The 55,589-nt window shown below is 70.4% G+C and carries 55 protein-coding genes and 3 pseudogenes (2 of these 58 cut by a window edge); 24 read left to right on the top strand and 34 right to left on the bottom strand.

The genetic code is table 11. The annotated features are described in order from the left end of the window. The 5 genes from CF165_RS24655 to CF165_RS24635 all read right to left on the bottom strand — a co-directional run. On the bottom strand, positions 1 to 931 hold the 5' portion of the coding sequence (locus CF165_RS24655; protein WP_093949903.1) for a serine hydrolase domain-containing protein. 410 nt of this gene lie to the left of the window's left edge; only the first 931 of its 1,341 coding nucleotides appear in the window; it begins with the start codon at positions 929 to 931; its stop codon lies beyond the left edge, outside the window. A gap of 190 nt (positions 932 to 1,121) precedes the next feature. Beyond that, positions 1,122 to 1,742 carry a response regulator gene (locus CF165_RS24650; protein ID WP_093949902.1) on the bottom strand — a complete coding sequence of 207 codons (621 nt, stop codon included), beginning with the start codon at positions 1,740 to 1,742 and terminating at the stop codon, positions 1,122 to 1,124. Further along, positions 1,739 to 2,896, bottom strand: coding sequence for a sensor histidine kinase (locus tag CF165_RS24645; protein ID WP_093949901.1), 1,158 nt, complete (start codon positions 2,894 to 2,896; stop codon positions 1,739 to 1,741). The genes CF165_RS24650 and CF165_RS24645 overlap by 4 nt, the downstream gene beginning before the upstream one ends. After that, on the bottom strand, positions 2,893 to 3,729 hold the full coding sequence (locus tag CF165_RS24640; RefSeq protein WP_093949900.1) for an ABC transporter permease: 837 nt from the start codon (positions 3,727 to 3,729) through the stop codon (positions 2,893 to 2,895). Before CF165_RS24640 ends, CF165_RS24645 begins: the two co-directional genes overlap by 4 nt. Then, positions 3,726 to 4,565 (bottom strand): ABC transporter ATP-binding protein, encoded by an 840-nt coding sequence (locus CF165_RS24635; protein WP_093949899.1) that lies wholly within the window; start codon positions 4,563 to 4,565, stop codon positions 3,726 to 3,728. The genes CF165_RS24640 and CF165_RS24635 overlap by 4 nt, the downstream gene beginning before the upstream one ends. Before the next feature lie 215 nt (positions 4,566 to 4,780). On the opposite strand from CF165_RS24635, the pseudogene CF165_RS24630 reads away from it, so the two are divergent. Both CF165_RS24630 and CF165_RS24625 read left to right on the top strand, forming a co-directional pair. Further along, positions 4,781 to 5,617: pseudogene (locus CF165_RS24630) on the top strand (alpha/beta fold hydrolase); the annotation flags it as partial. Between the two features lie 35 nt (positions 5,618 to 5,652). Next, positions 5,653 to 6,255 (top strand): TetR/AcrR family transcriptional regulator, encoded by a 603-nt coding sequence (locus CF165_RS24625; RefSeq protein WP_093949897.1) that lies wholly within the window; start codon positions 5,653 to 5,655, stop codon positions 6,253 to 6,255. 7 nt (positions 6,256 to 6,262) lie between these two features. Here the strand turns inward: CF165_RS24625 and CF165_RS24620 are convergent, their stop codons facing one another. Next, the gene (locus tag CF165_RS24620) at positions 6,263 to 7,411 is read right to left on the bottom strand and encodes a citrate synthase 2 (protein WP_093949948.1); all 1,149 of its coding nucleotides are present in this window, start codon (positions 7,409 to 7,411) and stop codon (positions 6,263 to 6,265) included. 290 nt (positions 7,412 to 7,701) lie between these two features. Here CF165_RS24620 and CF165_RS24615 point away from each other — a divergent pair, with 290 nt between their 5' ends. The 6 genes from CF165_RS24615 to CF165_RS24590 are packed head-to-tail and all read left to right on the top strand — an operon-like array spanning position 7,702 to position 12,100. Beyond that, entirely contained in the window at positions 7,702 to 8,004 is a 303-nt protein-coding gene (locus CF165_RS24615) for an urease subunit gamma (protein ID WP_020641633.1), read from the top strand. 10 nt (positions 8,005 to 8,014) lie between these two features. Continuing rightward, entirely contained in the window at positions 8,015 to 8,320 is a 306-nt protein-coding gene (locus CF165_RS24610) for an urease subunit beta (protein WP_093949896.1), read from the top strand. Between the two features lies 1 nt (position 8,321). Next, on the top strand, positions 8,322 to 10,037 hold the full coding sequence (locus CF165_RS24605) for an urease subunit alpha (RefSeq protein ID WP_093949895.1): 1,716 nt from the start codon (positions 8,322 to 8,324) through the stop codon (positions 10,035 to 10,037). After that, positions 10,037 to 10,717: an urease accessory protein UreF gene (locus tag CF165_RS24600; protein WP_093949894.1), complete on the top strand. Its 681-nt coding sequence runs from the start codon at positions 10,037 to 10,039 to the stop codon at positions 10,715 to 10,717. Before CF165_RS24605 ends, CF165_RS24600 begins: the two co-directional genes overlap by 1 nt. Continuing rightward, the gene (gene ureG, locus CF165_RS24595) at positions 10,707 to 11,396 is read left to right on the top strand and encodes an urease accessory protein UreG (protein WP_093949893.1); all 690 of its coding nucleotides are present in this window, start codon (positions 10,707 to 10,709) and stop codon (positions 11,394 to 11,396) included. Before CF165_RS24600 ends, ureG begins: the two co-directional genes overlap by 11 nt. Beyond that, positions 11,393 to 12,100, top strand: a complete 708-nt coding sequence (locus tag CF165_RS24590) for an urease accessory protein UreD (protein ID WP_093949892.1) — start codon at positions 11,393 to 11,395, stop codon at positions 12,098 to 12,100. The genes ureG and CF165_RS24590 overlap by 4 nt, the downstream gene beginning before the upstream one ends. A gap of 22 nt (positions 12,101 to 12,122) precedes the next feature. Here CF165_RS24590 and CF165_RS24585 read toward each other — a convergent pair whose 3' ends face one another. Continuing rightward, positions 12,123 to 13,223, bottom strand: coding sequence for a lipase family protein (locus tag CF165_RS24585; protein ID WP_093949891.1), 1,101 nt, complete (start codon positions 13,221 to 13,223; stop codon positions 12,123 to 12,125). A gap of 92 nt (positions 13,224 to 13,315) precedes the next feature. Between CF165_RS24585 and CF165_RS24580 the strand changes: the two are divergent. Further along, positions 13,316 to 14,011, top strand: a pseudogene (locus tag CF165_RS24580) (TetR/AcrR family transcriptional regulator); the annotation flags it as partial. A gap of 59 nt (positions 14,012 to 14,070) precedes the next feature. Here CF165_RS24580 and CF165_RS24575 read toward each other — a convergent pair. Beyond that, positions 14,071 to 15,753 carry a purine-cytosine permease family protein gene (locus CF165_RS24575; protein WP_093949890.1) on the bottom strand — a complete coding sequence of 561 codons (1,683 nt, stop codon included), beginning with the start codon at positions 15,751 to 15,753 and terminating at the stop codon, positions 14,071 to 14,073. A 217-nt stretch (positions 15,754 to 15,970) separates the two neighbouring features. Between CF165_RS24575 and pdxH the strand changes: the two genes are divergently transcribed. From pdxH to CF165_RS24560, 3 genes are all read left to right on the top strand, one after another. Continuing rightward, a complete protein-coding gene (gene pdxH, locus CF165_RS24570; protein ID WP_093949889.1) occupies positions 15,971 to 16,648 on the top strand; it encodes a pyridoxamine 5'-phosphate oxidase in 678 nt (225 codons plus the stop codon). A gap of 366 nt (positions 16,649 to 17,014) precedes the next feature. Next, positions 17,015 to 18,280 (top strand): MFS transporter, encoded by a 1,266-nt coding sequence (locus CF165_RS24565; RefSeq protein ID WP_205660962.1) that lies wholly within the window; start codon positions 17,015 to 17,017, stop codon positions 18,278 to 18,280. A gap of 23 nt (positions 18,281 to 18,303) precedes the next feature. Next, entirely contained in the window at positions 18,304 to 18,849 is a 546-nt protein-coding gene (locus CF165_RS24560; protein ID WP_093949887.1) for a DUF3558 family protein, read from the top strand. 1 nt (position 18,850) lies between these two features. On the opposite strand, the gene CF165_RS24555 is transcribed toward CF165_RS24560, so the two are convergent. From CF165_RS24555 to CF165_RS24540, 4 genes are read right to left on the bottom strand one after another with little or no spacing between them, the layout of a single operon-like run. After that, positions 18,851 to 19,864: a hypothetical protein gene (locus tag CF165_RS24555; protein ID WP_093949886.1), complete on the bottom strand. Its 1,014-nt coding sequence runs from the start codon at positions 19,862 to 19,864 to the stop codon at positions 18,851 to 18,853. Positions 19,865 to 19,919: 55 nt separating this feature from the next. Next, the gene (locus CF165_RS24550; RefSeq protein ID WP_093949885.1) at positions 19,920 to 20,744 is read right to left on the bottom strand and encodes an MBL fold metallo-hydrolase; all 825 of its coding nucleotides are present in this window, start codon (positions 20,742 to 20,744) and stop codon (positions 19,920 to 19,922) included. Next, positions 20,741 to 21,577: an MBL fold metallo-hydrolase gene (locus tag CF165_RS24545; RefSeq protein WP_093949884.1), complete on the bottom strand. Its 837-nt coding sequence runs from the start codon at positions 21,575 to 21,577 to the stop codon at positions 20,741 to 20,743. The genes CF165_RS24550 and CF165_RS24545 overlap by 4 nt, the downstream gene beginning before the upstream one ends. Continuing rightward, positions 21,577 to 22,155, bottom strand: coding sequence for a TetR/AcrR family transcriptional regulator (locus CF165_RS24540; protein ID WP_167441554.1), 579 nt, complete (start codon positions 22,153 to 22,155; stop codon positions 21,577 to 21,579). The genes CF165_RS24545 and CF165_RS24540 overlap by 1 nt, the downstream gene beginning before the upstream one ends. Before the next feature lie 65 nt (positions 22,156 to 22,220). Between CF165_RS24540 and CF165_RS24535 the strand changes: the two genes are divergently transcribed. Continuing rightward, positions 22,221 to 23,126 (top strand): aldose 1-epimerase family protein, encoded by a 906-nt coding sequence (locus CF165_RS24535; RefSeq protein WP_093949882.1) that lies wholly within the window; start codon positions 22,221 to 22,223, stop codon positions 23,124 to 23,126. Between the two features lie 49 nt (positions 23,127 to 23,175). Continuing rightward, positions 23,176 to 24,393, top strand: a complete 1,218-nt coding sequence (locus tag CF165_RS24530; protein ID WP_093949881.1) for an amidohydrolase — start codon at positions 23,176 to 23,178, stop codon at positions 24,391 to 24,393. Positions 24,394 to 24,441: 48 nt separating this feature from the next. Here CF165_RS24530 and CF165_RS24525 read toward each other — a convergent pair whose 3' ends face one another. The 3 genes from CF165_RS24525 to CF165_RS24515 all read right to left on the bottom strand — a co-directional run bounded on the left by CF165_RS24525 (position 24,442) and on the right by CF165_RS24515 (position 26,319). Further along, on the bottom strand, positions 24,442 to 25,047 hold the full coding sequence (locus CF165_RS24525; protein ID WP_093949880.1) for a Uma2 family endonuclease: 606 nt from the start codon (positions 25,045 to 25,047) through the stop codon (positions 24,442 to 24,444). Positions 25,048 to 25,144: 97 nt separating this feature from the next. Then, positions 25,145 to 25,798 carry a Rieske (2Fe-2S) protein gene (locus CF165_RS24520; RefSeq protein ID WP_093949879.1) on the bottom strand — a complete coding sequence of 218 codons (654 nt, stop codon included), beginning with the start codon at positions 25,796 to 25,798 and terminating at the stop codon, positions 25,145 to 25,147. Continuing rightward, entirely contained in the window at positions 25,795 to 26,319 is a 525-nt protein-coding gene (locus CF165_RS24515; protein WP_093949878.1) for an RNA polymerase sigma factor, read from the bottom strand. Before CF165_RS24515 ends, CF165_RS24520 begins: the two co-directional genes overlap by 4 nt. A 148-nt stretch (positions 26,320 to 26,467) precedes the next feature. Here CF165_RS24515 and CF165_RS24510 point away from each other — a divergent pair, with 148 nt between their 5' ends. Then, a complete protein-coding gene (locus CF165_RS24510) occupies positions 26,468 to 27,889 on the top strand; it encodes a hypothetical protein (RefSeq protein WP_093949877.1) in 1,422 nt (473 codons plus the stop codon). A gap of 105 nt (positions 27,890 to 27,994) precedes the next feature. On the opposite strand, the gene CF165_RS24505 is transcribed toward CF165_RS24510, so the two are convergent. Then, positions 27,995 to 29,131, bottom strand: coding sequence for an acyl-CoA dehydrogenase family protein (locus CF165_RS24505; RefSeq protein WP_093949876.1), 1,137 nt, complete (start codon positions 29,129 to 29,131; stop codon positions 27,995 to 27,997). A 100-nt stretch (positions 29,132 to 29,231) separates the two neighbouring features. On the opposite strand from CF165_RS24505, the gene CF165_RS24500 reads away from it, so the two are divergent. The 4 genes from CF165_RS24500 to CF165_RS24485 all read left to right on the top strand — a co-directional run bounded on the left by CF165_RS24500 (position 29,232) and on the right by CF165_RS24485 (position 33,707). Then, on the top strand, positions 29,232 to 29,813 hold the full coding sequence (locus CF165_RS24500) for a TetR/AcrR family transcriptional regulator (protein ID WP_093949875.1): 582 nt from the start codon (positions 29,232 to 29,234) through the stop codon (positions 29,811 to 29,813). Between the two features lie 42 nt (positions 29,814 to 29,855). Further along, positions 29,856 to 30,797, top strand: a complete 942-nt coding sequence (locus CF165_RS24495; RefSeq protein WP_093949874.1) for a carbohydrate kinase family protein — start codon at positions 29,856 to 29,858, stop codon at positions 30,795 to 30,797. 197 nt (positions 30,798 to 30,994) lie between these two features. After that, positions 30,995 to 32,311 carry a citrate synthase gene (locus CF165_RS24490; protein WP_093949873.1) on the top strand — a complete coding sequence of 439 codons (1,317 nt, stop codon included), beginning with the start codon at positions 30,995 to 30,997 and terminating at the stop codon, positions 32,309 to 32,311. Between the two features lie 61 nt (positions 32,312 to 32,372). Beyond that, positions 32,373 to 33,707, top strand: coding sequence for a cryptochrome/photolyase family protein (locus CF165_RS24485; protein ID WP_093949872.1), 1,335 nt, complete (start codon positions 32,373 to 32,375; stop codon positions 33,705 to 33,707). Here CF165_RS24485 and CF165_RS24480 read toward each other — a convergent pair. The 6 genes from CF165_RS24480 to CF165_RS24455 all read right to left on the bottom strand — a co-directional run bounded on the left by CF165_RS24480 (position 33,704) and on the right by CF165_RS24455 (position 38,900). Next, complete coding sequence (locus CF165_RS24480) at positions 33,704 to 34,894, bottom strand: ABC transporter permease (protein ID WP_093949871.1); 1,191 nt, start codon at positions 34,892 to 34,894, stop codon at positions 33,704 to 33,706. The genes CF165_RS24485 and CF165_RS24480 overlap by 4 nt on opposite strands. Next, a complete protein-coding gene (locus tag CF165_RS24475) occupies positions 34,891 to 35,820 on the bottom strand; it encodes an ABC transporter ATP-binding protein (protein WP_093949870.1) in 930 nt (309 codons plus the stop codon). Before CF165_RS24475 ends, CF165_RS24480 begins: the two co-directional genes overlap by 4 nt. Beyond that, positions 35,813 to 36,361 carry a hypothetical protein gene (locus CF165_RS24470; RefSeq protein ID WP_093949869.1) on the bottom strand — a complete coding sequence of 183 codons (549 nt, stop codon included), beginning with the start codon at positions 36,359 to 36,361 and terminating at the stop codon, positions 35,813 to 35,815. The genes CF165_RS24475 and CF165_RS24470 overlap by 8 nt, the downstream gene beginning before the upstream one ends. Further along, positions 36,358 to 36,627, bottom strand: a complete 270-nt coding sequence (locus CF165_RS24465) for a helix-turn-helix transcriptional regulator (RefSeq protein WP_093949947.1) — start codon at positions 36,625 to 36,627, stop codon at positions 36,358 to 36,360. Before CF165_RS24465 ends, CF165_RS24470 begins: the two co-directional genes overlap by 4 nt. A 174-nt stretch (positions 36,628 to 36,801) precedes the next feature. Then, the gene (locus CF165_RS24460; protein WP_093949868.1) at positions 36,802 to 38,340 is read right to left on the bottom strand and encodes a glycerol-3-phosphate dehydrogenase/oxidase; all 1,539 of its coding nucleotides are present in this window, start codon (positions 38,338 to 38,340) and stop codon (positions 36,802 to 36,804) included. Continuing rightward, on the bottom strand, positions 38,337 to 38,900 hold the full coding sequence (locus CF165_RS24455) for a TetR/AcrR family transcriptional regulator (RefSeq protein ID WP_093949946.1): 564 nt from the start codon (positions 38,898 to 38,900) through the stop codon (positions 38,337 to 38,339). Before CF165_RS24455 ends, CF165_RS24460 begins: the two co-directional genes overlap by 4 nt. Before the next feature lie 238 nt (positions 38,901 to 39,138). Between CF165_RS24455 and CF165_RS24450 the strand changes: the two genes are divergently transcribed. Then, positions 39,139 to 40,617 carry an FAD-binding oxidoreductase gene (locus CF165_RS24450; RefSeq protein WP_439098518.1) on the top strand — a complete coding sequence of 493 codons (1,479 nt, stop codon included), beginning with the start codon at positions 39,139 to 39,141 and terminating at the stop codon, positions 40,615 to 40,617. On the opposite strand, the gene CF165_RS24445 is transcribed toward CF165_RS24450, so the two are convergent. Together CF165_RS24445 and CF165_RS24440 are read right to left on the bottom strand one after the other, a co-directional pair. After that, positions 40,614 to 41,177, bottom strand: a complete 564-nt coding sequence (locus CF165_RS24445) for a gamma-glutamylcyclotransferase family protein (RefSeq protein ID WP_093949866.1) — start codon at positions 41,175 to 41,177, stop codon at positions 40,614 to 40,616. The two genes, CF165_RS24450 and CF165_RS24445, sit on opposite strands and share 4 nt — an antisense overlap. 65 nt (positions 41,178 to 41,242) lie before the next feature. Next, a complete protein-coding gene (locus CF165_RS24440) occupies positions 41,243 to 42,340 on the bottom strand; it encodes an S-(hydroxymethyl)mycothiol dehydrogenase (protein WP_093949865.1) in 1,098 nt (365 codons plus the stop codon). A 136-nt stretch (positions 42,341 to 42,476) separates the two neighbouring features. On the opposite strand from CF165_RS24440, the pseudogene fdxA reads away from it, so the two are divergent. Next, positions 42,477 to 42,812, top strand: a pseudogene (gene fdxA / locus CF165_RS24435) (ferredoxin); the annotation flags it as partial. Positions 42,813 to 42,935: 123 nt separating this feature from the next. Here fdxA and CF165_RS24430 read toward each other — a convergent pair. Further along, entirely contained in the window at positions 42,936 to 43,802 is an 867-nt protein-coding gene (locus tag CF165_RS24430) for a sigma-70 family RNA polymerase sigma factor (RefSeq protein ID WP_093949863.1), read from the bottom strand. Positions 43,803 to 43,878: 76 nt separating this feature from the next. Here CF165_RS24430 and CF165_RS24425 point away from each other — a divergent pair, with 76 nt between their 5' ends. Further along, positions 43,879 to 44,328, top strand: coding sequence for a carboxymuconolactone decarboxylase family protein (locus tag CF165_RS24425; protein ID WP_093949862.1), 450 nt, complete (start codon positions 43,879 to 43,881; stop codon positions 44,326 to 44,328). Between the two features lie 38 nt (positions 44,329 to 44,366). On the opposite strand, the gene CF165_RS24420 is transcribed toward CF165_RS24425, so the two are convergent. From CF165_RS24420 to CF165_RS24385, 8 genes are all read right to left on the bottom strand, one after another. After that, complete coding sequence (locus CF165_RS24420; RefSeq protein ID WP_205660957.1) at positions 44,367 to 45,629, bottom strand: C39 family peptidase; 1,263 nt, start codon at positions 45,627 to 45,629, stop codon at positions 44,367 to 44,369. 71 nt (positions 45,630 to 45,700) lie between these two features. Continuing rightward, positions 45,701 to 46,102 (bottom strand): PaaI family thioesterase, encoded by a 402-nt coding sequence (locus tag CF165_RS24415; RefSeq protein WP_072476116.1) that lies wholly within the window; start codon positions 46,100 to 46,102, stop codon positions 45,701 to 45,703. A 53-nt stretch (positions 46,103 to 46,155) separates the two neighbouring features. Then, positions 46,156 to 47,880: a TIGR03767 family metallophosphoesterase gene (locus tag CF165_RS24410; protein WP_093949860.1), complete on the bottom strand. Its 1,725-nt coding sequence runs from the start codon at positions 47,878 to 47,880 to the stop codon at positions 46,156 to 46,158. Between the two features lie 177 nt (positions 47,881 to 48,057). Next, a complete protein-coding gene (locus CF165_RS24405) occupies positions 48,058 to 48,513 on the bottom strand; it encodes a DUF4190 domain-containing protein (protein WP_205660956.1) in 456 nt (151 codons plus the stop codon). Positions 48,514 to 48,570: 57 nt separating this feature from the next. Beyond that, positions 48,571 to 49,353, bottom strand: a complete 783-nt coding sequence (locus CF165_RS24400; protein WP_093949859.1) for a carbohydrate ABC transporter permease — start codon at positions 49,351 to 49,353, stop codon at positions 48,571 to 48,573. Between the two features lie 29 nt (positions 49,354 to 49,382). Beyond that, entirely contained in the window at positions 49,383 to 50,279 is an 897-nt protein-coding gene (locus CF165_RS24395) for a carbohydrate ABC transporter permease (protein WP_093949858.1), read from the bottom strand. Further along, positions 50,276 to 51,565 (bottom strand): sugar ABC transporter substrate-binding protein, encoded by a 1,290-nt coding sequence (locus CF165_RS24390; protein ID WP_093949857.1) that lies wholly within the window; start codon positions 51,563 to 51,565, stop codon positions 50,276 to 50,278. Before CF165_RS24390 ends, CF165_RS24395 begins: the two co-directional genes overlap by 4 nt. Before the next feature lie 100 nt (positions 51,566 to 51,665). Further along, positions 51,666 to 53,294, bottom strand: coding sequence for a long-chain fatty acid--CoA ligase (locus CF165_RS24385; protein WP_093949856.1), 1,629 nt, complete (start codon positions 53,292 to 53,294; stop codon positions 51,666 to 51,668). A gap of 444 nt (positions 53,295 to 53,738) precedes the next feature. Between CF165_RS24385 and mihF the strand changes: the two genes are divergently transcribed. Both mihF and CF165_RS24375 read left to right on the top strand, forming a co-directional pair. Further along, positions 53,739 to 54,050, top strand: coding sequence for an integration host factor, actinobacterial type (gene mihF, locus CF165_RS24380; RefSeq protein ID WP_026468624.1), 312 nt, complete (start codon positions 53,739 to 53,741; stop codon positions 54,048 to 54,050). Positions 54,051 to 54,135: 85 nt separating this feature from the next. Then, entirely contained in the window at positions 54,136 to 55,284 is a 1,149-nt protein-coding gene (locus CF165_RS24375) for an isochorismate synthase (protein ID WP_093949855.1), read from the top strand. Here CF165_RS24375 and CF165_RS24370 read toward each other — a convergent pair. After that, positions 55,281 to 55,589: the end of a 4'-phosphopantetheinyl transferase family protein gene (locus CF165_RS24370; protein WP_205660955.1), read on the bottom strand. 378 nt of this gene lie beyond the right edge of the window; 309 of the gene's 687 nt are visible here — the last part of the coding sequence; its start codon lies off the right edge, out of view; its stop codon occupies positions 55,281 to 55,283. The two genes, CF165_RS24375 and CF165_RS24370, sit on opposite strands and share 4 nt — an antisense overlap.

The raw sequence follows: 55,589 nt of genomic DNA, 5'->3' as shown, positions 1-55,589 counted from the left end.
TCGCGAGCACCAGCCCGCCGGTCCCCGCGGCCGGGTCGGCCAGCGTGACGGCGAGGAACCCCGGCATCGAGCCGGTGTGCCCGGCCAGCCGCCGTCCCTGGTAGCGCACGAGCATCAGGCCGAGGCCGAACCCGGTCGACCAGACCTCGGTGTCGTCGACGGTGATCATGGTCCGCATCTCCTCGAGGGTCGAGGGCGCGAGCACCCCGCCGGTCTCGCCGCCGAGGAACGCCGTCCAGCGGCCGAGGTCGGTCGCCGTGGACCACAGCTGCCCGGCGGGGGCCATCGCGCCCGCGTCCGGGCTCGGTTCCGGCAGCAGGACGTCGGCGAACGGGTGCACGGCGAAGCCCTCGGCGTGCGCGCCGACGGGGTGCGGGGTGGTGCGGGACATCCCGAGCGGGCCGAGGATCTCCTCGTCCAGCGCGGCGAGCCAGCTTTGGCCACGGTGGCGGGCGATGAGCTCGCCGAGCACGCCGTAGCCGACGTTCGAGTAGTGGAACTTCGCGCCCGGCCGGTGCTTGGTCGAGCCCGTGCCGAGGCTGCTCACCAGCGCGTCCCAGTCGGCGCCGGGCGTCCGCTCCCACCACAGGCCGGGCGATTCGGCGGTCAGGCCGGAGGTGTGGGACAGCAGCTGGGCGACGGTGGCGCTGCCGAAGGGCGTCCCGGGGACGTGCTTTTCGAGGGGGTCGTTGAGGTCGAGGCGGCCTTCGTCGCGCAGCCGCATCACGGCGGTGGCGACGAGCGTCTTGGTGATCGAGCCCAGCCGGTACTGGGTGTCGGTACCGGGTGTCTCGCCGCCGACGCGCCCGCGGCCACCGGACCAGACGATCTCCCCGTCCCGCACGACGGCGGCGACCAGCGACGGAACCCGGCAGGCCGCCTGCTCGCGCGCGATCCGGCGGAACAGGGCGTGTTCGGTCGAGGAAAGCATGGACGCATTCTGCCGCGCGGGTCTCACCGGGCGAGAAGAGCGTGATCGAACGGTCGACTCGCGTGATCAGAAGGTCGACTCGCGTGATTGCCGGGTCGACACGGCGCGGAGCCCTGGCCGCGGCCGTGTCGACTCTCCGATCACGCGTGTCGACTCCGCAATCACGGGTGCCGGCGTTCCGATCACGGGGTCAGGGGAGGAGGTTGCGGGCCATGGCCGTGGTCACCGCCGCCGTGCGGTCCGAGACGCCGAGTTTGCCGAAGACCCGCAGGAGGTGGGTCTTCACCGTGGCCTCGCTGATGTGCAGGGCGCGGCCGATGTCGGCGTTCGTGCCGCCCTTCGCGACCAGCTGCAGCACCTGCACTTCGCGGGCGGACAGCGGTTGCGGCTCCGGGTTGCGGACGCGGTTGACCAGCTTCCCGGCCACCGACGGCGCCAGGACCGTCTCCCCGCGCGCCGCCGCGCGGATCGCGTTCGCCAGCTCCGTGCGGGACGCGTCCTTCAGCAGGTACCCGGACGCGCCGGCCTCGACCGCACGCAGGATGTCGGCGTCCGTCTCGTACGTCGTGAGCACGACGATCCGGCGTCCCGGCTGTTCGCGCAGGATCCGTTTGGTGGCGCCGACGCCGTCGAGGCCGGGCATCCGCAGGTCCATCAGCACGACGTCGGGCTCGGCGACCCGGTCGAGGGCGATGGCCTCGTCGCCGGAACCCGCTTCGCCGACGACCGTCAGGTCCGCTTCGGCTTCGAGCATGCCCCGGAGTCCTTCGCGGACGACGGGGTGGTCGTCGACCAGCATGACGCGGATCAAGCCGGCACCTCCAGGGTGAGTTCGGTGCCACTGGGGCCACTCCGGACACTCAGTGTGCCACCCACCTGCTCGGCGCGGGACCGCATGCCCCGCAGCCCGAAACCGGTGACGTGGTCCGGGTCGAAACCGGTGCCGTCGTCCCGTACGGACAGCCGCACCGAACAGTCCACAACGGACAACCGCACCGACACCGCCGACGCGTTCGCGTGCCGCCGGACGTTGTTCAGTGCTTCCTGCGCGCCCGGCAACAGGACCACTTCCCCCGGCATGCCGAGTGCGGGCAAGGGACCGTCCACTTCGTACCGCACGGTCAGCCCGGTTTCGTCGGCGAGCCGGTCGGCCTGCCGCCGGACGGCGTCGACGAGCGACCCGGACGTGAGGTCGGCCGGGGCCAGCGCGGCGACCATCGTGCGAGCCTCGGCGAGGTTCTCCCGCGCCGTGCGGGCGGCCAGTTCGACGTGCCGCCGCGCCGCGGCCGGGTCGGTGTCCAATTCGGACTCGATGGCCTGGGCAAGGGTGACGATGCTGGTGAACCCCTGCGCGAGCGTGTCGTGGATTTCCCGCGCCAGCCGCTCGCGCTCGGCCGCCGTGCCCGCTTCCCGGGAGAGCCGGGCGACTTCGGCCTGGCTCGCTTCGAGCTTGGCGATCAGGTCGGCGCGCCCCCGGCTCTCCTCGATGACGTGCAGGATGAACTTGCCGGACAGCACCCCGAACACGACGAGGATCGCGGTCATCGGCAGCAGGATGTGCAGCGTCGGGCCGCGCAGCCCGTTGTTCACGATCGACGACGCGGGGCTCATCAGGATCACCGCCGTGGTGAGCACCGCGGCCGGGCGGAACTCGAGCGTCGAGAACAAGAGCGGGCAGACCATGAACAGGATGAAGCTGGTCGTCGTGTTGGCGAGCATCGCGACCGCGACCAGTGCCACGACCACGAGCGCCAGGGTCCAGCGTTGTGGCAGGTGCCCGTCGTCCCGCACGACCCGGCGGCCCCACAGCAGGTAGGTCAGCGCGAGCGCGGTGAGCGCCCCGACCGCGACCGCCGTCCGTGGCGGATCGGCTCCGTCCAGCAGCACCAGCACGGTCGTGGCCAGGTAGGCCACCGCGAAGAGGATCTCCCAGAGCCAGTTGAACCGGTCCCAGGCGTCCTTCACTTCGTGTCGGTCCACCGGAAGGTCACCCGGGCCAGCACCGCTCCCGCCACGCACCAGATCCCCAGCACCAGCGCCACCCGCGGAAGTTCCCATGCCCCGGCCATCTCCATCCTCACGGCGCCGTCCGGCAGGAACACCGACCGGAAACCCTGGCAGATCCACTTCAGCGGGAAGAACGACGCGATGTCCACCATAACTTTCGGCAGGTTCGTGATCGGCGAGACGAACACACCCGAGATGAACTGCAGCACCAGGTACAGCATCTGCACGATGGCGACCGCGCCGTTGGCGGACTTCGCGAGCGAGCTGACCGCGATCCCGAGCAGGGTGCACGAGACGATGCCGAGCGCGAACACCCACAGCAGCGTCAGCCACTTCGCCGGGTCGGACGGCAGTTCCAGCCCGAACAGCAGCACGGCGACCGTGGCCATCAGCACCGTCTGGGCCAGGCTGGACACGGCGACCAGCACCATCTTGCCGACGAAGTACGCCGCCGGCGGCATCGGCGTGCCGCGCAGGCGTTTGAGCGCGCCGGTTTCGCGGTCGGCCGCGACGCCCGTCGCGATGCTGTTGAACGACGTCGACACGATGCCGGAGCCGATCATCCCGGCGGCCAGCAGCTGCCCGGAGGTGACGCCGCCGAACTTCGTCGGACCGTCCAGGATGGACCCGAGCAGGATCATCAGCACCGCGGGCAGGGAGAAGGTGAAGACCACCTGTTCCTTGTGCCGGAAGAACTGCCGCAGCTCGGTGCCGCCGCGGGCGAGCCCGAGCGAGAGCGGGCCGGGGAGGGCCACGGTTGGTTTCAAAGCGCCGGATGTCGCGGTGGTCATGCCTTGTCTCCGATCAGGTCGAGGTAGATGTCCTCCAGGCTCGGCCTGGTCACGGTCAGCCCGGCGAGCTCCCTACCCCCAGCAGAGAGCTCGGTGACGAGCTTGGTCGGGTACGCGGTGCGCTCGACGTGCTCACCGCGTTCGTCGACCCAGCGCACGGTGGCCTCGGCGGCGGCCCGGCCGCCCAGGTTCTGCGGCGTGTCCTGGGCGACGATCTCGCCGCGCGCGATGACCGCGACCCGGTCGGCGAGCGCTTCGGCCTCGTCGAGGTAGTGCGTGGTCAGCAGGATGGTGGTGCCCTCGGCGGCGAGGTCGCTGATCAGGGCCCAGAACTGACGGCGTGCTTCGGGGTCGAAGCCGGTGGTCGGCTCGTCGAGGAAGAGCAGTTCGGGACGGCCGATGATGCCGAGCGCGACGTCGACGCGGCGGCGTTGCCCGCCGGACAGCGACTTCACCCGCGCCTTGGCCTTCTCGGTGAGCCCGACCTTCTCGATCACCTCGTCCGGATCGCGCGGGTCGGGGTAGTACTTCGCGAAGTGCCGGACGGTCTCGGCGACGCTCAGCTCGGCGGCGTCGGTCGCCGTCTGCAGGACGATGCCGAGCCGGGCCCGCCAGGCGCGGCCGGCCTTGCCGGGGTCCTCGCCGAGGACGGTGACCTCGCCGTCCGTGCGCCGCCGGTGGCCTTCGAGGATCTCGACGGTCGTGGTCTTCCCGGCGCCGTTCGGGCCGAGCAGGGCGAACACCTCGCCCGGCGCGATGTCCAGGTCCAGCCCGGCCACCGCGAGGTGGCCGGGGTACTGCTTGCGCAGGCCGCGCACGCTCACTGCTGGGGTCATGGGTACAGCGTGGCCGCCCGGAGCGCCGAAACCGACCAACAGCCGGCTGAATCCGGCTGTCCACCGAACGGTGGACAGCGGCGCGTGGTTCCACGGGAAACCACGAAAACGCCGTCATACAAGCAAAAATCCGAACATCCGAGCCCACGGAACCGCCGCGCGGGTGAACACGCTGTTGACAAGTTGTCTAACATGACAGAATGTCTCACAAGTGGGTGACCGCCGGCGACGGTGTCCGCCTCTCCGTGACCGTCGACGGCCGGAGCGACGGGCCCACGGTGGTGCTCGTGCACGGCTACCCGGACAACAGCTCGATGTGGGACGGAGTAGCCGCCGAGCTGAGCGCGAAACACCGGGTCGTCACCTACGACGTCCGAGGCGCGGGACAGTCGGACAAGCCGCCGGGACGCGCGTCCTACCGGCTGGACCGGCTGGCCGACGACCTGCGCGCGGTCGTCGACGAGGTGCAGCCGGCCGGCAAGGTGCACCTGGTCGCCCACGACTGGGGCTCGATCCAGACGTGGCACGCCGTCACCGGAGACGGCCTGCGCGGGCGCGTCGCGTCCTACACGTCGATCTCCGGGCCGAGCCTCGACCACGCCGGCGCGTGGTTCCGCGCCCAGCTGCGCCACCCGACGCCGAAGCGGCTCAAGAACGCGCTGAGCCAGTTCCTGCACTCGTGGTACATCCTGGCGTTCCAGATCCCGCTCATCCCGGACCTGCTGTGGCGCACCGGACTGATGGGCAAGCAGATCCAGCGCCTCGAACCGGACGCGGCGCCCCCGGAGAAGTCCGACGGCCTGCACGGCCTCAAGCTTTACCGGGCCAACATGTTCACCCGGCTGTCGCGCCCCGAACCACGGCCCGCCGACGTCCCGGTGCAGGTCCTGGCCCCGACCGAGGACGCCTACGTCACGACGCCGCTGCAGACCGAGATCGCGCGCTGGGTGCCGGACCTGCGGATCCGCCGGATCGCCGGGACGCACTGGGTGACCAGGGCGCGGCCGGACGTGGTGGCCGCCGCGGCCGCCGAACTGATCGAGTACGCCGAGCACGAGTCGTCGTGAGCGACCGCCGACCGCGGCGGATGTCGCCGCAGGCCCGTCGTGACGACTTGATCCGCGCCGCGCTCGACCTCTTCGGCTCGCGGGCCCCGGAACTGGTGACGGTGGACGACATCGTCGCGCGCGCCGACGTCTCGCGGCCGCTGTTCTACCGGTACTTCCCCAGCCTGCGCGAGCTGCGGGTGCAGGCCCTGCGCACGGCTACGGACGGACTGATCGACGGCCTCGCCGGGCTCGAAGAAGGACCGCCGGAGGTGCGGCTGCGCGCGGCCGTCCGCGGCCTGATCGACGTCGCCGACCACTACCGCGCGGGCTACATCGCGTTGCTGCGCAGCGGTTCGGTGATCGCGACGTCCGAGACGGACGCGGCGATCGACGAGGTCCGCAACCGCGCGGTGGCCCTGATCCTGGACGCTCTCGGCGTCTCCGACCCCTCACCGCTGCTGTCGCTCACGCTGCGCTGCTGGACCGCCGTCGTCGAAGGTGCGCTGTTGAGCTGGCTGCAGGAACGCAGCGTCGCGCGGGAAGACCTGGACACCTGGCTCGTCGACCAGCTCACGGCCATGCTCGGCGCGACCGCGCAGCACGAACCGGCCGGTCCCGTGGCGGTACCGGCCGGTTCGTGAGCGAGCGTCAGTGCTTGGTGACGAGCTCCCAGCCCTCGACGTCCTCGGGGGTGCGCGGCGCCGGGCCGACGTACTTGGCCGACGGCCGCACCAGGCGTCCGGTCCGCTTCTGCTCCAGGATGTGTGCGGCCCAGCCGGCGGTGCGGGCCGAGCTGAACATCGCGGGCATCATGTGCGGCGGGACCTGTGCGAAGTCCAGGATGACCGCGGCCCAGAACTCGACGTTGGTCTCGATCGGGTGATCCGGACGCCGCTCGCGCAGCTCCTTCAGCGCCGCCTGCTCCAGCGCGGCGGCCGCCTCGTAGCGGGTCGCGCCCAGCTCCTGGCAGGTGCGGCGCAGCACGCGCGCCCGCGGGTCCTCGGCGCGGTAGACGCGGTGGCCGAAGCCCATCAGGCGTTCCTTGCGGTCGAGGATGCCCTTGACCAGACCGGCGGGGTCGCCGGTGCGCTCGACCTCTTCGATCATCGGCAGCACGCGCGCCGGGGCGCCGCCGTGCAGCGGGCCCGACATCGCGCCGATGGCGCCGGACATGGCCGCCGCCACGTCCGCGCCGGTGGACGCGATGACGCGGGCGGTGAAGGTCGAGGCGTTGAGGCCGTGCTCGGCGGCCGACACCCAGTAGGCGTCCAGGGCCTTGACGTGTGCCGGGTCCGGCTCGCCGCGCCAGCGGATCAGGAACCGTTCGGTGATGGAGTGGGCCTCGTCGACGCGGGTCTGCGGCACGGCGGGCTGGCCGATGCCGCGAGCCGACTGCGCGACGTAGGACAGGGCCATCACCGAGGCGCGGGCCAGCTGTTCACGGGCCTCTTCGTCGGTGATGTCGAGCAGCGGGCGGTAGCCCCAAATCGGCGCGAGCATGGCCAGCGCGGCCTGGACGTCCACCCGGACGTCGCCGGTGTGCACCGGCAGCGGGAACGGCTCGGCGGGCGGGAGGCCGTGACCGAACCGGCCGTCCACGAGGAGGCCCCATACGTCACCGAAGGTCACCTTGCCGGCGAGGTCCTCGATGTCGACGCCGCGGTAGCGCAGCGCACCGCCGTCCCGGTCGGGTTCGGCGATTTCGGTGTGGAAGGCGATGACGCCCTCCAGACCCGGTCGGAAGCCGTCGTCGGGTTGGCCGGACGGCTGTGGCTTGCTGATCGTGGAGGTAGTCACTGTTTCGCGGAACCTTTCGGTGCGCTTTTTCCCCGGCTGGTTGGTGCTGGTCGCGCGGTTGGGATAGAGCGCACTGAATGCGCGCCACATCGCACGGATGGATAGACCTTGCTCTCTTGACCGGCCACTGGCAATCGAAAGATGCGGTGGTTTCGGTCACGATTACGAGAACGATTCAGTCACCGAGGCCTCCCGTCAGGAGAATTTTCACCACTCAGTGTGACGAAGTCCAGGTAAATCCTGTGTTTCCGAACCAGGCGCTGCCGCGTTTCGGGTGATAGACCTAGCGCATGCACCTCAGCCCGCAGGAGCGCGACAAGCTGCTCATCCACGTGGCGGCGGACGTCGCGCGGAAGCGGCTGGACCGCGGCGTCCGGCTCAACTACCCGGAAGCCGTCGCGCTGATCACCGACCACGTCCTCGAGGGCGCGCGCGACGGGCGCACGGTCAGTGAGCTGGTCGCGAGCGGCCGGACCGTGCTGTCCCGGGCGCAGGTTCTCGACGGCGTGCCCGAGATGGTCGACTCCGTGCAGGTCGAAGCCACTTTTCCCGACGGCACGAAGCTCGTCACCGTGCACGACCCGATCGTGTGAAAGGCAGCCGATGCACCCTGGCGAGATCATTCCCGGCGACGAGCCGGTCGAGCTGAACCCCGGACGCGCGCGCGTCCGGCTGCTGGTCCGCAACCTCGGCGACCGGCCGGTGCAGGTCGGCTCGCACTACCACTTCGCGGCCGTGAACCCGGGCCTCGAGTTCGACCGCGACGCCGCTCGCGGCCACCGCCTCGACGTCCCGGCCGGAACGTCCGTGCGGTTCGAGCCGGGCGTCGAACGGGAAGTCGATCTTGTTCCCCTGGCCGGTGCGCGCCGCGTGCCGGGCCTGCGGCCCGAATTCGCGGGAGAGTTCTGAAATGCCGCAGATCGACCGCGAGCGCTACGCCGAGCTGTTCGGCCCGACCACCGGCGACCGGATCCGGCTCGCCGACACCGACCTGCTGATCGAGGTCACCGAGGACCGTTCGATGGGTCCCGGCGGCGCCGGCGACGAGGTGCTCTTCGGCGGCGGCAAGGTCATCCGCGAGTCCATGGGCCAGGGCACGGCGACCCGGGCCGAGGGCGCGCCTGACCTGATCATCACCGGCGCGGTGATCCTCGACCACTGGGGCGTGGTGAAGGCCGACGTCGGCGTCCGCGACGGCCGGATCGTCGGCATCGGCAAGGCGGGCAACCCCGACACGATGGACGGCGTCGACCCGGCGCTGGTCATCGGGCCGTCCACCGAGGTGCTGTCCGGCAACGGCAAGATCCTCACCGCGGGCGGCATCGACTGCCACGTCCACTTCATCTGCCCGCAGCTCGTCGACACGGCGCTGGCCTCCGGGCTGACCACTTTGGTCGGTGGCGGCACCGGTCCCAACGAGGGCACGAAGGCCACCACGGTCACGCCCGGCGCGTGGAACCTGGGTCGCATGCTGTCCGCCATGGACGGTTATCCGGTCAACGTCCTGTTGCTGGGCAAGGGAAACACCGTCCGGCACGAGGCGCTGCGCGAGCAGCTGGCGGCGGGCGCGGGCGGCTTCAAGCTCCACGAGGACTGGGGCACGACCCCGGCGGCGATCGACGCGTGCCTCACGGTGGCCGACGAAGCCGGCGTCCAGGTGGCGATCCACACGGACACGTTGAACGAGGCCGGCTTCCTGGAGTCCACTGTGGACGCCATCGGTGGGCGCTCGATCAACGCGTACCACACCGAAGGCGCCGGCGGCGGGCACGCGCCGGACATCATCCAGGTCGTCTCGCTGCCGAACGTGCTGCCGTCGTCGACCAACCCGACCCGCCCGCACACCGCCAACACCCTCGACGAGCACCTCGACATGCTGGTGGTCTGCCACCACCTCAACCCGTCGGTGCCCGAGGACCTCGCCTTCGCCGAGAGCCGCATCCGGCCGACGACGATCGCGGCCGAGGACGTCCTGCACGACATGGGCGCGATTTCGATGATGAGCTCCGACTCCCAGGCGATGGGCCGGATCGGCGAGGTCATCATCCGGACGTGGCAGACCGCGCACGTGATGAAACGCCGTCGCGGCGCGCTGCCCGGCGACGGCGCGGCCGACAACCTGCGCGCGCGTCGCTATGTCGCCAAGTACACGATCAACCCGGCCATCGCGCACGGCATGGAGACCGAGATCGGCTCGGTCGAGGTCGGCAAGCTCGCCGACCTGGTGCTGTGGGAGCCGAAGTTCTTCGGCGTGCGCCCGCACGTGGCGCTGAAGGGCGGCTTCCCGGCGTGGGCGGCGATGGGCGACGCGAACGCGTCCATCCCGACGCCTCAGCCGGTCATGGCGCGGCCGATGTTCGGCGCTTCGATCGGCGCCGCGCTGAGCCTGCACTTCGTCGCGCCATCGGCCTTGGACAGCGGGCTGCGGGAGACGTTCGGCATCACGCGGCCGCTGGTCGCGGTGTCGAACATGCGTGCGCGGACCAAGGCGGACATGGTGCTCAACGACGCGACGCCCGACGTCCGCGTCGAGCCGGACAGCTTCGCGGTGCACGTCGACGGCGAGCTGATCGAACCGCAGCCGGTGACGGAACTGCCGATGGCGCAAAGGTACTTTCTCTTCTGATGGACCTTTCGGCGCTGATCCTCGCGGACTCCCGCTTCCCCGGCGGCGGGCACGTCCACAGTGGCGGGCTGGAGGAGGTCGTCTCCCGTCGCCTGGTGAGGGCCGTGCGCGATCTCCCGGGATTCCTTTCCGGACGGTTGCGGACGGCGGGCTTCCTGGCAGCGGTTTTCGCCGCCGCTTCGGCGCACGCGGCCGCTCGTTCCGTCCCGAGTGGACATTGGTCGCTGCTGGACGCCGAGCTGGACGCGCGGACGCCGTCGCTCGCGCAGCGGGAGGCGTCGCGGGCACAGGGCCGGGGAACGGCGCGGGCGGGGCGGATCGCCTGGCCGTCACCGGTGCTCACCGCGTTGGTGGCGGAAACCCCACGGCCGCACCACCCCGTTGTTCTGGGCGCTTTGGTCGGCGTCGCGGGCGGCTCGCCGCACGACGCGGCGATGGCGGTCGCCTATCTGTCGGTGAGCGGCCCGGCGAGTGCGGCCGTGCGGCTGCTGGGGCTGGATCCCTTCGCCGTCAACGCCGTCGTGGCCCGGCTCGACCTGCGTTCGGTTTGTGCGGACGCGGCGGCCGTGGCGGGGGACGACCCGGCGTCGCTGCCCTCGCCGGGGTCGCCCGCGTTGGATCTGTTCGCCGAGGCGCACGCCCGGCATCACCAGGAAGAGGTGCGTCTCTTTGCCAGCTGAAGGCCACGGCCACGGTCACTTCCACGAGGTCAACTTCGACCCGACGGCCGGCGATCCGGACCACTACGACGCATCACCCACCGCGGGCCGCGCCTACCGGATCGGGATCGGCGGTCCGGTCGGCTCCGGCAAGACGGCGCTGACCGCGGCGCTGTGCCGCGCTCTCGGCGACGAGATCCAGCTCGCCGTGGTCACGAACGACATCTACACGACCGAGGACGCGGACTTCCTGCGCCGGGCGGGCGTCCTCGACCCGGCCCGGATCGAGGCGGTGCAGACCGGCGCGTGCCCGCACACCGCGATCCGCGACGACATCACGGCGAACCTCGACGCCGTCGAGCGGCTGGAGGAGAAGTTCCCCGGCCTGGACCTGGTGATCATCGAAAGCGGCGGCGACAACCTGACCGCGGTGTTCAGCCGCGGCCTGGCCGACAGCCAGATCTTCGTCGTGGACGTCGCGGGTGGTGACAAGGTGCCGCGCAAGGGCGGTCCCGGCGTCACGACGGCGGATCTGCTGGTGATCAACAAGATCGACATCGCGCACCTGGTCGGCGCGGACATGGACGTGATGACGTCGGACGCCCACCGGATGCGCGGCTCGCTGCCGGTCATCACCCAATCCCTTGTGGACACTCCGGACGCGCCGGCGGTCGCCGGCTGGGTGCGTTCGCTGCTGTGAAGGCCCACGCCCGGCTGACTGCGTGTTTCGACGGCTCGCGCACGGTGCTGCGGGAGCTGCGGTCGATGGCGCCGCTGACGTTGTTCCCGCGCCGGCGTTCCGGTCCATCGGCGGTGGTGCACCTGGTCAACTCGGCGACGTCCCCACTGGGTGGCGACGATCTGCTGCTGTCGATCCACGTCGGGCCGGGCGCGACGCTGCGGCTTTCCGGCGTCGCGGCGACCCTGGCGCTGCCCGGCCTCCACGGCGAAGGTTCCTTGTCCACAGTGGACGTCGTGGTGGAGGAGGGCGGCTCGCTGGAGTACCTGCCGGAGCCGACGGTGATCACCGCGCGGGCGCGGCACACCGCCGTGTTCCGGGCCGCGCTGGCGCCCGGCGCGTACCTGCACACGCGTGAGGTGCTGGTGCTGGGGCGGGCCGGGGAGAGCCCCGGGGTGCTGTCTTCCACCCAGCACGTCACGCGGGGGCCGGTGCCGGTGCTGCGTCAGACGGTTTCGGTCGGCTCCGCGCTGGACGGGAGCCTGGCGGTGCTGGCGGGCCGCCGGGTACTGGCGACCGACCTGGTGGTCGGCGGCCCGGAACTCCCGGCGGCCTCCGGCGAGTGGTGGTCGCGCAGCCCCCTCGCCGCGGGCGGAACCCTCGCGACTTCCCTGGCCCCGGACGCGGTCACGGCCATGAAGGGCCTGGCCGAGGCGGGCGCCTGACCGCGCGGCCCTTCATGGAGCTTCAGAACTTCGTGCCCAGCCAGGTCATCGCGACCGGGCCGCCGATCGACACTCCGCCGATGTGTTCCAGCAGCGGGAATTCCTGCCAGGTGACCGCCGCGCCCAGTGCCTGCCAGCGGTCCCGCAAGGCCGTGCCGACGCTGAAGGGGATCAGTTCGTCGAGGGTTCCGTGGTACAGGTAGACCGGCGCCTTCGGCTTCGTCGTGCCCAGGTAGTTCTCCGCCAGCCGGGCTTGCCAGTGCGGCTCGTGGATCGGGTCCGGCACCGTCACGAAGTCCCGCAAGTGCGCGAAAGGCGCCGCCGCACCCAGTTCGATAGTGCACGCCTGCGACACGTGGGCCACCGCCGCGCGGCCGCGGTCGTTCAGGATCGACGCGAACGGCACGTCGGGGTACGCGGCCGCGAAACCCGTTGCCGCGCCGAGGACCAGGCCGAACGCCGGGCCGCCGTCGTTGGCCGCGAACACCGCGTCCAGGTCCGCCGGGACCCCGCCGGCCGCGACGCCGACGACGTTCAGCGAGGGCGCGTACGTGCCCTGCAGTTCGGCCGCCCAGGCCGCCGCCTGGCCACCCTGCGAGTACCCGAACACGCCGACCGGGCCTGTCGGGGACAGTCCCGCGCCGGTCACCTGCGATGCGGCGCGGGCCGCGTCGAGCACCGCGCGGCCTTCGGATTGGCCGACCGCGTAGGTGTGCGTTCCCGGTGTACCGAGTCCTTCGTAGTCGGTGACCACGACGGCCCAGCCCTGCGACAACGCCTGCGCCAGCAGTGCGCTCTCGTTCTCGATGCCGTGCGCGAGGAGGTTCGACGGCGCGCACTGGTCGCCGAGGCCGTGCGTGCCCACCGCGTACGTGATCAGCGGACGCGGACCGCCGCGCAGCCACGGCGCCGGCGGCACGAGCAGCGTCCCGGAGACGGCGTTCGGCGCGCCGGTCGCCGACGTCGAGCGGTAGAGGAGGTGCCAGGCCTTGACCGGGGCGGGGAACGGGCCGACGAACACCGTCGTCGGCCGCGCTTCCAGGAGGACGCCCGGATCCGCATGCGCCGCGGGGGCGGCCGTGACGAAAAGGAGCGCGACAGCGACCAGTAACCGACGAAGCATCGTTGCCTCCGGCTGATTTGGTAATCGAAGTTTTCGCAAACTAGCCAGCCCCAGTAGGATCTGGCAATCCCTCAGAAGGAGGAGACGAACCGGTGGCTCGCACGTACGGCGGCGTCGCACCCGAGCAGCGTCGCGCGGACCGCCGGGAGCGGCTGCTCACGGCCGGGCTCGAGCTGTTCACCTCGGCCGGCTTCCGGCACACCAAGATCACCGAGGTGTGCGCCCGCGCCGGGGTGTCGACGCGGAACTTCTACGAGGAGTTCTCCGGCAAGGAGGACATGCTGCGCACCCTCCACGACCGGATCAACAGCCTCGCGCTGGACCACGTCACCGCCGCGCTCGACGAGGTCGCCGAAGCCGACGCGATGACCCGGATCGCCACGCTGCTCGACGTCTTCATCGACACGGTCACCGTGGACCCCCGGCTGCCGCGGCTCAACTACGTCGAGGCGGTCGGCGTCAGCGCGGAGCTGGAGCAGCAGCACCAGATCTGGGTCGACCGCTGGGCGACGTTCATCGAGACGGAGGCGCGGCGCGCGGCCCGGCACGGCGCCGCACCCGACCGCGACTACCGGCTGACCGCGATCGCCCTGGTCGGCGCGGCCACCGGGCTGCTTCGCGAGTGGCAGGCACACGAGCCGCCGCTGCCGGTGGAGGACGTCGGCGCGGAGCTGCGCGCGCTGATGCTGGCGGCCATCATGCGGCCCGGAAAAATCTTGGAAATCCCCGGCAACCGCGGAGCCCCCTCGGGCGTGGAACAGTCGAGCCGGCAGGGGGAGCTGGGGGGGAAGCCGGCTCACGTGAGGGCCCTTTACCGGCAGCCGCCGGGAAAGGGCCCTCACGGACATCACGTGGCGCGGACGGTCGGCAAGCCGAGCGCGACCGGGCCGGTCGTCTGGCACACGTCGTGACACGTGTTGTCGAGCGTGCAGCAGAGCGAGCAGATCGGGCCGTCCTGCTTCGCGCAGTCCGCGACGTCCGGCAACTCGTACGGGTCGCCGCAGACCGAGCAGGTGTACGTCGCCCGCAGGTCGACGTCGGTGTCCGGGCCGGCGACCGTGTTCGGCCGCGCCAGGTAGTACTTCCCGCGCGTCGCCACCGCCAGCGCCGGCACCAGAACGACCGCGATGACCAGCGCGAGCAGCGGGCTGAACGCGGCCAGGAACGGCCCGAACGCGCCGAAGTACGCCACGATCGACACCGTCGAGGCGACCACCATCGAGCCGAACCCGACCGGGTTGATCTTGTGGAGGTAGGCCCGCTTGAACTCGATGTAGCGCGGCGAGAGCCCCAGCGGCTTGGCGATCACCAGGTCGGCGCAGACGGCGCCGATCCACGCGATCGCGACGTTCGAGTAGAAGCCGAGGATCTTGTTCAGGAACCCGAACGCGCCGAACTCCATCAGCGCGAGCGCGATCCCGCAGTTGACCAGCACGTACCAGACCCGGCCGGGGTGCTTGTGCAGCACGCGGGAGAAGAAGTTCGCGAACGACAGCGAGCCGGAGTAGGCGTTCGTCGTGTTGATCTTGATCTGCGACACGACGACGAACAGCGCGGCGAACGTCAGCGCCACCGGGCCGAGGGCGGGTTTCACCGCTTCGAGGTACGGCGCGATCGGCTCCAGCGCGTGCGTCTTCCCGACGACACCGAGCGCGAGGAAGGCCAGCAGCGCGCCGCCGATCTGCTTCGCGGCGCCCAGGATCACCCAGCCGGGTCCGGCGGCGAGCACCGCGGCCCACCACGACCGCTTGTTCTCGGCGGTCTTCTCCGGCATGAACCGCAGGTAGTCGGCCTGCTCCCCGATCTGCCCGATCAGCGACAGCGCGACGCCCATGCCGAGGCCGAACCCGATCGCGGAGAACCCGGAACCGGCGCCCTCGGTGCCGCCGAAGTGCGCGAACTCGGCGAACTTGCCGGGCTCGCGGACCAGCACGACGACGAACGGCAGCACCAGGCCGGCGAGCCACAGCGGCTGTGTCCAGGTCTGCATCTTGGCGACCGCGCCCATGCCGTAGAGCGCGAAGGGCAGCACGATCAGCGTCGCGAGCAGGTAGCCGATCGGCAGCGGGATGCCGAGGGCGAGCTCGAACGCCTGGCCCATGATCGAGCCTTCGAGCGAGAAGAAGATGACCGTGAAGCTCGCGTACACGAGCGACGTCAGCGTCGACCCGAAGTAGCCGAAGCCGGCTCCCCGGGTCAGCAGGTCCATGTCCACTCCGGACTTCGCGCAGGCGGCCGCGATGGGCACGCCGGTCACGAAGATGACGACGGCCGCGGCGAGGATCGCCAGGACGCCGGAAGTGAAGCCGTAGGAGAGGACGATGCTGGCGCCGATCGCGAAGTCGGCGAGGTAGGCGATGCCGCCCAGCGCCGTCGTCGCGACCACGAACGGGGACCATTTCCGGAACGAGTGGGCGGCGAAGCGCAGTGAGTAGTCCTCGCGGTTCTCGTTCGCCGCGAGCGGGGCGTACCGGCGTTTCGGCGTGGCGCCTTCTTCGGCTTCTTCGGCGCTGGACAGGGTGTCGGTCATGCCTGCCTCCGGGGTGGTGGGGAACGGGCCGAAGGTAGGTCTTTCCTGTATCGATCCTGGTCCGGCGGGTAACGCGGGGGTTACGGCTTGTTGTCCAGTGGTTACGGGGCGGGGTGGCGGGTGTCACCGTTCTGTGGGTTCCGCCGCAGCTCGGAAGGCCCTAACGTGCCTAGAGCCGAAGTCGACTGATGCCCCGACCGGGCGTGGAGGTTTGGCGATGATGCCGGAAATCAAGGACCAGGTGGAAGACGCCGTCGTGCGCCTGCCCGGGATGCGCGTCGCCTACGACGGCGCGGCGTTCGACGAATCCGCGTTGGCGGCCACCTGGACCGACCAGCTGCAGGGCTGGCTGAACCAGGCCGTCGCCGCGGGAATCGCCGAGCCGAACGCGATGGTGCTGGCGACAGCGGACGCCGAAGGCAGGCCGTCGTCCCGCACGGTGCTGTGCAAGGGCCTCGACGACCGCGGGGTGGTGTTCTACACGAACTACACGTCGGCGAAGAGCCACGACCTGACGGCGACTCGCTACGCGTCGGTGACGTTCCCCTGGTACGCGCTCCACCGCCAGGTCCACGTCCGCGGCGAGGTCGAGAAGGTCGGCGTCAAGGAGACGGCGGAGTACTGGGCCCAGCGGCCGCGGGGTTCGCAGCTCGGGGCGTGGGCTTCGCCGCAGTCGCGGGTGGTCGATGGTCGGCGTGCGCTGGACAACGCGCTGCACGGGATTGAGCGGCGGTTCGCGGACGTCGAGCAGATCCCGGCGCCGCCGCACTGGGGTGGCTGGCGGATCCGGCCCGATTTGGTGGAGTTCTGGCAGGGGCGCGAAGACCGGATGCACGACCGGCTGCGGTACGTGCGGACCGACGACGGCTGGCACGTGGAGCGGGTTGCGCCCTGAGCCTTCGCGCTCGCTGCTTGGAGAACCCACCACCCCGAAGCCGGATTGTGACTACGGACGGTAGCGCCGCGTCAAGGCGGGAAGGCGTGCCTTGACCCGGCGCTACCGTCCGTGTTTCGGCTTCGTATCGGGGTTGCGGGGAGGGGTCTGGGTGGGGTGCCGGTTGTGCCTTCAGCGTGCCGTTTGCGCCGGTGAGCCCATGCGCCCCAATGTGGCGTTCGGTGCGTCCAGTGCACCCAATGTGGCGTTCGGTGCGTTGGACGCAACCAACGCCACATTGGGGCGCTCGTGGGGCGAGGTAAATCACCTGCGCGGAGATAGTTAGCCGGGCTAAGCTCGTCTGTCGTGACTGGTGAACCGGGGACCTTGCCGCCCCGCTCGGGTGTCCGGAAAGTCCTCGGCCGCATCGTCGTCGACACCCGGCCGCTGAAGATCCCGGCCTTCCGGCGGCTGTGGCTGTCCACTGTGGTCACCGCCGTCGGTACCCAGCTGACCGCCGTCGCCGTGCCCAAGCAGGTCTTCGACCTCACCGGGTCCTCCGCCTACGTCGGCCTCACCGGGCTCGTCGCGCTCGTTCCGCTGCTGATCTTCGGGCTCTGGGGTGGCGCCGTCGCCGATGCCGTCGATCGGCGGAAGCTGCTCTTCGTCACCAACGTCGGTGTCGCGATCACCTCCGCCCTGCTCTGGCTGCAGGCCTTCGCGCACTTCGGCTCGGTGTGGCTCGTTCTCGGCCTGCTCGCCGTCAACCAGGCGTTCTTCGCGATCAACATGCCCACCCGGGGCGCCGTCGTCGCGCGGCTCGTGCCCGCCGAACTGCTGCCGTCCGCGAACGCCCTCAACACCACCATGTCCACCTTCGGCGCCGTCTTCGGGCCGCTGATGGCCGGCGCGCTGATCCCCGTCCTCGGCCTCTCGACGCTCTATCTGGTCGACGTCGTCGCCTTGACGATCACGCTCTTCGCGGTCTGGCGGCTGCCGTCGATCCCGCCGCTCAACGGGCCGTCGCGCCGCGCCGGGGTTCGTGACGTCGTCGACGGCTTCAGGTACCTGGCCGGGCAGAAGATCCTGCTCGCCTCCTTCGTCGCCGACATCATCGCGATGGTCTTCGGGATGCCGCGCGCGCTGATCCCCGAGATGGCCGAGCGCACCTTCGGCGACCCGCCCGGCGGTGGTCCCGCGCTCGGCTGGCTCTACGCCGCCCTGCCCGCCGGGGCGATGCTGATCGGGCTCTTCTCCGGCTGGCTGACGCGCATCCACCGCCAGGGCGTCGCGGTCGTCGTGGCGGTCTGCGCGTGGGGTGCGGCGGTGGCCGCGTTCGGGCTCGCGCACTCGCTGTGGCTCGCCGTCGTCTTCATGGCGCTGGCCGGCGCCGCGGACATGGTCAGCGCCGTCTACCGGATGGCGATCCTGCAGGTCGCGACCACCGACGAGATGCGCGGCCGGCTCCAAGGCGTGTTCACGGTGGTGGTCGCCGGCGGCCCCCGGATCGCCGACCTCACCCACGGCTGGGGCGCCGCCGCGTTCGGCACGGCCGCCGCCGCGAGCGTCGGCGGCCTGCTCGTGATCGTGCTGGTCTGCGCGTCGATGTTCCTGCTCCCGGCCTTCTGGCGGTACCGGGCCCCGACGGCGTAGGCCGTTCGGGTTAGGGTGCGGCCATGCGTACCCCCGTCGTCGCTTTTGTCGCTTTTGCCGCGTTGACCGCCTGTTCTTCCGGGGAGAAACCCGCGCCTTCGTCGTCCGCCGCTCCGAAGCCCGCGCCCAGCTCGAAGGCCGCCGTCGCGTCGCTCGACCCGTGCGCGATGCTGCCCGCCGAAGCCGTGTCAAAGGCGATTTCGGTGCCGGGTCTCAAAGCAGTGCCGGGACCGGTGCAGGACAGCACCGCCAACGGCGGCAAGGCGCGCAGCTGCGAGTACCAGCTCAACGGCAAAGCCGCCGGTGTGCTCGCCGTGACCCGCTACGAAGGCCGTCAGGGCAAGCCCGCCGAGATGGTCGCGTCGATCAAGAAGGCGAAGGCGGGCGCGCAGGACGTACCCGGCTTCCCGGACGGCGCCGTCTACTACATCGACGAGCAGAAGACGGCCACGCTCGCCTCGGCCGAGCTGGTCTCGGGCACGCCGGTCGTGATCAACTACACCGGCCCGGCGAAGATGACCGTGGAGCAGATGACCCCGCTGGTCAAGCAGGCGCTCGCGGCGCGCTGAATCACGTCCAGCCGACGAGCCGCCGTTCCGACAACGTTCCGGTGGACGGCAGCTGCCCGAGCGCGGGCCGGGCGATCGCACCCGGCGTGACGGGCGAGGCGAACCATTCGCCCTGGTCGGTCTGGTAGAGCACCGTGCTCTTGTCCGGCGCGGCGGCCACCTTGGCGATCGACGGCTCGGACCGGTCGACGAGCTTGGTCAGCTGCGGTGCCGCGCCGTCGAGCGTCAGGCGCATCAGGACGCCGTGCTCGTCCGAGCCCGTGACGGCGGACATCAGCACCGTCTTCGTGTCGAGCGCGGTGACGAACTGGTAGGTGGCGCCCGGCTCTTCGTAGACGGCGTAGGCGATCCCGCCGGACGAGTCGGTCAGGTACGCCAGGCCGTCGCCGGCGTGCCGGACGTCCCGCCAGGTCAGCACCTCGCCCTGGGCGCCGAGCCACCAGTCCTCGACGTGCTGGTCGGAGCTGCCGCTCGGCACGATGCCCGCTTCCTTGACGGGCTGCCCGAGCTGCCGGTAGTCGACGGAGTACACGGCTTTGCCGTCGTCGAAGTACAGCTTCGACCCGGACGGGCCGAATCGCGGGTTCCGGAACTTGGCCGTCTCCTCGCTCATCGACCGCTCCGGAGCCGGCACGCTGCCGGTGCGTTCGTACCGCCGGTCGGCGGCGTTGAGCGTGAAGACGTCGACGCCATCGTCGGTCTCAAGGGTCGCGTACTGGCCGTCGGGCGAGACGAGGTCCAGCTTGGTGGCCGGTCCGTCGAAGCGGGTCAATGAAGTGTCGTACCCGGGCAGCGACAAGGTCGTCTTCGCCGCACCGGTGACCGGATCGGCGAAGACGACGTCGTCGAGGCCGGTCTGCTCGGAGTGCTGCAGCAGGACGACCCCGGAGAGATCGAGCGGCGTGGCTTCCCGCGCCGCGGCGGCGGCCGGCGGGGGCGGGGTGCCGCTCCCGCAAGCCGTCGTCAGTACCGCGGCCGCCCCGAGCAAGGCCGCACTCCACCACTTCTTCGTCACCGCTGAGCCTCCCGTTGTCCGAGGCTCAGATGCGGCGGAAGATCATCCGGTTCCCTCAGCGGCGAAGTGCGGCGAATTCGACCGGGCTGTGCGCCGAGAACACCGTGACCTCGTCCTGGTGGTCCCGCGCCAGCTCGTGCAGCCGCGCCAGGTTCGCCAACCTCTCTCGACGCACCGTCTGGACGAGGTTCTGGAACGCTGTCATGCCAGGCGGGCAGTGCGGGGCGACCGGGTCCAGCTGGCCGTGGAAGAAGTAGGCGTCGCCGGCGTGCAGGAGCCAGCCGTCGCCCGTGTCGACCGCCACGCCGGTGTGGCCGCGCGTGTGGCCCGTGAGCGGGACCAGCAGGATCTCCTCCGGCAGGCCCTTGAGCGAACGGACCGCCTCGAAGCCGAACCACGGCTCGCCCGTCTCGTCGTAGGTGCTCCACAGCGGGCGGTGCGCGAACTGCGCCGCCCGGTAGCGGTTCTTTTCGGCCGCGTTCGCCGGTGACGTCGCGCCCCGGTGCTCCTCGGCCCGGACGTGCACGACGGCGTTCGGGAAGTCGGCCAGCCCGCCCGCGTGGTCGACGTCGAGGTGGGTCATCACGATGTGCCGGACGTCGGCCGGGTCGAGGCCGAGCGCCTCGATCTGCGCGACGGCGGTCTCGGCGGCCTGCGGCTTCGCGCCGACCAGCGCCTGGAACGCGCGGCCGAGCCACTCGCCGGGCCGGGCCACGCCCTGCGTGCCGAACCCGGTGTCGACCAGCACCAGGCCGTCGCCGGTCTCGATCAGCAGGCAGTGGGCGACCAGCTCCGCCCGCCGCAGCAGGCCGGGCTCGCCGTCGAGCAGCTTGCCGCCGGCCGGCCGCATCGTGCCGCAGTTGAGGTGGTGCACCTTCATACGCTGCTCCTGGTGCTCAGCCGGAGGAACTCGGTCTCGTCGTGCGCGGCGAAGACGCTGACTTCGCCGCCGTGTTCCTGAACAAGCTGACGCAGACGGCGGTGGTTGTCCAGCCGGGCGCCACCGACAGTTTCCATTCGGCCCTCGAACCACTTCAGGCCCGGCGGGCAATGCGGTGCGGTGGGATCGACCTGGCCGTGGAAGAAGTACGAATCGCCGGCGTTGAGCAGCCAGCCGTGGCCGGTGTCGACGGCGACCCCGGCGTGCCCGCGCGTGTGCCCGGAGAGCGGGACCAGCAGGATCTCGGGCGGCAGGCCGTCGAGCTGCCGGACGGCGCCGAAGCCGAACCACGGCTCGCCGGTGTCCGCATAGGACGTCCACTGTGGACCATGGGCGAACTGGATCCGGCGGTAGCGGCCGCGTTCGGCGTCGTCCCGCGGCTCGGTGAACGCGCGCAGCTCTTCGGCGTAGACGTGCACCCGCGCCAACGGGAAGTCGATGAGGCCGCCGGCGTGGTCGAGGTCGAGGTGGGTCAGCACGATGTCGCGGACGTCCGCCGGGTCGAAGCCGAGCGCGCGGATCTGCGCGATCGCCGTCTGATCGGGATCGGCGATCGGGTTGGACTGGCGGACGAAGCCGGCGCCGAGCCAGGCAGCGGGGTCGACCGCGGCCGGGGTGCCCATCCCCGTCTCGACGAGCACGAGACCGGTGTCCGTTTCGAGCAGCAGGCAGTGGCAGACCATGGTGGCGCGCCGGAACAGGCCCGGCCTGCCGTCGATCAGCCTGCCGCCGAGTGGCCGCAGGGTGCCGCAGTTCAGGTGGTGGACGCGCATCAGGAGACCTCCCGGTCGAGGGTGGTGTGCAGGTGGGCGGCGACGGCGCGCAGCGGCGCGAGGTCGCGGCGGGTGCGGGCCAGCAGCAGCCCGCCTTCGATCGCGGCCAGCACGATGGTGGCCAGCTCTTCGGCGCGTTCGGGGGAAAGTCCTTGCCCGGCAAGGTGTTCGGCGAGAACGTCGTGCCAGGAGGCGTACCCTTCCGCGCAGGCTTCGCGGATCGGTTCGCTCGCCGCGGCGGCGTCGAGCGCGACTGTCGCGAGTGGACACCCACGCTGGAAGTCCGACTCCGTCAGGAAATTCGCGAGCGCGTCGACGGCGCGGTCGATCCCGGTGGCGGCGTCCGGAGCGTCACGGAGGATCGCTTCGAGCATGGCGCCGGTGCGCTCGCTCGAGAGCCGCACGGCTTCGGCGGCGAGCTGCTCCTTGCCGCCGGGGAAGTGGAAGTAGAGCGACCCCTTCGGCGCGCCCCCGGCCGTCGTCAGCTGGGTGAGGCCGGTGGCGTGGTAGCCCTGCGTCTGGAACAGGTCGGCGGCGGTGTCGAGCATCCGCTGCCGCGTGTCGGTGCGGCGAACCATGTCCCGACCGTAGCGCAAACTATGACGACCGGTCTAGTTATTTCTCGGCTCGGTAAGGTCGTGTCATGGGCAACCCGACTGGTCAGCAGTTCGAGATCACCCGCGGCAACGCACGCGCCGTCGTCACCGAAATCGGTGCCGGGCTGCGCGCGTTCGAAGTCGGCGGCGTGCCGTACGTCGAGGAGTTCCCCGAAGACGCGCACCCGCCGAAGGGTGCCGGGCAGGTCCTGCTGCCCTGGCCGAACCGCACCAAGGGCGGCCAGTGGACGTTCCAGGGTGAGAAGCAGCAGCTCGAGATCACCGAGGAAGCACGCGGCAACGCCATCCACGGCCTGACCCGCCACCTCGAGTGGGAGCTGCTGGAGCACGCCGAGTCGTCGATCACCCTGGCCGTCGACGTCGAGGTGCAGCCCGGCTGGCCGGTGCCGCTGCGCGCGACCGTCACCTACGAGCTGGCGCCGCGCGAACTGACCGTCACGCACGAGATCCGCAACGAGGGCGAGCAGCCGATCGGCGTCGGCGTCGGCACCCACCCGTACTTCCGGATCGGCGACGTCCCGACCGACGAGCTGACGCTCACCCTGCCCGCGAGCCGCGTCCGGCCGTCCCGGCCCGACGAGCAGATGCCCTACGCGCCGGAGCAGGACGTCGAGGGCACGGAGTACGACTTCCGCGCCGGCCGGGTGCTGGCGGGCGTCGACCTGGACACGGCGTTCGGTGGCCTCGCGGCGGCCGAGGACGGGCTGCACCACGTCGTCCTGAGCCACGAAGACCAGCGGCTGCTGGTCTGGACCGGCCCCGACTTCCGCTGGGCGCAGGTGTTCACCCCGGACGACCTGGTCGGCCGCGGCCGGGCCGTGGCGATCGAGCCGATGACCTGCCCCGCCGACGCGCTCAACACCGGCACCGACCTGATCGAGCTCGAGCCGTCGGCGTCGTGGTCGGGCAGCTGGGGCATCCGGGTCCCGTGAGGCCGCCCCGCGTTCACGCGATCGGGGCAGTTCGTTAGCGTGGCGAACTATGGCGAAGGCAATTGTCGGGGGCTATGTCGTCCCCATCGACGGTGATCCCATCGAAGGCGGCACGGTCCTGATCGACGGCGGCAGGATCGTCGCGGTCGGCACCGAGGCCGACGTCGACATCCCGGAGGACGCCGAACTGGTCGACGCGGCCGGCACCTGGGTGCTGCCCGGCTTCTTCGACGCCCACGCCCACCTCGGCGTCCACGAGGACGGCGAAGGCTGGGCCGGCAACGACACCAACGAGATGACCGACCCGAACGGCGCCCGCTTCCGCGCCGTCGACGGCATCGACCCGTACGAGCCCGGTTTCGACGACGCGCTCGCGGGCGGCGTGACGAGCGTCGTCATCAAGCCGGGTTCCGGCAACCCGATCGGCGGCCAGACGATCGGCGTCAAGACCTGGGGCCGCAGCATCCTCGACATGACGTTCGCGGAGCACGTCAGCGTGAAGAGCGCGCTCGGCGAAAACCCGAAGCGCGTGTACGGGGACAAGAAGCAGACGCCGTCGACGCGGCTGGGTGTCGCGGCGATCCTGCGGGAGGCGTTCACCAAGGCCCGCAACTACCAGGCGAAGCGCGCGCACGCGGAGTCCGAGGGCAAGCCGCACGAGGTGGACCTGACGCTGGAGACGCTGTCGAAGGTCCTCGACGGCGAGCTGTACTGGGACCAGCACGTCCACCGCGCGGACGACATCGTGACGGCGATCCGGCTGGCCGACGAGTTCGGCTACAAGCTGGTGATCAACCACGGCACCGAGGGGCACCTCATCGCGGACCTGCTGGCCGAGCGGGACGTGCCGGTGATCCTCGGGCCGCTGTTCACGACGAAGTCCAAGGTCGAGCTCCGCAACCGGACGCTGCGTTCGGCGGGCATCCTCGCCCGCGCGGGGGTGAAGATCGCGATCACGACGGACCACCCGGTGATCCCGATCAACTTCCTGGTGTACCAGGCGGCCCTGGCGGTGAAGGACGGCCTCGACCCGGCGACGGCGCTGCGTTCGCTGACCGTCAACCCGGCGTCGATGCTGGGGCTGGACGGGCGGATCGGGTCGTTGAAGCCGGGCCTGGACGCCGACGTGGTGCTGTGGTCGGGTGACCCGCTGGACGTGATGAACCGGGCCTTGCGGGTCTTCGTCCGGGGCGACGAGGTGTACCACTTCGACGAGTCGCTGGGCGAGGGCGTGTCCAAGGACCGCCGGTACCGCGAGGCGCGCTGAGTTTCGGACGGCACGCCGGTTACCGGGCGGTTCCGGCGTGCCGTCCGATCAGTCGAGGAGCGCGTTCAGGTCGATCTTGACCGGAAACGGGACGTCGGTGGTGAAGGTGCCGGTAACTGCTGAAGCATCCAGGTAGCCGAACTCGTCGGCCTGGTGGCACGCCACCAGCGAGATGGGGTCGCTCGTGTCGATGATCCAGTAGTGCGGGATCCCCGCGTCGGCGTACTCGTCGTGCTTCACCTGATAGTCGGTGCGCTTCGAACCCGGTGACACGATTTCGACGACCACGACCACCTCGTCGGCGCGATACATGTCGCCTTCGTCGTCCACGCGAGCGCTCGCCTCGCGGTAGGTGATCAACAAGTCGGGGCGGCGCGAAAACCCCGGTTCACCCCGAGGGGCCAAGCCAAGGTCCACGTCGAGGTCCGGAGTGAAATCGAGTTCCGGGGGCAGCTGGGATTCCAGCTGCTTGCCCAGCAGCCAAGCCGCCTTGTTGTGCTTTCTGCTGGGGCTGGGCGACATCACGACGCGGCCTTCCACGAGCTCGGTGAAACCTGTGTCGGTTTCACCGAGCGCCGCGTATTCCTCGATCGTCAGCAGGTGATCGGGGATCTCCCACCGGGGAGCGGGGCGCGGCTGGGGAAGTGCAGTCACAGCGTCTCCTCACGTCGCCCGGAATTGTCTCACGGCTCAGATGCAACCAGGAGTAACCGTATCTGTACCAAGCGTGTGACACCCTTCGCTCAACCGGCTACGCCTGCTTGAACGGCGTGTAGATCTGAATGTCGCCCTCCTGTTCGCGGGCCTCGAACACGGGCAGCGGCGGGATCTCCACCGGCAGGTTGTAGCGCAGGATCTCGCCGGTCAGCGCGAAGGTCGCGCCATGACACGGGCAGACCAGCTGACGCTCGGGGTTCGCCAGCTGCAGGCGGCAGCCGAGGTGGGTGCACGTCGAGGACACGGCCTGCAGGCCGTCCGGGGTCCGCTGGACGAAGCCCGTTACGGTGTCCAGCTCGAACTCCCGCAGGCCGCCCTCTGGGACGTCCTTGCTCGCAGCCACCGTCCGCCACTCGCCCGGTTCCTCCTGCTGCGGTGCCGTGGCCGGGGCACGGACGAGACGGTCGATCCCGACGCCCGCCGCGAGGGAGGCGGCGGCGATCCCGGCCGTCCGGACCACGCGGCGCCGGCGCAACGGCGTGGCGGACGGCGGCGTGTGCCCGGCCGCCAGTTCACGGCCGAGCCGGTCGACGAAGCCGGCCGGCGGGTACGCGTCGGCCGCGCCGAGCCGGGCGGCCTGCAGTTCGATGGCCGCACGCATCTCGGCGACCTGGTCGTCGTCCGGCCGGAACGGCTCCGGCGTGCGTTGCCCGAGGAGGCTGTCGGCGAAGCGGTCGACGTCGTTCATGCCTGCTCCTCGATCCGTGCGGCGGCCTGTGCGGCGAGCCGCAGGGCCCGGTGCTGGATCACCTTGACGTTGGCCAGGCTCACCCCCAGCTCGTCGGCGGCGTCTTGCAGTGAGTAGGACTCCAGGAATCGTAACTGCAGGACTTTCCGTGCGCGCTCGGGCAATTCGGCGAGTATGGCGGCGACCCGCCGGTCCGTCGCCCGAACTGCCGAACCGTTCGTCGTCCGGTGGCCGCGGTCGGGTATTTCCGTCGTTTCGTCGAGGCCGATCGTGGTGATCTCGCGGCCGAACAGGCGTCGCCAATGCGCGGCGAGCACCGTGCGCGCCGTCGCGAGCAGGTAGGCGCGTACCTCTGCCGCGTTCGCACTCGCGCGCAACGGTTTCAGCACGGCGAGGAACACTTCGCCGGTGAGATCCTCGGCGTCCGCGGGGTTTCCCACCTTTTTCAACATCAGCCGGTAAACCCAGACGACATTCTCTCGGTAAACGGTTTCCCAGTCCGGTTCGGACTTCCCCTCCATCGGGACTCCACATCCGTAGCTCCGATGTTCCCGACGATACCCCGCGATGTAACCCGGGTGCATACCTTTCGGCGAGGGGCCACCTTGATTCTCCTCCGCGCCCCTGCCGGCGAGCGCGGGGACAGCCTGTTTCATGCGAGGAGCAATCATGATGAGCAAGCGCAAGGCCGCGACCGCGGTGGCCGCGGCATTGACGCTGGGGGCGACCGCCGCGTTGTCCGGCGGAGCCGAAGCCGTTACGCAGCAAGGGGGAAGTTTTACCGACCGGGGCGACATCCGTTTCCTGCCGCAACCGCTGAAGGACCGGCTGGCGTTGCTGGCCGGCCGGCCGAGCACGTTCGCGCCGATGACCGCGTTTTCCGAAGCGCCGTCGCCGAGTCAGTTATTCCAGTACTACCTGCTGGACACGAAGAATTTCCAACCGAATGTGTTCACCACGACCATTCCGGGGATCAACGACGGCGTCGCCCCGACGGCCACCGGGCCGAATCACGACCTGCCCACGCTGGGCGGGCTGCGGGTGGTCGTCGAGCCGAAGCCGGGGCTGCCGACCGACCCGGACGACCCCGGTTCGTTCGTCGACATGTTCACCGACATCTCGGGGCTGTTCGTCATCAACAACGAGTCCGGCTGGTACGAGGGCTGGATGATCCACGACGTGACAGTGCCCGACGTCGCCGCCCCGCGCACCGACGGGCACGCCGCCTTCGGGACGATCACCGCCGCGGACGCCGCGGCGCTGGCGAAGGTGGGCGATTACCACAACAAGCCGGGCGCGGTCTTCACCACCGACGGCAAGGCGCCCCGCGAGCCGTCCGCGAACGACCACTGGCCGGACAAGGTGTCCAACCTGGTGCCGATCCAGCTGTCGCTGGGCGCGTACAACGCCACGCAGCAGAGCGATATCCACTCGTACTGGGAGCTCAACCAGTACACGAACTGGGTGCCGCCCACGTACGAGCTGCCGTTCACCGGCGGGATCCCCGGCACGTTCGAAAAGGGCAAGATCGGCGCGCTGTCGTCGGTCGTGCCGGGCTCGGGTCCCTCGGGTGTGAAGAACAAGCCGCAGGTCGACGGCGACAACCCGAACATCCCGCGTGACCCGGACCGGCTGCTCAACACCAGCCCGGACGACCCGGACCGCCCGATGCCGAACAACGACGACCACAAGGAGAAGCGGCTCCGGTTCATCCCGAGCGGGCTGGGCAACGAAGTGATGCTGGACGTGTACCTGCGGACGGCGTCCTTCGAGCCGTACGAGCACAACCTGAACCAGCGGATCTTCGACGCCTACGCGGCCGAGGTCGCGCGGGTCGACGGCAACCACGACGGCATCGTCGACGCCGTCGAGGCGGACCTCGAAGGCACGTCCGACGGCGGCCAGTCCAACGATCGGCTGTTCCTGCCCGCGACCGCGTACAACCGCGTCGCGGTCACCCGGGAGATCAACGACGGACTGCTTTCGCCGCGCTTCGCACCCAGCCAGCGCGCGTGGGTGCTCAGCGGCGACATCGCGCGGGTCAGCCCGTCCGTGCCGGCGTCGATCCCGCAGGACGGCGACAACCGCTAGACCAGCCAGTGCCGAGGGGTGTGCGTGGTGCGGCCGGTTCACCGCCGGCCGCACCACGCGCGGAAAGCAAAGGGGGTGGGAAAATGCGCGTCTGGGAAACGAGTGTCAGGATGCTTTCAGCTCGCGGGCGATGACCAGTCGCTGGATCTGGTTGGTGCCCTCGAAGATCTGGGGCACCTTCGCCTCCCGCATGTACCGCTCCACCGGGAAGTCACGCGTGTAGCCGGCGCCGCCGAGCACCTGGACGGCGTCGGTCGTCACCTTCATGGCACCATCGGTCGCCACCAGCTTCGCGATCGACACCTGCCGCTTGAACGGCAGCCCCCGGTCACGCCGCCGGGCCGCCTCCAGGTACGTGGCCCGCGAAGACTCCACCGTCGCCGCCATGTCCGCCAGGAGGAACTCGACCCCCTGGAAGTCGATGATCGGGCGGCCGAACTGCGAACGGCCCTTCGCGTACGCCACCGCTTCGTCCAGCGCCGCCTGCGCCAGGCCCACCGCGCACGCCGCGATGCCCAGCCGTCCCGAGCTCAACGACGACAACGCGATTCGCAGCCCGTCGCCCGGGGCGCCCAGGAGGCGTGCAGCGGGCACGCGAGCGCCGTCGAAGATCATCTGGGCCGTCGGGGAGCCGGTGAGGCCCATCTTGCGCTCGCGCGGCGCCGCCGACAGGCCTTCGGTGGCCCCGTCGACCAGCAGGCACGAGATCTCCTTCTCGCCCGTGCGGACCATCGTCGTGTAGAAGTCCGCCACGCCCGCGTGCGTGATCCAAGCCTTCGTGCCGTTCACGACGTAGTCCGAGCCGTCGAGACGCGCACGCGTCGCGAGTGCCGCCGCGTCCGAGCCCGCCTGCGTCTCCGACAGCGCGTACGCCCCCAAGAGCGAGCCTTCGAGCATGTCCGGCAGCCAGCGGTCGCGCTGCTCGTCGGTGCCGTACTCCGTCAGCGCGTAGCAGGACATCGTGTGCACCGACAGTCCGACGCCGACCGTCATCCACGCGGCCGCGATCTCCTCCAGGACCTGCAGGTAGACCTCGTAGGACACGTCGCCGCCGCCCCAGCGCTCGTGGTACGGCAGTCCCAGCAGCCCGGACTTGCCGAGCAGGCGGAACTGCTCGCGCGGGAACTGCTCGGCTTCCTCGGCCGCCGCCGCCCGCGGGGCCAGCTCGTCGCGGGCGATTTCCCTGGTCAGCGCGACCAGGTCCTCGGCTTCCGAGGAAGGCAGCAGGCGTTCGGCGGGCATCGTCGTCCTCCAAGACCGTACTGAAAACAGTACTGTGGGTCCGCTCAGAGTACAGTACGACAGGACTGGGTGGCCGGAAGACGTAGGAGATAGTGAGCCGATGCGCCCCGAACCCCGCCGACGGCCGACCGCCCGTCAGCGCGCCCTGCTCGCCGACCTCGAGGCGCTCTTCCTCGCCGAGGGCTTCGCCGCCTTCACCCTCGACGACCTCGCCGGCCGCCTGCGCTGCTCGAAGTCGACGCTCTACGCGCTCGCGCCCAGCAAGGAGCAGCTCGCCGTCAAGGTCGTCACCCACTTCTTCCGGGGCGCCGCGGAGCGGATCGAGGAGCGCATCGCCGGGATCGACGACGCCCGCAAGCTCATCGGCGAGTACCTGGCGGGCGTCTCCGAGCACCTGAACCGGGCGTCGCCGTCGTTCATGCGCGACCTCGCCGAGTTCGGGCCGGCCCGCGAGGCCTACCAGCTCAACAGCCGGTTCGCCGCGAACCGGCTCCGGCAGTTCATCGACCGGGGGGTCGCCGACGGCGTCTTCCGGGACGTCCACGCCCGGCTGCTGGCCGAGATGACCGGGCTGATCATCGAAGGCATCCAGACCGGGGTGCTCGGCAGGCGGACCGACGTGTCCGACGCCGAGGCGTTCACCGCTTTGGGCGAACTGCTGCTCGGCGGGCTGAGCAAATAGCGGACAGGAATTGTCAGCCGGTACTCGATTAAACTCCCCGGCGTGATCGTCGTAGGCGGAGAAGCTCTGGTCGACCTGGTTCCCGGCGACCCCCTGGATTCCACTGTGGACGGTGGACTGCGCGCGCTGCTGCCGCGGCTCGGCGGTGGGCCGTACAACGTCGCGCTGGCCGCCGGCCGCCTCGGCGTGCCGGCGGCGTTCCTGTCGCGCGTGTCCACCGATCGCTTCGGCGACGCGATGATCGAGCGCTTGCACGCCTCCAGCGTCGACACGTCGCTGCTGCAGCGCGGTGACGAGCCGACGACGCTCGCCGTCGTCGCGCTCGACGCGAAGGGCGCCGCGCGCTACTCGTTCTACGTCGAGGGCACCGCCGACCGGCTCGTCGCGGACCCCGGCCCGCTGCCCGGAAACGTGACCGCGGTCTCACTCGGCACCCTCGGCATGGTCCTCGAGCCCGGGGCCTCGGCGTACGAGGCGATGCTGCGCCGCGAAGCCGCTCGTGGCGTGCTGACCGTCCTCGACCCCAACATCCGCGAGGCGCTCATCACCGACCCGGCCGCCTACCGGGCCCGGTTCGCGTCCTGGCTGCCGGACGTCCGGCTGCTGAAGATCTCCGACGACGACGCCGCGTGGCTCACCGAGGGCGCCGACCCGGTCGCCGCCGCGAAGACGTGGATCGAGTCCGGTGTGGACGCCGTGGTGCTGACCCGGGGGGCCGACGGGCTCGCCGTGATCACCGCCGCAGGTGAGCTGGCCCACGTGCCGTCGCGAAAAGTCACCGTCGTGGACACCATCGGCGCGGGCGACACCGTCCAGGGCGCCCTGCTGGCCTGGCTGCACGCCCACGACGTCGCCGACCTGGCTTCTCTCGACGCCGGCGCGTGGCGCGAGGCCCTCGCCTTCGCGGCGAAAGCGGCGTCGATCACGGTGTCCCGCAGCGGCGCCGAGCCGCCCACGTCCGCCGATATGGCGTCGGCCGTGTGAACCTGGTCCCAAAGCGGGCCTTCAGCACAACGTCACCGCTGCGCGATAGCGGGTTTCTCGACTAGCGTAGAGGGGCATTCTTCATACCCCAGCGGGGCGGTGTGCAGCGAGGCGCCAGTGTTTCCTCGCGTGAACACGTGGCTACCTGTGAAACGTACAGGCGCCGCCGGCCCGTGCCCAACGTGAGAGGGACTTGCATGTCCGACGCGACGACTGCGGGGCAGGCGTACGGCGAAACCGCGAAGCTGACCCTGCCGAGTGGCGAGCACGAGTTCAAGATCGTCCACCCGGTCGAGGGCGCGCCGGGGATCGAACTGGGGAAGCTGCTGGCGCAGACGGGGTACATCACCTACGACCCCGGTTTCGTCAACACCGGTGCCGCGTCGTCCGCCATCGCCTACATCGACGGTGACGCCGGCATCCTGCGGTACCGCGGGTACCCGATCGAGCAGCTGGCCGAGAAGTCGACCTTCATCGAGGTCTCCTACCTGCTGATCTACGGCGAGCTGCCGACCGAGACCCAGCTGGCCGACTTCACCGAGAAGATCCAGCGGCACACGCTGCTCCACGAGGACCTGAAGGCGTTCTTCAGCGGCTTCCCGCGCGACGCCCACCCGATGCCGGTCCTGTCGAGCGCGGTTTCGGCGCTCTCGACGTTCTACCAGGACTCGCTCAACCCGTTCGACGAGCCGAACGTGGAGCTGTCCACGGTCCGGCTGCTCGCCAAGCTGCCGACCCTGGCCGCGTACGCGTACAAGAAGTCCGTCGGCCAGCCCCTGCTGTACCCGGACAACTCGCTGGGCCTGGTCGAGAACTTCCTGCGGATGACGTTCGGCTTCCCCGCCGAGCCGTACGAGGTCGACCCCGAGGCCGCCAAGGCGCTCGACCTGCTGTTCATCCTGCACGCCGACCACGAGCAGAACTGCTCGACCTCGACCGTGCGCCTGGTCGGCTCGTCCGAGGCGAACCTGTTCGCTTCGATCTCCGCCGGGATCAACGCCCTGTTCGGCCCGCTGCACGGCGGCGCGAACTCCGCGGTGCTCGACATGCTCGAGGGCATCCAGCGTGACGGCGGCGACGTCGCCCAGTTCGTGAACCGGGTGAAGAACAAGGAAAAGGGCGTGAAGCTGATGGGCTTCGGGCACCGGGTCTACAAGAACTACGACCCGCGCGCGAAGATCATCAAGAACACCGCGGACGAGATCCTCGGCAAGCTGAAGGGCGGCGACCAGCTGCTCGACATCGCGAAGAAGCTCGAAGAGACGGCGCTTTCCGACGAGTACTTCATCGAGCGGAAGCTGTACCCGAACGTGGACTTCTACACCGGCCTGATCTACCGGGCGCTGGGCTTCCCGACGAAGTTCTTCACGGTGCTGTTCGCGCTGGGCCGGCTCCCGGGCTGGATCGCGCACTGGCGCGAGATGATCAACGACCCGGCCACCAAGATCGGCCGCCCGCGGCAGATCTACACCGGCCACGCGTCGCGGGACTACCTCCCGATGTCGGAGCGCTGATCGGTTTTACGAAAACGCCCCGTCGTGCACCCGCACGGCGGGGCGCTTATCGTTGTGCGGCGTGACCAGAGAAGCGCCGGTTGTCCTGTGGTTCCGCCGTGACCTGCGGCTCGGCGACCACGCCGCGCTGCTGGAAGCGTCCCGCCACAGCAGGCACGTCCTCGCGCTGTACGTCCTCGACGACGCGCTGCTGAAGCCGGGCGGTGCTCCGCGGACGGCGTTCCTCTACGGCTGCCTGGAGAAGCTGAACGAACAGCTCGGCGGCCGGCTGATGCTGGTGCGCGGCGATCCGGCGGTCGAGGTGGTCCGGGCGGCGCGTTCAGTGGGGGCGGCGGCGGTGCACGTGAGCACGGACTGTGGGCCGTACGGCCGCCGCCGGGATGCCTCCGTGGCGAAGGCGTTGGCGGAGAACAACATCGACTGGGTCGAGACGGGCTCGCCGTACGCCGTGACGCCCGGGCGCGTCACCAAGCCGGACGGCGACCCGTACCGCGTTTTCACGCCGTTCCACCGCGCTTGGACGGCGCACGGGTGGCGCGCCCCCGCCGATACCGGACCGTCCCTTGTGGACTGGGTGGAGCCACCGCGCTCGCTGAAGGTTCCGCGCCCGCCTCGTGTCGATGCCGAATTGCCCGAGCCGGGCGAGCGGGCCGCGCTGGACGCGTGGCACGCGTTCCTCGAGGACGGCGCCGAGACCTACGACACCGACCGCGACCGGCCGGATCTCTCGGGCACCACGCGGCTTTCGCCCTACCTGCGCTGGGGGTGCGTGCACCCGCGGACCCTGCTGGCGGACCTCGGCGACAGCGCGGGAGCGAAGTCGCTGCGGAGCGAGCTGTGCTGGCGCGAGTTCCACGCCGACGTCCTGTGGCACCGGCCCGAGACCGCGCGGGAGAACTACGACCGCCGCTTCGACGGGATGGAGTACGACGACGACCGCGAAGCGTTCGACCGGTGGTGCGCGGGCCGGACCGGCTACCCGATCGTCGACGCCGGCATGCGGCAGCTGCTCGCGGAGGGCTGGATGCACAACCGGGTGCGGATGGTCGTGGCGAGCTTCCTGGTGAAGGACCTGCACCAGCCGTGGTGGCTGGGCGCCCGGCACTTCATGAAGCACCTGGTGGACGGCGACCTGGCGTCGAACCAGCTGAACTGGCAGTGGGTCGCGGGCTGCGGCACAGACGCGGCGCCGTACTTCCGCATCTTCAACCCGACGACCCAGGGCGAGAAGTTCGACCCGGACGGCGACTACGTCCGCAGGTACGTGCCGGAGCTGCGATCCGTCGCGGGCAAGGCGGTGCACACGCTGAAGGACCGTCCCGAGGACTACCCGGCGCCGATGGTCGACCACGCCCACGAGCGCCGGGTGGCCTTGGAGCGGTACGGCAAGCTCTAGCCGCGCAGGGCCTCCGACAGCTTGATGCGGCTGCCGATGCGCAGGACGCTGTTGCCGTAGATCTTGCCGCCCAGCCAGGTCAGCAGCACGACGCACGCGACGGTCAGCGCCAGCGACAGCGCGATCTCCCAGCCCGCCGCCGCGCCCGTCGAGATGCGGGCCGGCATGAGGATCGGCGACAGCAGGGGGATCAGCGAGACGATCTTCGTCGCCGAGCCCGCGGGGTTCTGGACCAGCAGGTTGAACCCGGCGATGAACCCGACGACCAGGATGATGTTGAGCGGCCCGACCACCGACTGCGTGTCCTCCTGCCGGGAAACCAGTGAACCCAGCGCGCCGTAGACCGTGGCGTACAACAGGAATCCCAGCAGGTACCAGAGCAGGCCCCACAACACCGCGCCGGTGGCGAAGCCGGACAGGGTGAACACCCCGGTCGCCGTCGCGGCCCCCAGACCGACCGCGCCGAGGATGACCAGCTGGGTCAGGCCGACCAGGCCGAGCCCGATCACCTTGCCCAGCAACAGCTGCCACGGCCGCACGCTGGCGAGCAGGATCTCCACGACCCGGCTCGACTTCTCCTCGACGACGCCCTGGGCGACCATCATCCCGTAGGTGATGATGCTCATGTACAGCAGGAACGCGACGACCAGGCCGACGATCAGCCGCTGCGTGTGGTCCGCGGGCTCGGGCGAGATCGCGTCGTCCTGCACGTGGGTGCTGTTGACCCTGGCCATCACCTCCGCGGGCTCGAGCTGCGCGGACGACAGCACGCCGTCGAGCACCTGCTGCTGCGCGACCTGGTCGAGCACCCGCCGCAGCTGATCGTCCAAAGAGGACTTGTAGGTGGCGGTCAGCTTCGCCGCGCTGCCCGAGACGAGCGCGTCGAAGTCGCCGTCCGCCACCTTCTTCCGGCCCTCGGCCGGGTCGGTGACGACGACCGTGGTGATCTCCCGGCCCGAAAGCGCGGCTTCGGTCTGCAACTGCCGGGCGATCCCGATCGCCTGCCCGGTCAGCCCGACCGTGCTCTTGTCCGACGAACCGGCCAGCGCCGTCTGGAAGAAGACGTAACCCAGCAGCAACACCAGCAGGACCGCGGTACCGACCACGAACGACCGCGTCCGCAGCCGCGTGTTCAGCTCGCGCTTCAGCACGAGCCAGACGGCCCGGCGGGCACTCAGCCTCCTCATCGCGGTTCCCCCTTCTCATCTGCGCCATTCAAGGAAACGGCGTCGCGGAACAGCTCGGTCAGCGAGCGGCGACGGCGGCTGAACTCGGTGACGGGCCCGGTCGCCAGCGCCGCGGCGAGCACGGCCTGGTCGTCCGCGCTCGGTTCGAGGTCGAGCACGGTGGTGGCGCCGTGCTCCTCCAGCACGCGCACGCCGGGCAGTCCCGCGGCCCAGCCGGCGTGCGCCGCCGGAGCGGTCACGACGAGCTTGCTGCTCGCGCCCGCGGTCAGCTCGGCGACCGTGCCGACGGCCACCATCCGGCCGCCGCGGATGATCCCGACGCGGTCGCACAGCCGCTCGACGAGGTCGAGCTGGTGGCTGGAGAACACCACCGGCACCCCCGCCGCGGCCTTCTCCCGCAGGACCCCGCTCATGACGTCGACCGCGAGCGGGTCGAGGCCGGAGAACGGCTCGTCCAGCACCAGCACGGCCGGGTCGTGCACCAGCGCGGCGGCCAGCTGGACGCGCTGCTGGTTGCCGAGGCTGAGCTTCTGCACCTCGTCCTTGCGGCGGTCGGCCAGCCCGAGCCTGCCGATCCAGCTCTCCGCGTTGCGGTGCGCCTCGTTCGCGCTCAGCCCGTGCAGCTCGGCCAGGTAGACCAGCTGATCGAGCACCTTCATCTTCGGGTACAGCCCGCGTTCCTCCGGCATGTAGCCGATGTGCGTGCGGGTCTCGTGCGTGACCTTCGCGCCGTCGAAGCGGACCTCCCCGCCGTCGGCGGCCAGCACCCCCAGCACGATCCGCATGGTGGTCGTCTTGCCCGCGCCGTTGCTGCCGACGAAGCCGAACAGCTCCCCGGCGCGGACGTCGAACGAGACGCCGTCCAGCGCGACTTTCGCGCCGTAGCGCTTGGAGATCCCGTCGATCTCCAGAGTCCCCTCAGTCATTCCCCATCCCCTCCTCGAAGTCTTCGGGATCGTCGTCCGGCAGCGACCAGCCCAGGATGATCGACGGGATGGTGGTGCCGGTGACCAGCAGCGCGGACAGCATCACGGCGCCGCGGAACCCGCCGTCTTCGGTGTGGGCGACCACGACGCCGTAGATCATCGCGACGATCATCAGGTAGCTCAGGATCTGGAAGGCGACGTAGGTGACGCGATGGCGCCATTCGCGCTCGCGTTCGTCCAGCAACCGCGAGAAGCCGCCGCTCATCCGGCCGGTGAGGATCCGCAGCAGCACGAACGCGACGCCGCCGACGAGCGTGCTGCCCACCCAGAGGGCACCGAACAGCCGGTCGTCCCCCGTGCCGAAGACCGACGCGCCGGCGGCGAGCCCGAGGTCGGCGAGCGCGAGGATCGCGGCGAGGGCCCGGCGGTGCCGCCGGGTGCGCCAGCCGGGCAGCCGCTTGGCGTGCCGCAGCTCCCGTGCGTCCATCTTGTCCAGTTGGCGTTCCCAGTAGGCCGTGAGCCGGCCCTGCTGCTCGGTCATGCTCCCCCCTCGCGGTAGACCTGGGTGGACAGTGGCGTGAACGGTTCGCGGCTGAACACCGCTTCGACCGGCAGGTCGAACACCGCGCAGATCCGGAACGCCAGGTCCAGGCTCGGATAGTGGTCGCCCCGCTCGAGCGCCCCGATGGTCTGCGGATTGACCTCGACGGCGTTCGCGAGCGCGGCCCTGCTCATCCCGCGCTCGGCGCGGAGCACGGCAAGCCGGTTGTAGATCGGCAGCTCCTTGCCGCGTCTGACCGGACTCATGAACATACTGTTGCAAAAACCCAACAGCTCGTCAACTCAAGAGAACAAAGCAGAGCTGATCCGCGGTCGGCTCATGCGCCCCAATGTGGCGTTCGGTGCGTCTGACGCACCGAACGCCACATTGGGTGCGTCCAACGCACCCAACGCCACATTGGGGCGTTTGGGAGCCGGGTCTCAGGTCAGGCCGGCGAGCGACTTGTCGACAAGCTCGGCCACCCGCGCAGTCGCCGCGGCGGCGTCGGCGGGAATCAGCGACAGCCGTGTCCGGCGCTCCAGCACGTCCTCGACGTCCAGCGCCCCTTCGTTCCGGACCGCCCAGACGATCTCCGCCGCCGTGATCTCCGTTCCCGGGGCCACCGGCGCCGCGAACTCCGCGTCCAGCTCGCCGAGCGCCGCCACCCTCGGCGCTTCCGTGCCGTACCTGGCCACCAGCCGCGGCGCGGCGTCCACAAGGGACAAATCCGGCCGTGGAGCCGCGCCCAGCAGTGGCAACCGTGCTGTGCGGCAAGGGGAAGCGGAGAGTCCCGCCAGCCGCACGGCCGCGTCGACCGCGTCTTCGGCCATCCGGCGGTACGTCGTCAGCTTGCCGCCGACCACCGTCAGCAGGCCGTCCGCGCCGGCCAGGACCGCGTGCTTGCGGGACAGGTCCGCCGACCGGCCACCCCCGGCCACCAGCGGCCGCAAGCCGGCGAACGACCCGGCGACGTCCGCGCGGGTCAACGGGCGGGCCAGTACCGAGGACGCCAGCGAAAGCAGGAAGTCCACATCGGACTCGGGAACGACGGGTACGTCGGGGATCGGGCCGGCGATCGGTTCGTCCGTGAGTCCCAAGTAGACCCGGCCGTCCGGCTGGGGGAGCAGGAAGACGAACCGGTTGGTCTCGCCGGGCACGCCGATGTTCACCGACGTCGTCCCCATCGGCACCGTCCCCGGCGCGAGCACCAGGTGCGAGCCGAGTGACGGCCGCAGCCGCACCGCGCCGGTCAGCGTTCCCGCCCACACGCCCGTCGCGTTGATCACCTGGCGCGCGTGGATGTCCAGCGTGTCGCCCGAGACGCCGTCGCGGACGGTGACCCGGTCCGCGGACACCGACGACGCCGAAAGCCGCGTGAGAACGCGCGCGCCGAACGTCGCCGCCGTGCGGGCCAGCGAAACCACCAGCCGGGCGTCGTCGACCAAGGCGCCGTCGTAGGCCAGCAGAGCGCCGCGCAAACCGTGCGCGGAAAGCCCCGGGGCCAGCGCCAGGGCCTCGGCCGCCGGGATCTTGCGCGGCCGCGGCAGCACCGACGACGGCGTGCGCGCTGCCCGGCGGAGGCCGTCCCCGGCCCGCAGCGCGGCCGCGACGACGGCCTCCTGAACCCGCGAAGTGCCGGAGTACAACGGAAACAGCTGCGGCATGGCGCGCGTGAGGTGCGGTGCCGTGCGCGTCATCAGGATGCCGCGCTCCACGGCGCTTTCGTGTGCCAGGCCCAGCTCGCCGTGCGCCAGGTACCGCAGGCCGCCGTGCACGAGCTTAGAAGACCAGCGTGACGTCCCGAAGGCGAGATCGTGCGCTTCGACGAGCGCCACCGACAACCCGCGCGATGCCGCGTCCAAAGCGATTCCGGTGCCGGTGACGCCGCCGCCGACCACGACGACGTCGACGCGCTCGCCCGACGCCAGCGCCGCGAGCTCGCGTTCGCGGCGCCGCGCGTTGAGCGAGCCGGACGTCACGGCTTCAGCGCCGCGTCGAGCACGTGGGCGAACTCCGCCATCAACGCCTGCTCGCCGACGTCCGCGGTCGCCGGCCGCAGCGAGAACGCGAACGACTGGACCACCAGCAGCACCGACCGGGACTGCGCGGCGACCGGCGCCCGCCGGATCGAACCGTCCTCGTGGCCCGCCGCCAGCAGCTGGTGCAGCACCTTTTCGGCGAACTGCTGGGTCGCGCCGAGCCGCTCCACGATGTACGGCAGGACCAGTTCGGGGTCGACGTCGAGCAGGGTCCGGAACAGCGGATCGCCCGACAGCGCGCGGATCCCGGCCGCGGCGATCAGCACCAGGCGTTCGCGGCTGTTCGCGGCTTCGGCGCCGCGTTCGCTCGCCGTGCGCAGCAGCCCGCTGAACTCGCGCGTCATCAGGGCGGCGAGCACGCTGCGGACGTCGGGGAAGCGGCGGTAGACGGTCATCCGGCTGACCCGTGCGGTGCGGGCGATTTCGGCCAGTGTGGTGCGGCGCACACCGACGGCGAGCACGCACGCGCGCGCGGCGTCGAGCAGCACGTCATCGGCCACTCGCGTCGCCGTCTGCCGGTTCCGGGTGTCCGCGAGCGCGGAGGAACCCGCGGTCTGCGTAGTGTGACGTTTCACGTCCATGTGTCACACTGTAGTCGTGAACGTCCTCATTGACCACCGCCTCCGACGGTCATGGACGGCGGAAGCCGCCGACGCCGCCCCCTTGCCCGCGCGCGCGGCCGGCTGGCTTGAACAGCGTATAGGCCAAGTGGGGCCTGGCGCCGCCCCGGCGGCCGGAATGCCGGTGGAAATACCGTCACCAAAACTGGACGAATCTGCAGTCGTCGCGTTGTCAAAAGTGGTCGGTGCGGAGAACGTGCTGGTGGACGACGCGGAACGGCTGGCGCGGGCGACCGGACTGTCCTACCTCGACCTTCTGCGGCGGCGTTCGCCTTCCGCGGACTTCCCGGTCCCCGACGCGGTCGTGCTGCCCGCCGACCCCGAGGAGGTCCAAGCGGTACTCGACGTCTGCGTCCGGCTCGACGTCGGTGTCGTGCCCTTCGGCGGCGGCACTTCCGTCGTCGGCGGCGTCGCGGCGCTGCGGGGTGAGAAGGCGTCGGTGATCGCGCTCGACCTCGTCCGGCTCGACGCGCTGGTGTCGGTCGACGCCGAGTCGCGCATCGCCGTCCTGCAGGCCGGCGTCCGCGGTCCCGAAGCCGAACGCCTCCTCGGCGAGCACGGCCTGACGCTCGGGCACGTCCCGCAGTCGTTCGAGCGGGCCACGATCGGCGGGTTCGCGGCGACGCGCTCGGCAGGCCAGGCGTCGTCGGGTTACGGGCGGTTCGAGGACATGGTGACCGGCGTGCGGCTGGCGACTCCGCGCGGCGCGTGGAAGCTCGGCGTCGCGCCGGCGTCCGCGGCCGGGCCGGACCTGCGCCAGCTCGCGATCGGCAGCGAGGGAACCCTGGGCGTGATCACCGAAGTCGCGCTGCGGGTGCGGCCGGTCCCGCCGGTCCGGCGCTACGAGGGTTACGCGCTGCCCGGCTGGGCGGCCGGTGCCGAGGCGGTGCGGGATCTCGCGCAACACCACGCGCTCGCCGACGTCACCCGGCTGTCCGACGGCGACGAAACCGAGGTGTCGCTGGCGCTGAACGCGGGACTCAAGACGGCGGTGCTGCGCCGCTACCTCGCCGCGCGCGGGGTGCGGCGGCCGTGTTTCCTCATCGTCGGCTGGGAAGGCACCGCGCACGACGTGGCGCTGCGACGCCGCGAGACGACGCGGCGGCTGAAAGCGTCGGGCGCGGTGCGCGTCGGCAAGGCGCTCGGCGAGTCCTGGCGGCACGGCCGGTTCGCCGGGCCGCGCCAGCGTGACGCGTTGCTGGACCGGGGCGTCTGCGTCGAGACACTGGAGACGGCGACCTACTGGTCCAATGTGGACGAACTGCGCGACGACGTCCGCGCCGCCTTGACGGCGTCGCTGGGCCGGGCGATCGTCATGTGCCACATTTCGCACGCGTACGAAACGGGGGCGTCGCTGTACTTCACGGTGCTGACGGCCCGCGACGAAGCCGACCCGGTCGGCCAGTGGCAGCGGGCCAAGGCGGCGGCCTGCGAGGCGATCACCGGGCTCGGCACGATCTCGCACCACCACGCCGTCGGCGTCGACCACGCGCCCTATCTGAGCGCGGAGATCGGCGCGCTGGGCGTCGAAGTGCTGCGGGCGGCCAAGTCCGCGGTGGACCCGACGGGAATCCTCAACCCGGGCAAGCTGATCTAGGGGAAGGTGCGCCCGTCCGGCGGCGTGACGACGGTGCACGCGACGCCGGGGCCGTCGGCCGGTTCGCCTTCCAGTTCGGCGGCCTGCGCCTGCGGGACGTCGGCGGTGCGCACCGGCTTGCCGTCGACCAGCAGCGGGTACCGGATCGGCACCGCGCCGATGTAGGCCAGCACGTTGGTGACGCGGCTGCCGTCTTCGAGCGTGATGTCCGGGTCGGTCAGCCGGACCAGGTGGTAGCGGTGGCCGCGGCCTTCGCACCGGTCCAGCACCAGGAGCTGGTCCGGGGTCACGAACCAGACCGCGTGCTCCTCGACGCCGGGCAGTGCGGTCAGCGTCGCCGGCCGCTGGCCGTCGCGGAAGCGCAAGCCGGACGCCCACACCGCGGCGAGGCCGTCGCAGCGCGCGTGCGCCACCACGACCGGGCCCCGCAGGCCCAGTTCGGCGCGCATCCAGCTGATCTTCGACGGGTTCGCGTTGGAGCCGTAGGCGAGCACGGCCTGCCGGTCGCGCCAGCCGTCCGGCGCCGTGTCCAGCGGGTACCCGGCTTCGTTTTCGTGCACGAAGGAGAAGCCCGGCCGGGTCCCGGGATAGGGGTCGGCGGGGTAGTCCGCGTCGAGGAAGAGAGTCAGAACGTCACCACGCTGCGGAGGACGTCACCGTGGTGCATGCGCTCGAAGGCCTGCTCGACGCCGTCGACGCCGATCCGCTCGGTGACGAACTTGTCGAGCGGCAGCCTGCCCTGCAGGTAGAGGTCCACGAGCAGCGGGAAGTCGCGGCTCGGCAGGCAGTCGCCGTACCACGACGACTTCAGCGAGCCGCCGCGCGAGAAGAAGTCGATCAGCGGCAGGTCGTTCAGCCGCATCTCCGGCGTCGGGACGCCGACGAGGACGACCGTGCCGGCGAGGTCACGACCGTAGAAGGCCTGCCGCCAGGTCTCCGGACGGCCGACGGCGTCGATCACGACGTCCGGGCCGAAGGAGTTCGTGGCGTCCCGCATGGCCTCGACCACCTGCTCCTCCGTCAGGTTTTTGCTGTTCACCGTGTGCGTCGCGCCGAAGTCCTTGGCCCACTCCAGCTTCCGGTCGTCCATGTCGATCGCGACGATCGTGGTCGCGCCGGCCAGCTTCGCGCCCGCGATGGCCGCGTCGCCGACGCCACCGCAGCCGATCACCGCGACCGAGTCGCCGCGGGTGACGGCGCCGGTGTTGATCGCCGCGCCCAGCCCGGCCATGACCCCGCAGCCGAGCAGCCCGGCGACCGCGGGCTCGGCCTCGCGGTTCACCTTCGTGCACTGTCCGCTGTGGACGAGCGTCTTCTCGAGGAAGGCGCCGATGCCGAGGGCGGGTGACAGCTTGGTGCCGTCGGCCAGCGTCATCGGCTGGGCGGCGTTGAACGTCGAGAAGCAGTACCACGGCTTGCCGCGCTTGCAGGCCCGGCAGGTGCCGCAGACCGCGCGCCAGTTGAGGATGACGTAGTCGCCCGGCTCGAGATCGGTGACACCCTCGCCGACGGCCTCGACGACGCCGGCGGCCTCGTGGCCGAGCAGGAACGGGAACTCGTCGTTGATCCCGCCCTCGCGGTAGTGCAGGTCGGTGTGGCAGACCCCGCAGGCCTGCACGTTCACGACGGCCTCACCGGGCCCGGGATCGGGGACCACGACGGTCTCCAGCGAGACCGGCTCGCCCTTCGCCCGCGAAACGACCCCCTGGACCTCGTACGGCATGCGAATCCACCTTCCGGCTGCTGGTTCTGCCCGCAGCTTGCCACGGATCACGCGGAGATGGCGAGATCCGCATGGGTGGTTATGGCGCAACATGTTGCGCAATACGCAACTAACTGGAAATGGCTAGGTTGACGGCATGGCGTATGTGATCGGCCTTCCGTGTGTGGACGTGAAGGACCGCGCGTGCGTGGCCGAATGTCCCGCGGACTGCATCTACGAGGGCGCCCGGAGCCTCTACATCCATCCGGACGAGTGCATGGACTGCGGCGGGTGCGAGGTGGTCTGCCCGGTCGGGGCGATCTATTACGCGGAAGAACTCCCGGAGACGCTGCAGGAGCACGCTCGGGACAACGGCCGGTTCTTCACCGAGGTGCTCCCCGGGCGCGACGCACCACTGGGTTCTCCGGGTGGTGCGGCCGCGGTCGGCCCGCTGAACGTGGACACGAGGATGATCGCGGCGCTGCCGCCGCAGAGCCCGCGGTCGCTACCGCGCAAGAGGTCCCAGGGCGGCGGCAGCTGCTGCGCGGGTGAGCGGCAGGACTGAGACCGGCTCGGCCGGGTATGGCGGGTGTGCCTCCGGCCCCCGGTTTCCAGCTTATCGGGAGGGACCGACAGTTCCGGGCGGCTCCGGCAGGGTCATCGACGCGAGCTTGACCGGGTCGGCCACCGCCGCGATGCTCACGATCCGGCCGTCCGTCACCGTGAACGCCACCACCGAGAGCGGGGTGCCGTCTTCGCGCCAGGCCACCACGCCGGGCAGGCCGCCCACGAACACCCTTCGCCCGTCCCTGGCCGCGCCGAAGCGGGCGCCCGTCGCCACGTTCGTCGCGCCCAGGACCACCACCATGCCGTCCGGGGTGTCGATCGTCAGGCGCACGTCCGGGTCGAGCACCCGCAGGAGCTCCTCGAAGTCGCCGTCGTGGGCCGCCGTCAGGAACGCCTGGACCACCTCTCGCTGCTGCCGCCCGGCCGCCGCCGGTGGGGACGGGGTCCGGACCTTCCGGCGGGCGCGGCTGGCGAGCATCTTGGTCGCGCCGGCGGACTTGCCGAGGATGCGGCCGATCTCCTCGAACGGCACCGCGAACAGGTCGTGCAGCACGAACGCCAGCCGTTCGCTCGGTCCCAGCGTCTCCAGGACGACGAGCAGCGCGAGCCCGACCGAGTCGGCGAGGGCCACGTCCTCCTCCGGCGCGGTGCCGTCGTCGACCTCCACGACGACCTCGTCGTACGGCGCCTCGGGACGTGCTTGACGCGAGCGCAGCACGTCGAGGCTGATCCGGCCGACCACCGTGGTCAGCCAGCCTTCGAGGTTGTGGATCTCCGCCGCGTCCTGGCGGGAGAGGCGCAGCCACGCCTCCTGGACCACGTCTTCGGCGTCGGCCGCCGAGCCGAGCACGCGGTGGGCCACCGCGCGCAGGCGGTCGCGCTGCGTTTCGAACGTCTCGGCCAGCGTGTCGGGCATGTCGTTACCTTCCTCGGTTCCGCTCCGTCGTGGATATGACGGGCCCGGAGGGCCACAGGTAACCGATGGAGGAACGATGGAAGCACGGTTGAAGGGCTCAGGCGATCCCGAGGTGTTCGGAGCGATCCAGCAGCTGTTCAAGGTGGTGCACGGCGCCGGCCTCGATCCGCTGCTGCTCGACCTGGTCCACCTGCGGGCCAGCCAGATCAACGGCTGCAGCCCGTGCGTCCACGGGGGAGTCCACTCGGCGAAGAAGCGCGGCGAGACCGAGGAGCGGCTGCACAACGTGGTCGCCTGGCGCGAGACGCCGTTCTACACCGAGCCGGAGCGGGCCGCGCTCGCACTGACCGAAGCCGCCACCCGGATCCAGGACGGCGAGCCGGGCGTGACCGACGAGATCTGGGCGGCCGCGGCCAAGCACTTCGACGAGAAGCAGCTGTCCGCGATCACGCTGAACATCGCGCTCACCAACTTCTTCAACCGGATCAACCGCACGACCCGGCAGCAGGCCGGCGCGACCTGGTGAACACGGCGGGGCGCCGCGAGGCGCCCCGCCGGTCACGGTCAAGCCGGGGTGATGATGTACGCGATGCCGCCGGGGCCGCCCGCCACGCTGCCGTCCGCGCGGTAGCGCTTGGTGCGCTGCCAGATCTTCTCGAACTGGTCGCGCTTGTAGACGTTGCGCACCCGGTCGTCGCTGCTCGTCGCCGGGTCGTTCGCGATCACGTCGCCGTCCTTCGTGAACCCGACGACGACCATGATGTGCCCGGACGTGCCGTACCCCGCGCCGTCGAGCTCCGAAGCCAGGAACGACTGAGACGTGATCACCGGGATGCCGCGGGCGATGTAGTTCTCCAGCTCGTTCAGCGAGTGCAGCCGGGTGATGTGGCCCCGCAAGCCGCGCGATGCCGCGTAAGCGGTGTTGAACGGCCAGTTGCCGGTGCCGTCGTAGGCGTGGTCGTAGGTGTAGCGCGCCGCGAACGCCACCTGCGGGTCGACGTAGCCCGCCGGGATCCACGACATCTCTTCGGCGGACGGCTTCTTGCCCCAGTACTCGGCCACCATCTCGGTCGACGTCGGACTGCACCACGCTTCGCCGCCCCCGCCGTACTGCGGGAACTGTCCCTTGTGGAGGTTCTGCGCGTACGCGGGCACCTTCAGCTCGATCCCGGTTGCGCGTCCCGGCTTCGTCGGCTGCACCTCGAACCGGTCCGGCACGACCGAGGTCATCGCGCCCAGCAGCGTCACCGACGGCGTCGCGCCCGATCCGGCTTCGCGGTACAGGCTGATCCGCAGCTTGTACGACTTCAGCGTCACGCCGGTCTTCATCTCCAGCGTGTCGACGTCCACCGTGGCGTTCGCGTCGTCCTGGCCGTCGACGCTGGTGCGGAGGATGTCCGCGTCGCCGCTGGCCCAGCGGCCCATCACGTACCACGCGGTTTCGGCGCCCGCCGACGTCCGGCCCTGCGCCTCGACCTGCAGCCACGTCTTCGACGGCGTGCGCGCGTTCCACGACGCCACCAGCTGGGTCGCCCCGAAGCCCTGCCGGTACGACGGAGACGTCCACTGGCCGTACTCGTACGTCCTCGTGGTGCCGAGTTCCGGCTCGGTGTGCTCCACCGTGCCGATCGGGTGCGTGATGCGCAGGCCGTCCCGGGTCAGGCTGACCCCGGCGAAGCCGCCTTCGTGGAAGCGGCCGCCGGTCCATTCGTGGTAGTCGATCGCCTCGTCGTCGCCGGGCCGGGCGGGTCGCGCCTCGGCGGCCTGCGTGGTTACCGCGGTCAACACGACCACTGACAATAAGGTGAACAACTCGCGTACCCGCATCCCGGCTCCCTGATAGGCCCACCCAGTAGGCAGGGATTTTCGCCGGTTCGGCCGGGTATGTAAACAGGTACCTACAGGACGGCCTGAGTCTGTGTCACTTTCGCGACCAACTTGCCGTCGTCGTCGTGGATTTCGGTCTCCACCACGACGAACTTGCGCCCGGCGTGCAGTGGTCTGGACGACGCAACGGCGTAGCCCGAACGCACCGCGCGCAGGAAGTTCGTCTTCGATTCCACGGTCGTGGTGCCCTGCCCGCCCTCCGGCAGGTTGAGGAACGCGCACACGGCGCCGGTCGAGTCGGCCAGCGCCATGAGCGCGCCCCCGTGCAGCGCGCCGCCGAGCGTGCAGAGGCTCTCGTCCCACTTCAGCCTGCTCCGGACGAGTGCGGGCCCGTGCTCCAGGACTTCGACGCCGAGGCGTTCGGAGAACGGCATGGAGCGGTGGAAGAGCTGGGTGCCCTCGGGATCGGTCATACCCGGCAGCTTGCCCGAAGAGCCGCCGCCGGGCGATGACCTCCGAGGTAACTTCAGCTCAGCGGGTTGACGAGCAGCAGTTCGGTGTTGTGGTCCTCGGCCGCGCCGACCCGCCCGAGGTTGGCGTGGATGTCGTTGTAGGACAGTTCGCGGTACAGCGACGCAAGCGCTTGCGGTGTCCGGTCGTCGTAGTCGGCGGCGTACGGTGCCTCCGCCTCGATCAGCGTCGTGAACAGCGACAACGTGCCGTCGGCGTTGTCCGCGACCTCGACGATCCGGGCGTGCTGCGGGAAATCGACGTGCGACGCGGTGTTGATCTCCCAGAACCCCTGCTGCGGGGTGTTCCCGGCGTGCGGCGTGATCTTGTTGAGGTGCGTGTGGCCGTTGACCCAGGCCAGCACGTTCGGGAACCGCTTGAGCAGCGCGACGAACGCGTTGCCGTCCAGCCGCGGGTCGAGCAGGTGGCGCGAATCCGGCAGGAGGTTGCCCATCGTGCCGCTGGTGTGGTGGCTGAACAGGATGAACAGCTCGTCGCTGACGGCGTGGGTGACCTTGCGGCCGAAGAAGTCGTAGTACGCCGAGCTGTTGCGCTTGAGCGTCGACTCGACCCAGCTGTACTGCGCGAGGCCGATCGAGCCGTCGGCGAACCCGGCGTCGGTGGTGGTGTCGAGGCTGATCCCGGTGATGCCCGGCGCGATCCGGAAGGTGTAGTAGACGTTCTGGCCGTCGGCGTTGGCGCTGGTGAAGCCGTGCCCGACGGGACCGGGGCCGGTGTTGGCCGTGTCGAGGTGCGCGCGGACGAACTCGGCGGTGCCGAACGGGCGGCGCCGCGCGTCCGGCGTGACCTCGCGGATCGTCCCGGAACCGCCGAACAGCTCGGAAACCGGGACGCTGGAGCCGTTCTCGATGGCGTCGGCGAGCTTCTTCGAGGTGGCCTCGTCCTTGCCGACGACCTTGTACCCGCCGGTGTACCAGGCATCGATGCCGGGGATGTGCGCCGGCAGCGAGCCGACGACGCTGTCGTCGTGGTTGCCGAAGGTGCAGAACCACGGCACGTCGAGGCCCGGTGCGGTGAACGTCTTCATGCCCGCTTCGAGCAGGCCCGGCAGCTGCGGGAAGCCCTTGGCGGTGTAGGCGTCCTGGCCGGGGGTGGCCGGGTTCCAGAACTCGTGGTTGCCGGAGCTCTGGACGCCCTCGTAGGTGTTCGGGTCGCCGGAGTTCGGCGTGACGCTGCCGCCGTTGAGGACCTTGAGGAACCAGTCGAGTTCGATCAGCTCGTGGTTGTCGGTGTTGTCGCCGGTGGTGACCATGAGGTCGAACGGCCGCCCCGTGAACGGGCCCTGCCGCACGCTGTTGACGCGTTCGACGAGCGCGCTGGTGGCGACGGTGCCGAGCGCTTCCTGCGGCCGGTGCGCGGAGCCGATGAAGGAGTGCAGATATTCGAACCGCGCGGGGCTTTCGGCGTCGGTGATGTGGAGGTCGGTGAACTGCACGAACGCGCTGAGGGCCCGGCGCCGGTCGTCGCGCCCGGTCTTCGGGGTGGCGAGGTCGCTCCGGACGACGAGCGGCCAGCCGGGGCCGGCTTGGAGGCGGGTGTACTTGTCGCCCGGGGTCACGGCGGCCGCGACCTGCTCGAGGGTGGTGCCCCCGGTGGTCACCGAGCGCGCGGTGGTGAGCCGCAGGGCGCGGTCGAGGGCGTTCGCGGTGGGCGTGCACAGCAGGAGCCCGATCCCGGCGGCGCCCGCGGTGGCGAAGGTGCGACGGGTGAGTTCGGCCATGTGTTCGCTCCCCAGTCTGCTCGGTTGACCGGCACCATGCCGGACGTGGGTGGACGCGGGGTGAACGTGAAAAACATTCACCGTGACAGTTCAATCCACCTTGTCACAGCGTTCGGGGTGGGGTGTACCGCCGAAGGTCGTGGTCATTTCCGCCGCTGGGTGCGGCCACGGGGAGGCTCAGCAGGCGATGCCGCACGCGGTCCCGGCCGCGGCGAACAGGCCGAAGAAGAACAGCATGATCACCAGTGCCGGGATCACCGCGATGATGCCGCACACCAGGCCCGCGATGCCCATGCCCTTGCCCGTGTAACCCGGCCGGTCGGCCTGGAGCATCCCGGCCCACGACAGGCCGATCGCCAGGAAGCCCAGGAGCAGGTCGAGGAAGGGGACCCAGAACGTGACCAGGGCGACGATGCCGACGACCATGCCGGCCACCGCCATGCCGCTCGTGCGCAGCATCGGGTACGCGGCCATCGGGTACGGCTGCGGGGCGTACGGCTGGGCCGGGTACGGCTGCGTTCCCCATTGTTGTTGCAGCTGCGGCACCGGCGCCGACGGCGGGTACTGCTGCCACGCCGGGTCGACCGGGGCGGGTACTTGCCGCTCCGGCTGGTAAGGGTCGAAGCTCGTCATGCCGCCCCCAACGTTCGCCGTCCACTGCGGAGTCGCCGTGGAGACTCCGCACGTTACTCAGCCCTTCAGGCCCGACTCCGCCACCCCGCGCACGAGATATCGCTGCAGGAACGCGAACAGCAGCACGATCGGCAGGATCGACACCGCCGCCGCCAGGAACACCAGGTTCAGCTGCGGGTTCTGGGCCGTCAGCAGGCCCGACAGCGCCACCTGGACCGTCCACGAGTCCGGCGACTGGGCGATGATCAGCGGCCACAGGAACGCGTTCCAGCTGCCGATCACGGTGATCGCCGCGATCGCGGCGAAGAACCCTTTCGAGTTGGGCACCACGATCCGCCAGAAGACACCCCATCTGCTGAGCCCGTCCACCCGGCCCGCTTCCTCCAGTTCGCGCGGGAAGTCCAGGAAGTACTGGCGGAACAGGAACACGCTGAACGCGCTGAACAGCCCGGGGATCACCAGGCCGCGGAAGTCCGACAGCCAGCCCAGCGACGAGACCACCACGAAACTCGGCACGAACGTCACCGACGTCGGGATCATCAGCGTCGCCAGCACCGCGTAGAGCACCGGCCGCGAGTGCCGGTACGGGATTCGGGCCAGGCCGTAGCCCGCCAGTGAGCAGACCACGAGCAGCCCGGTCGTCTGCAGCACCGCCACGACAGCCGAGTTAAGCAAGCTGCGTGCGAAGGGCACGTCCGGCAGGGAGAACAGGCGGCCGAGGTTCTCCCAGTGCACAGTGGACGGAAAGAGCGTCCACTGTGGAGCGGTAATCTCGGCTCGTGACGCCAGGCCGTTGCGCAGCAGCAGGTAGAACGGCAGCAGGAACAGCACCGCCGCCACGATGAGGGAAGTCCAGCGGAGAAACGCCCTCACGACGCACGTCCGAAGCGGAACACCCGGCCCTGCAGCAGGGTCACCAGCGCGATGATCAGCGCCAGGATCACCGCACCCGCGCTGCCGCGGCCGAGGTCCTGGCCGCCCGAGCCGAGCGAGGTGTAGTACAGGTAGACCAGCGGTGGCCGCGCGAACGGCGGGTAGCCGCGCGCGTCGCCCATGATGTTGTAGAACTCGTCGAACGCCTGGTACGCGTTGATCAGGTTCAGCAGGAGCACCGCCACCGCCGTCGCGCGCAGCTGCGGCAGCGTGATGTGCCGGAACACCTGCCACCCGGGTTTGGCGCCGTCGAGCCACGCCGCTTCGTAGAGCTGGGCGGGGATCCGCTGCAGCGCCGCGATGAAGAGGATCATGTAGAACCCCAGCTGCAGCCACAGCCGTGCCGTCACCAGCACGACCCAGTACAGCGGCGGGTGCACCGTCCCGGTCCACGCCACCGGGTCCACGCCGAAGACCGCCAGCACCGTGTTCGCCAGTCCATATCGGACACCGGAGAACAACGACGTCTTCCAGATCAGCGACGCCACGACGTACGAGCACGCGAACGGCAGGAAGAACACCGACCGGAAGAACGCCCGCGCGAACCGCAGCTGGTGGACGCCGAGCGCCAGCGCGAGCGACAACACGAACGTCAGCGGCACGATGAACAGCGCGAACACGCTGAACGTGCCCAGGCTCGACAGGAACGGCTCGTCGGTGAGCATGTGCGCGTAGTTGTCCAGCCCGACGAACCGCGTCGGCGTGACCGTGTTGCGCGCGTCGAAGAAGGACAGGTACGCGCTCCAGCCGATCGGCAGGTACGCGAAGATCGCCAGGCCGATCAGGAACGGCCCGACGAACAACCAGAACGCGCGCGCATCGCGCCCCTTCATCCGAACAGGCGCTTCAGCTCAGCGCGAGCCACCTCAACGGCCGTCTTGACCTGCTCGGCCGGGTCCGCCCCGTCCTTCGCGATCTTCGCGACCGCGTCGGACAGCGCCGTGTTCGCCTGCTGCGTCCACACCGGGCCGCCGACGAGGTGGCTGTTCTCCCTGACGAACCGGGCCGCGTCGGCGGCCGGCCCGGACTTGAGGTTGTCCGCGCGGTCGATCAGGCTTTGGCGGGCCGGCACGTGGAAGCCGAACTTCGTCGCGAACTCCAGCTGGGCGGCCGTGTTGTCGATCCAGAGCCATTTCACGAACGCCTTGGCCTCGGCGACGTGCGCGCTCTTGGCGTTCACCATCGCGCCGTACGCGCCGACCGGCACCGACGGCGCGCCGCTGCCGTCGAGGCGCGGGAACGGCAGCACGCCGAAGTCGTCGTCGAACGCGTCGCGGATCTTCGGCACGTTCCACAGCCCGGTCCACTGCATCGCGGTCAGCCCGTCGATGAACGCGCCCGGGTCCGACCAGTCCGACGGCGCGCCGAGCAGCAGGGAACCGTTGGCGTTCAGCGTGTGCAGCTTCCCCAGCGCGGTCGCCGCGCGGGGGTCGTCGAAGCCGACCTCGCGGTTGCCGTTCTTCAGGTAGTCGAGGCCGGCCGACCACAGCAGCGGCCCGGTGAGCACCCCGACGCCGCCGTCATTGCCCGCGAAGAAGCCCTTGACGCCGTCCTTCGTGAGCCTCGCGGCCGCGTCGACCAGCTCGTCGACCGTCTGCGGCGGCTGCACGCCCGCGGCCTGCAGCAGGCTCTTGCGGTAGAAGAGCACCTGCGTGTCGGTCGCCTGCGGGACGCCGTAGACCTTGCCCTCGACGGTCTGCGCGGCCAGCACGGCCGGGCTGAAGTCGCCCTTCACCGGCGCGACGACGTCGTCGAGGGCGACGACCTGGTTCTGGCGCACCCAGTCGATCTTGACCTGCGCCTCGAAGACGTCCGGCACCTTGCTGTTCTGCAGCGCGGTGACGATCTTCGAGTCGTAGTCGCCCGGGTTCCACTGGACGTTCACGGTCGCGGCCGGGTAGGTCGCCGCGTACCGCTTGACGGCGTCCTGGACGCCGTCCTCGCCGTACGCGTGGTACCACTGCTGGAGCGCGACCTTCGGCGTGTCCGACGGCGGCGGGCCCGCCGAGTACGCCGTCGACGGCGGCGGGGTGCCCTGCCGCCCGGTGTTCGACCCGCATGCCGTCGCCAGCGCGCCCATCCCTGCGAGCGCGAGGAAACTCCGCCTGTTTCGCTGCATCCCCAGAACCCCTCCGACGTGCTCTGAAGGCCACCATAGGGGGGTCAGGGTCCCCCATGGTGACCACCAGAGGCGTGAAGACTCGCCGGAGATTTACCCGTTAGAGCTGGGCGATGTCGAGCTTTCCCTCGGAGTAGGACGCGCGGATCCGCTTCTTGTCGAACTTGCCGACGCTGGTCTTGGGCACTTCGTCGACGAACGTCCAGTTCTCCGGCAGCTGCCACTTCGCGACCTTGTCGGCCAGGTAGTCCCGCAGCTCCTCCGGCGTGACGCTCTGGCCCTCCTTGAGCACGACGGCGACCAGCGGCCGCTCGTCCCACTTCTCGTCGGGGATGCCGACGACCGCCGCCTCGGCCACCGCCGGGTGGCCCATCACCTGGTTCTCCAGGTCGACCGAGGAGATCCACTCGCCGCCGGACTTGATGACGTCCTTGGCGCGGTCGGTCAGCGTCAGGAAGCCGTCCGGGCTGATCTTGCCGACGTCGCCGGTGCGCAGCCAGCCGTCGTGGAACTTGTCCGGGTCGACCTCCGCGCCGCCGTAGTACGACGCCGCGATCCACGGGCCCTGGACCTCGAGCTCGCCGACGGCCTCGTTGTCAAAGGGCAGCACCGCGCCGTCGTCGTCGATCAGCCGCGCCCGCACGGACGCCGGGAAGCGGCCCTGGGTGTAGCGGTACTTCCAGACGTCGTCGCCGGTCGCGGACGCCGGCGGCCGGGCGACGCTGCCCAGCGGCGAGGTCTCGGTCATGCCCCAGGCGTGCAGGATCGGGACGTCGTGCCGCTCCTGGAAGGCGTGCATCAGCGACGGCGGCACCGCGGACCCGCCGACGACGACCTCGCGCAGGTGCGAGATGTCCTGCGGGTGCGCTTCGAGGTGGGCGAGCAGGCCCTGCCAGACGGTCGGCACCGCGCCGGCGAAGGTCGGCTTCTCGGCGGCCAGCATCGCCGAGATCGGCGCGGGCTGGAGGAACCGGTCCGGCATCAGCAGCGACGCGCCGACCATCAGCGACGCGTACGGCAGGCCCCACGCCATGGCGTGGAACATCGGCACGATGGCCAGGGCCTTGTCGTGCTGGGCGAGCTTCATGCTGTCGGTCATGCAGACCTGCATCGAGTGCAGCCAGATCGACCGGTGTGAATAGGCGACGCCCTTGGGGTCACCGGTCGTGCCCGAGGTGTAACACATCGCGGCGGCCGAGCGCTCGTCGACGTCGGGCCAGTCGAAGGTGTCGGGCTGGGCGGCCAGCAGCTCGGCGTAGGAGTGCACCTCGACGCCCTCGGGAGCTTCGAGGGACGCGGCGTCGCCGTTGGCCACGATGACGTGCCGGACCGTCTTGAACTGCGGCAACTGCTTCGCCAGCAGGGGGACCAGGGTGCCGTCGACGATGATGACGTGGTCCTCGGCGTGGTTGGCGACGAAGACGAGCTGCTCGGGGAAGAGCCGGATGTTCAGGGTGTGCAGCACGGCGCCCATCGCCGGGACGGCCAGGTAGGCGGCCATGTGCTCGGCGTTGTTCCACATGAACGTGCCGACACGCTGGTCGCCTGTCACGCCGAGGCTCCGGAGCGCGTTCGCGAGACGGGCGGCGTGGCGGCCGAGGTCGCCGTAGGTCTCGCGACGGGCTTCTGAACCGGTCCAGGTGATGACTTCGCTCGCCGAGTGCACCGATGTGCCGTGACGGAGCAGGTTCGCCAGCGACAGCTGGCCGTCCTGCATGGTGCTCAACATGGTCGCTCCCGGGGGTCGTTCGCCGGTGAACTGGGGTTGCGCCGACTCTAGTGCGGATCGGGTGAAGCGGGCATGGTCAACAACGGCTCCGTTCGGTCACGGTCGTCGCGCGATCGGGCGACGACCGGACGATGATCAAGATCATCAATATTTCGGCTTTTCCTTATGTGCAAGGAAATGTGCACGAGAACAGTGCGTAACGGAAGCTCCACTTCCGGGTGAGAGAGGCCACGCCGGACACTTCTTGGGAGCGTTTCCGCAGGCCGGAGCGGGTTGCCCGCTATCACCTCCGGGGGTAATAAGTGCGTGTCGGTTGCACAGCCATGAAGCGGGTGGCGTTTACTGGGCCCGTGGCAAGAGACGGCTGAACAGCGCTTGCAGGAGCAAGCACTCGTAAAAGCTGTCGGCCGCGAAAGCGGAGACCTGAGAGGAAAGGACACTACGTTGGCTCTGCCTACGTTGACTCCGGAGCAGCGCGCCGATGCCTTGGCCAAGGCCGCCGAGGCTCGCAAGGCGCGTTCGGAACTGCTTGCGTCGATCAAGTCCGGCAAGGAGAGCATCGAGAAGGTGCTCAAGCAGGCCAAGGAGAACAAGACCATCGGGAAGACGAAGGTCACCCAGCTGCTGAAGGCCGTCCCCGGCCTCGGCGCGGTGAAGGTCGCCGCCCTGCTCGAGCAGGCCGGCATCGACCCGGACCGGCGTGCGGCCGGCCTGGGCGAGCGCCAGCGCGAGGCGCTCATCGACGCGCTCAAGTAGCCCGTCACCTGGAGCTCCACGCGAGGGGAGTGTCGCTCGTGACACTCCCCTCGCGGATCTCCCGAAGCCTGGGACGCTAGGTCTTGTGAGTTCTCCTGACCCGGCAACCCCGGCTGACCTCGCCGCCCGCTACCAGCGAGGCGACTTCCTCTTCACGACGGCCGAGCGCGCACTCCTCGCGCAGGGCGCGATCCGGACCGTCACGGAGACGGACCCCCGGCGGCTCGCCTCGGTGATCCCGGGCGTCCTGGCCGAGACCGGCGCTCCGCTGGCCGTCGGCGTCCTGCCGTTCGACACCGGGCCCGACACGAAGGTGCCGGGTCACCTCGTCGTACCTCGGACCGTCCACCGGTCCTCGGGGGTGCCTTCGTTGTCGCGTGAGGTTCTCCCGGCGCCCGTGCGGGTGCGTGCGGTGCCATCGCCTGAGCAGCACATGGCGGCCGTGCGCTCCGCGGTTTCCTTTTTGGCTGCCCGTGACCTGCGGAAAGCCGTTCTGGCGCGCGCCCTGGACCTCGAATTCGCGGCGCCGGTGCCCGCCGAGAGCATCGTGCGGAACCTGGCGGTCGGCAATCCCCGGCACTTCACGTACGCGGCCGAGCTGCCCGGCGGGCGGTCGCTGGTCGGCGCCACCCCCGAGCTGCTGCTGCGCCGCACCGGCCGCACGGTGTTTTCTTCGCCGCACGCCGGTTCGATGCCGCGCTCGGCCGACCCGGTCACCGACCGCGCGAACGGCGAGGCGCTCCGGACGTCCCGCAAGGACCAGCTCGAGCACGCCGTGGTGATCGACTACGTCGTCGAGGCGCTGCGGCCGTTCTGCCGGAGCCTGGACGTGCCGGCGGGCCCGGAGCTGGTGACGACGCCGGCGATCTGGCACCTGCGCACCCCGATCACCGGCGAGCTGGCCGACCCGGACGTCACGGCCCTCGACCTGGCGGCGGCGTTGCACCCGACCCCGGCGGTCTGCGGCACCCCGACCGAGGGCGCGCGCGAGCTGGTCCAGGAGCTGGAGCCGTTCGACCGCGACTACTACGCGGGCGCGATCGGCTGGGTCGACGCGGCGGGCGACGGCGAGTGGGCGGTGGCGATCCGCTGCGCCGAGATCGCGTCGACGTCGATGCGGCTGTACGCGGGAGGCGGCATCGTGCCGGCGTCGGAGCCGCGGGCGGAGCTGGACGAGACGACGGCGAAGTTCCGCACGCTGCTGACGGCGATGGGCCTGGAGGACGTCGCTTAGGGGACCCAGTGTTCCTCGGTGACCGACAATTCCTCGGTGGTCAGCACCGCGATGGCCGCGCGGTAGCCGTCCGCGGCCTTCAGGTCCGCCAAGCGGGTCGTCGCCGGGTTCAGGGCCGCGTCGCCCGAGAAGACCAGGCGGGCCGGTTCGTCGTGGCGGGAGAACGTGATGCTCTTCAGCGGGATGCGCAGGCCCTTGCCGGTGGCCTTCATCACCGCCTCCTTGCGGGTCCAGTAGACGAAGAACGCCGCCGCGCGATCCTCCTCCGGCAGGCCCGCCAGCGACGCCGTCTCGGCCGGGCTCAG

The sequence above is a fragment of the Amycolatopsis vastitatis genome (genome assembly GCF_002234595.1).
GTDB classification, from domain to species: domain Bacteria; phylum Actinomycetota; class Actinomycetes; order Mycobacteriales; family Pseudonocardiaceae; genus Amycolatopsis; species Amycolatopsis vastitatis.
The sequence above is the reverse complement of the archived record's forward strand: the minus strand, read 5'-3'. Positions and strand labels throughout refer to the sequence as shown.

Coding starts and splice junctions, on each gene's coding strand:
- CF165_RS24415 (WP_072476116.1), bottom strand. CDS start 46,102: ATGACCGATCCCGAGGGCACCCAGCTCTTCCACCGCTCCATGCCGTTC.
- CF165_RS24550 (WP_093949885.1), bottom strand. CDS start 20,744: ATGAAGGTGCACCACCTCAACTGCGGCACGATGCGGCCGGCCGGCGGC.
- CF165_RS24540 (WP_167441554.1), bottom strand. CDS start 22,155: ATGGTTCGCCGCACCGACACGCGGCAGCGGATGCTCGACACCGCCGCC.
- CF165_RS24480 (WP_093949871.1), bottom strand. CDS start 34,894: ATGAGGAGGCTGAGTGCCCGCCGGGCCGTCTGGCTCGTGCTGAAGCGC.
- CF165_RS24600 (WP_093949894.1), top strand. CDS start 10,037: ATGGACCTTTCGGCGCTGATCCTCGCGGACTCCCGCTTCCCCGGCGGC.
- CF165_RS24490 (WP_093949873.1), top strand. CDS start 30,995: ATGTCCGACGCGACGACTGCGGGGCAGGCGTACGGCGAAACCGCGAAG.
- CF165_RS24615 (WP_020641633.1), top strand. CDS start 7,702: ATGCACCTCAGCCCGCAGGAGCGCGACAAGCTGCTCATCCACGTGGCG.
- pdxH (WP_093949889.1), top strand. CDS start 15,971: ATGATGCCGGAAATCAAGGACCAGGTGGAAGACGCCGTCGTGCGCCTG.
- CF165_RS24450 (WP_439098518.1), top strand. CDS start 39,139: ATGCCGGTGGAAATACCGTCACCAAAACTGGACGAATCTGCAGTCGTC.
- CF165_RS24605 (WP_093949895.1), top strand. CDS start 8,322: ATGCCGCAGATCGACCGCGAGCGCTACGCCGAGCTGTTCGGCCCGACC.
- CF165_RS24470 (WP_093949869.1), bottom strand. CDS start 36,361: ATGACCGAGCAGCAGGGCCGGCTCACGGCCTACTGGGAACGCCAACTG.
- CF165_RS24535 (WP_093949882.1), top strand. CDS start 22,221: ATGGGCAACCCGACTGGTCAGCAGTTCGAGATCACCCGCGGCAACGCA.
- CF165_RS24430 (WP_093949863.1), bottom strand. CDS start 43,802: ATGCCCGACACGCTGGCCGAGACGTTCGAAACGCAGCGCGACCGCCTG.
- CF165_RS24625 (WP_093949897.1), top strand. CDS start 5,653: ATGTCGCCGCAGGCCCGTCGTGACGACTTGATCCGCGCCGCGCTCGAC.
- CF165_RS24545 (WP_093949884.1), bottom strand. CDS start 21,577: ATGCGCGTCCACCACCTGAACTGCGGCACCCTGCGGCCACTCGGCGGC.
- CF165_RS24505 (WP_093949876.1), bottom strand. CDS start 29,131: ATGCCCGCCGAACGCCTGCTGCCTTCCTCGGAAGCCGAGGACCTGGTC.
- CF165_RS24385 (WP_093949856.1), bottom strand. CDS start 53,294: ATGTTGAGCACCATGCAGGACGGCCAGCTGTCGCTGGCGAACCTGCTC.
- CF165_RS24640 (WP_093949900.1), bottom strand. CDS start 3,729: ATGACCACCGCGACATCCGGCGCTTTGAAACCAACCGTGGCCCTCCCC.
- CF165_RS24530 (WP_093949881.1), top strand. CDS start 23,176: ATGGCGAAGGCAATTGTCGGGGGCTATGTCGTCCCCATCGACGGTGAT.
- CF165_RS24520 (WP_093949879.1), bottom strand. CDS start 25,798: ATGAACGACGTCGACCGCTTCGCCGACAGCCTCCTCGGGCAACGCACG.
- CF165_RS24390 (WP_093949857.1), bottom strand. CDS start 51,565: ATGCAGCGAAACAGGCGGAGTTTCCTCGCGCTCGCAGGGATGGGCGCG.
- CF165_RS24440 (WP_093949865.1), bottom strand. CDS start 42,340: ATGCCGTACGAGGTCCAGGGGGTCGTTTCGCGGGCGAAGGGCGAGCCG.
- CF165_RS24465 (WP_093949947.1), bottom strand. CDS start 36,627: ATGAGTCCGGTCAGACGCGGCAAGGAGCTGCCGATCTACAACCGGCTT.
- CF165_RS24610 (WP_093949896.1), top strand. CDS start 8,015: ATGCACCCTGGCGAGATCATTCCCGGCGACGAGCCGGTCGAGCTGAAC.
- CF165_RS24575 (WP_093949890.1), bottom strand. CDS start 15,753: ATGACCGACACCCTGTCCAGCGCCGAAGAAGCCGAAGAAGGCGCCACG.
- CF165_RS24425 (WP_093949862.1), top strand. CDS start 43,879: ATGGAAGCACGGTTGAAGGGCTCAGGCGATCCCGAGGTGTTCGGAGCG.
- CF165_RS24500 (WP_093949875.1), top strand. CDS start 29,232: ATGCGCCCCGAACCCCGCCGACGGCCGACCGCCCGTCAGCGCGCCCTG.
- CF165_RS24515 (WP_093949878.1), bottom strand. CDS start 26,319: ATGGAGGGGAAGTCCGAACCGGACTGGGAAACCGTTTACCGAGAGAAT.
- CF165_RS24635 (WP_093949899.1), bottom strand. CDS start 4,565: ATGACCCCAGCAGTGAGCGTGCGCGGCCTGCGCAAGCAGTACCCCGGC.
- CF165_RS24585 (WP_093949891.1), bottom strand. CDS start 13,223: ATGCTTCGTCGGTTACTGGTCGCTGTCGCGCTCCTTTTCGTCACGGCC.
- CF165_RS24475 (WP_093949870.1), bottom strand. CDS start 35,820: ATGACTGAGGGGACTCTGGAGATCGACGGGATCTCCAAGCGCTACGGC.
- CF165_RS24395 (WP_093949858.1), bottom strand. CDS start 50,279: ATGAAGGGGCGCGATGCGCGCGCGTTCTGGTTGTTCGTCGGGCCGTTC.
- CF165_RS24510 (WP_093949877.1), top strand. CDS start 26,468: ATGATGAGCAAGCGCAAGGCCGCGACCGCGGTGGCCGCGGCATTGACG.
- CF165_RS24560 (WP_093949887.1), top strand. CDS start 18,304: ATGCGTACCCCCGTCGTCGCTTTTGTCGCTTTTGCCGCGTTGACCGCC.
- CF165_RS24420 (WP_205660957.1), bottom strand. CDS start 45,629: ATGCGGGTACGCGAGTTGTTCACCTTATTGTCAGTGGTCGTGTTGACC.
- CF165_RS24405 (WP_205660956.1), bottom strand. CDS start 48,513: ATGACGAGCTTCGACCCTTACCAGCCGGAGCGGCAAGTACCCGCCCCG.
- CF165_RS24410 (WP_093949860.1), bottom strand. CDS start 47,880: ATGGCCGAACTCACCCGTCGCACCTTCGCCACCGCGGGCGCCGCCGGG.